The organism is Flavobacterium luteum, from assembly GCF_008806775.1.
In the GTDB taxonomy this organism is placed as follows: domain Bacteria; phylum Bacteroidota; class Bacteroidia; order Flavobacteriales; family Flavobacteriaceae; genus Flavobacterium; species Flavobacterium luteum.
Window position 1 is genome coordinate 344,639 of record NZ_WAEM01000001.1, and the last position, 57,671, is coordinate 402,309.

Genomic DNA, 57,671 nt, shown 5'->3' on the forward strand with positions numbered 1-57,671 from the left:
ATCGGTTACCCTAATTTCGGATAGTTTAGGGTAACCGATTTTATCCCTTTAGGTTCACGCATTAATGAATAATTTGAAGGTGTTGTAAACGAAAAAACCCTTTAAATCATACGATTTAAAGGGTTTTAATTCAATTTGTATTTCTACTGGCGGAGAAAGAGGGATTCGAACCCCCGGACCTGTTACAGTCAACAGTTTTCAAGACTGCCGCATTCGACCGCTCTGCCATTTCTCCAATAAGTCAAACATCAATTTCTCAATGCGGTTGCAAATATAGGAACCTTTTTTTGTTTTGCAAAAACTATTTTTATAAAAATGAACTTATTTTTAGCAGTTACAAATTAAGAGTTTCATTATCTATAGGTTACACTAATGAAAAGAAATTAATTATAATTAATAAGTCACATATTCAGTGATTTCCAATCCATATCCAATCATTCCAACTCTTTTAGTATGGGTTGCATTAGAGACTAATCGTATTTTAGAAATATCAATATCATGTAGTATTTGAGCTCCTATACCATAGTCTTTGCTGTCAATTACAATTTTTGGTGCTTTTAGAACGCCTTCCGATTGTAATGTTTTAAGTTCTGAAATCCTACTTAGTAAATTTACAGACTGCATGTCTTGATTGATGAATATTACTGCTCCCTGTCCTTGTTCATTAATGATTTTAAACATGTCATCTAACTGTTGTTCAGCATTATTAGTCAACGTTCCTAGCAAATCATTATTCACTTGAGTCGAATTGATTCGGGTTAATACAGGTTCTCCTAAATTCCAAGTGCCTTTTGTTAAGGCAATATGAATTTGTTTGTTGGTGGTTTGCTCGTAAGCTCTTAATCTAAAAATACCAAATCGAGTTTCTACATCAAAATCTTCTTTCTTTACAATCAAAGAATCATGTTGCATTCTGTAGGCCACTAAATCTTCTATGGAGACTAATTTTAAATTAAACTTTTTAGCGACAGCTACCAGTTGAGGCAATCGGGCCATAGTTCCGTCCTCGTTCATAATTTCAACAATAACACCTGCCGGTTTAAAACCTGCTAGTCTGGCAAAATCAATAGCCGCCTCTGTATGCCCCGTTCTTCTCAGTACACCTCCTTGTTTAGCTACAAGCGGGAAAATATGTCCAGGACGCGCTAAATGATACGGTTTTGTATTAGAATCTATTAAAGAAAGTATCGTTTTGGCTCTGTCTGATGCCGAGATGCCCGTCGTAACTCCATTTCCTTTCAAATCAACTGATACGGTAAAAGCAGTTTCCATGTGATCGGTATTGTTCGAAACCATAGGTCGCAACTCTAGTTCTTTGCAACGACTTTCGGTTAATGGGGCACAAATTAAACCTCTACCATGGGTTGCCATAAAATTAATCATCTCTGGCGTTACTTTTTCGGCTGCAGCCAAGAAATCGCCTTCGTTTTCACGGTCTTCATCATCTACTACAATTATTATTTTACCTTGACGAATATCTTCAATGGCTTCTTCAATTGTATTTAGAATTAATTGTTCAGTTTGCATCTTGGGCTATTGATTTTGTGAAGGAAATATTTTTTTAAATAATTTTTGAAAAGGCAGAAGCACTACGTCCATATTTATAAAACCGATATCATTGGTTGCTCTATAGGTTAATAAACACGCAATAGGGGTTAAAATAAAAGTGGCCATCCAACAACCAAGAAATGGCGTGAGTCCATCTTCTTGAGCTATTTTTTTTCCAAAGGTATTAACAAAGTGATAAATTATAAAGATTAACACTGCAAAAACGATTGGAAGTCCCAAACCTCCTTTTCTAATAATTGCACCCAATGGTGCGCCTATAAAAAACATTAAAATACAGGCAAATGCTATTACAAATTTATCGTATAAAGCAATCCAATGACTGTTAATTACTTTTGTTTTCGATTCGAGTTCCTGTTCTGTAGAATCAATTGTATAATTTGTATTGATAATAGAGTTATTGGCTATTTGTAATATCTCCGACTGTTCTTTTGGAATAAAATTAGAAAGTAAATCAGGATTTTTTATTTTAGTAGTAATGATGCTATCATTAAGCGCTTTGTTTGAACTAAGAGAACCTTGTGTTACCGTTCTTTGATACGAATTATCCACAAACGAAATAATATCTTTCTTTCGGTTGTTTTCAAGTGAATCAATAGTATACTTTAATTCACTTATATTAAGCATTGAATTGGTGTTTGAAATCGTATAATCTTCGTTATTAGTGTTATTTAATTTTGATAAATCTATATAGATGATGTATTTTTTGAAAGAACTTTTTGCAAAAGGAATTTTATTTCTCTCTTCATATTTTTTAGGAATGATATCTTCATAATAATAGCCATCATTAAGTACTAACTTTAAAATATTAGATTTTTCGTTACTTATAAGTTCTCCGTTTTTGGCTTTAATTACGTTTTTGCTACCATCAAAATTGTTCGATTTTTTGTGAATCGTTATTCCGGTAAGAAAATTGCCATTCTCCCCTGATTTTTTATCGACTTTAATATTGTAGCTTCCTACATCACTAAATTGTCCCTCGGCTATTGCCATTGCGGGTTTCATTTGTGCGATGTCTTTCCTGAAATTAATAAATTTAAATTCAGCATACGGAATTACATTATTAGCAAATATAAATGCACCGAGACTCAGAATTAGAATAAAAAAAGTTAAAAATTTCATTGTTCTTTGCAGTGAAATACCAGCTGATTTCATGGCAGCAAATTCATAATTCTCAGCAAAATCGCCAAATGACATTATCGAAGCCAATAGAACCGAAAGGGGTAATACTAGTGGAATAATTCTTGGCATAGCAAACATTAAGAATTTGATTACCAAAATGAAGTCTAAATCTTTACCTGCAAGTTCAGAAATAAACAGCCAAACTGTTTGAAGAATGAATATAAAAAAAAGGATTACAAATACGGAGGTAAATGTAATCACAAATGTTTTTAGAATGTATTTATCTAGTATTTTCACTTAAAACTAATCTAACTTATTGATGTAGTATTTTGGATATTTACTCGCCTCAAAGGTAAATTGATTTTTTGACAAAGGTTGATTGGTTTTGAAAGAATTTACAGTTAAAATGGTTTTGGTTCCATTTTTCCCCACTTCAATTAGATTGTAAATGTTTTTGGTTTGATTATCGATTCCTAAAAGAATTTCTTTTCTGGCATCTTTAGCATTTATTGGTATTAATTTAATGTACTGAATTTTTCTGCCTTTTACGTCCTGCAAAATATCCCAAACAAATTTGTAACCTGAGTTAAAAAAAGTTAACATTTTAGAGGGTGTTACTGAATTATCATCTTTTTCATTAAATTTTGTAACGCTAATTTCCTCGTCTTCAGGATTAATAGTATACGTTTTTTTTCCATCAAAAAGTTTTGTAACCCCCATTAAATTCAGAACAAATAAATTGCCCTTCATGATAACATTACCTTTACTTTCTTGATTGATGTTTTCTTTACTATTATTCAAAGTGTATTTAAATTCAATTACTATGTTGTCATAAGTTTTGATTTTTGCAGTTACCTGATCTAAAAGATCCTTTGCTTTTTTTTCTTGTGCCTGAATTGAAAAACTAAAAATTAGTAGTGCAAATACAGCTAAACATTTTTTCATGTTATGAATTATTTTGTTCATTGTTAAAAAACTGATCTAGAGAATTCAAGTCTAAAATGTTTACGCTCCTTGCCTTACTTCCTTCAAATGGGCCAACAATTCCTGCGGCTTCTAACTGATCTATCAATCTTCCCGCTCTGTTGTATCCCAACTTTAATTTTCTTTGAAGCAATGATGCAGAACCTTGTTGAGAAGTAACAATTATTTCTGCGGCTTCTCTAAACAATGAATCTCTTTCGGAAATATCCATATCAAGATTAATGCCACTTTCTTCGCCAATAAATTCTGGGAGCAAATAAGCATCGGGATAGGCTTTTTGGGAACCAATATATTCAGTGATTTTTTCTACTTCTGGAGTGTCTATAAAGGCACATTGCACCCGTACCACATCGTTTCCATTTGTATACAACATATCACCACGACCAATTAGCTGATCAGCACCTTGTGTATCTAAAATAGTTCTCGAATCAATTTTTGAAGTTACTCTAAAAGCTATTCTTGCGGGAAAATTGGCTTTTATTAAACCTGTAATTACATTTACCGATGGTCTTTGTGTTGCAATAATTAAGTGAATTCCGATAGCACGAGCCAACTGAGCCAATCGAGCGATTGGAGTTTCTACTTCTTTGCCCGCAGTCATAATCAAATCGGCAAACTCGTCTACAACTAAAACAATATAAGGTAAAAAGCGGTGGCCATTTTCAGGGTTAAGTTTTCGGGATTTGAATTTATCATTATACTCTTTTATGTTTCTAACCATCGCATCTTTCAATAAAGAATAGCGATTGTCCATTTCAACACATAAAGAGTTTAACGTATTGATTACCTTAGTGTTGTCTGTGATAATAGCATCTCCAGAATCTGGAAGTTTTGCTAGATAATGTCTTTCAATTTTATTAAATAAGGTAAGTTCTACTTTCTTCGGGTCGACCAAAACAAATTTTACTTCTGCAGGATGTTTTTTGTACAATAAAGAAGTTAATACCGCATTCAATCCAACCGATTTTCCTTGACCAGTTGCACCTGCCATCAACAAGTGGGGCATTTTAGCTAAATCGACTACAAAAGTTTCGTTAGAAATAGTTTTTCCTAAAGCTATTGGCAATTCCATTTCGGCTTCCTGAAATTTAGCGGAACCAATAACACTTTTCATCGAAACCATCGTAGGATTTTTGTTAGGAACTTCAATACCAATTGTTCCTTTTCCGGGAATAGGAGCAATGATACGAATTCCTAAGGCCGATAGTGATAATGCAATGTCATCTTCTAAACTTTTAATTTTTGAAATTCGAATTCCTGCTTCTGGAACAATTTCATACAACGTAACTGATGGACCAACGGTTGCTTTAATCTGCGCGATCTCAATTTTGTAATTGCGAAGTGTTTCTACAATTTTATTTTTATTTTCCTCTAATTCTTCTTGATTGATGGTAATTCCTCCAGTTGCATATTCTTTTAATAAGTCTAAAGTTGGAAACTTGTAATTGGATAAATCCAAAGTTGGATCAAACAGTCCAAAATCGGCAACTAACCGGGAAGCTAAATTCTCTTCAATAATGTCTTCTTCTTGAGCTTTTTCTATGACAAAAGCCTCATCGTTTGTATGAATGAGTTCTGGCGTAGGTGTGCTGATTTTCTTGATTGAATGCTCTAATTGTATTTCCGAAGCGTGCTGTATAGTTGGTTTTAAACTTTCTTTGTTAATTTCAAATTTCGAAATGGGTTTTAATTCGGGTTCTTCTATTTCCTCATCCTCCTCCTCATTTACAGCAAATTCTTCAAGGTTATAGTCATTTGAGGTAATTGGTGTTTTTGAAGTTTTAAGGTCGTCAGAAATTTCTTTTTTACTTCTTTCAAAGAAAGATTTAATGGCATCCGGCGATACCTTTATCTTGTAAATTAAATAGATGATTATTCCAAAAGATAAAACTAATAAAGTACCTGTTTTTCCTATATAAGTTTGAGAAAGTAGGTTTATTTCATAACCAATTGTACCCCCTAATTCTGGCAAATTACTAAAGCAGAAACTACATAAAACCGAAAGGATTATCATTACAAATAAATCCCAAAACCAAATATTTTTTAGTTTCAATAACGAAATATCTAATGCTAAGAATGCGCCAGTAAGAAAAAATAATTTTACAAATAAAAAGGAAGCCAATCCAAAACCTCTGTAAATAAAGATATCAGCTATAATTGCACCAAATTTACCTAACCAGTTGTTTACGGTTTCGTTTTTGTTACCTAGTTCTAAAACAGCACTTTGATCTTCTTGGCCATGAATAAAAAATGAAATAAATGCAACAAGCAATGCAATAGAAAAAAGCACTAACAAACTACCCAATAGCATTTTTTGTTGTCGGGTTATTTTCCAGCTTTTTTTCTGTTCGCCAGTATTGTCTATTTTTTTATCAGTGGATGTCTTGGTTGTTTTTGCCATACTTATTAAAATAGAAAACTAAAATTTTATTTGCTTTATAGAAATTTTGGTACATAGATAATTAAGCCAACAGCTATAGCTGTCATAGCAGCAAAGAATACGGCTCCTGCGGCAATGTCTTTTATAAAACCTATTTTCTCATGAAACTCCGGATGAATAAAATCGGCTACTTTTTCAACAGCAGTGTTTAATCCTTCAACGCCAAGAACTAAGCCAATAGCAAGCGTTTGAATGAGCCATTCTTCATGTGAAATATGAAAATAAAAACCAGCAAGTGTCATTAAAATACCAATGAAAGTTTGCACCATTACACTATGCTCAGTTGTAACAAGCTTTATGGCACCTTTCAGAGCAAATCCCATACTTTTAAATCTTCCAGTAAAGAAAGTATTGTCTTTTTGAAATTCCATTCTCTATTATAAAGCAGCTAATGCTGTCTCGTAGTTAGGTTCAGTGGCTATTTCTGGAACTTGTTCGGTATATTTTATAATGCCATTTTCATCTAATACAACAACCACTCTAGAAAGTAAACCAGCAAAAGGACCATCAAGTATTTCTAAGCCATAATCTTTGCCAAAGCTTCCTGTTTTAAAATCGGATAGGTTAATGACATTTTCTAATCCTTCTGCACCACAAAAACTCTTTTGTGCAAAAGGTAAATCGCGGGAAATACATAGTACTTTAGTGTTTACTAATTCACTTGCTTTTGAGTTAAATTGTCTTACTGATGCAGAACAAACGCCTGTTCCAACACTAGGGAAAATATTTAATACTAATTTACTTCCAGCAAAGTCAGCTAGAGAAGTTGTACCTAAATCGGTATTTACTAATTCAAATTGTGGTGCTTTTGAACCTACTTTTGGTAATTCACCGCTTGTGTGTATTGGATTTCCTCCTAATGTTATTGATGCCATTTTTAATAATTTTTTAGGTACCAAAAATAGCAAATTATTTCGGATTAAGGAATAACTACTTTATTTATAAATTTAACAAAAAAAATAGATTAGCAATATTGTTTTATCGTAATATTGCAATATATTAATTAATTTAAATTATGGGAGCATCAAAATCAGAGTCTTTTTCAGAAGAACATAACGAAATGGCAAGTTTGTTTAAAGCACTTTCGCATCCAGCTAGAATAGCAATTGTTGATTATCTATTGTCTGTAGAGACTTGTATCTGTGGTGATATTGTAAACAAACTACCTTTAGCGCAACCTACCATTTCACAACATTTGGCAGCATTAAAAAACGCCAACATTATAAAAGGTACGATTGAAGGAACAGCCATTTGTTACTGTATAAATCCTAATACCATAAATAAAATCGAAAATCATTTTGGAATGATTCGCCATAAATTAATGAATAAGTGTTGTTAAATAAATTCCAAAAGTCTTATTACTTAATACTCATATCTTAATACTTTCACTATGAGACTATCAGAAATAAAAAATCACCTAAAAAGTCTTTCTCAAATTGCTTTTCAATTGCCAAATGGAGAATGGGTTCCCAATCATTTTCACATTACCGAAGTAGGAAAAATATCCAAAGATTTCATCGATTGCGGTGGAGTGGTTCGTAAAGAAGAGGTAGCTAATTTCCAACTTTGGGAGGCCAACGATTACAATCACAGATTGCATCCTGAAAAATTGCTTCACATAATTGAATTGTCTGAAGAGAAGCTTCAAATTCCAGATTTAGAAATAGAAGTCGAATATCAAATGGCAACAACTATAGGAAAATTCAGTTTGGATTTTGACGGTAAAACCTTCCAATTAAAATCAAAACTAACCGATTGCTTAGCCAAAGACAATTGTGGCATTCCACCAGAAAAATTGAAAGTCAAAATAGGCGAATGGAAGCCAAAAGAAACTTCGTGCTGTACTCCAGATTCGGGATGTTGTTAACCCATTCACTAAAGTATAAATATGTCAGATAAAAAAGAACATTGGGATAAAGTTTTTGCAACAAAGCAAGAAACTGAAGTGAGTTGGTACCAACAAAAACCGGAAACATCAATTAATTTTTTCACTAAAAACAATATTCCAAAGGATGCTAAAATAATTGACATTGGTGGTGGCGATAGTTATTTGATTGATAATTTATTAGAAATGGGTTATCAAAATTTATTTCTATTGGATATTTCAGTAAATGCAATTGAACGAATCAAAAATAGGTTAGGAACAAAGTCTGAAAAAGTAACGTTTATAGTTTCCGATATTCTTGATTTTCATCCAGAAACCACTTTTGATGTTTGGCACGATAGAGCTAGTTTTCATTTCTTAACATCTGAAAATGACATTTCTATTTACAAAAAATTAGTTTCTAATTCAATTGTCTCAAATGGATTTTTATTTCTTGGAACTTTTTCAGAAAACGGACCTTTAAAATGCAGTGGATTAGAAATTACACAATATTCTGAAGCCAAATTTGAATCTATTTTCGGGAGTGATTTTGTCAAAATAAATTGTTTTGAAGAAAACCATCAAACACCTTTTAATACCACACAAAATTTCATTTTTTGTACTTTTAAAAAGAAGTAATATGCTAGAAAAATTATCAAAAACCTTTGAATCTATTGCTGGAATTTATGTTTCTAAGGAACGAAAAGAAATTTTAAACCCATTGATTGTTTATATTCAAGACAAAGTGAATTGTAACGAAGAAATTAGATTGAACTTCATTTGCACACACAATTCTAGAAGAAGTCATTTGTCGCAAATTTGGGCACAAACAATGGCGTTTCATTTCGGAATTAAAAATGTATTTTGTTATTCAGGCGGAACTGAAGCTACGGCAATGTTTCCTAAAGTTGCCGAGACGTTAACCAATCAAGGATTTCAAATTCAGAAAATAAGCGAAGAGCAAAATCCAGTATATGCCGTAAAATTTGATGAGAATCAGCATCCGGTCATTTGTTTTTCAAAAGCCTATTTTGATGATTTTAATCCAAAAATCCATTTCGGAGCAATCATGACTTGTAATAATGCTGACAAAGGTTGCCCAATGGTTTTTGGTGCAGAAGCAAGATTTCCTATAAAATATGACGACCCAAAAGCTTTTGACGGAACGGTTTTAATGAATGAAAAATACGCAGAAAGAAGTTTACAAATTGCAAGTGAAATGTATTTTGTATTTTCTCAAATCAAATAAGTATCAATCGCAATATCAATGTCAATTATAATTTCAATAGACATACAAATCTTAATAAACTTAATATCTTAATGGTTTAAAAATGAAAAAGCGTCTCAACTTTCTCGACAGATTGCTAACACTTTGGATATTTCTTGCTATGGTAATTGGAGTTGGAATTGGTTATTTTATTCCGAACTCTGCTAGCTTTATCAATTCCTTCTCATCGGGTACTACTAATATTCCGTTAGCTATTGGCTTAATTTTGATGATGTATCCGCCGTTAACCAAAATTGACTTTTCCAAAGTGCCACAAATGTTTGACAAACCAAAACTGCTAACTGCTTCCTTTTTAATAACATGGATTGTTGGTCCATTTTTAATGTTTTTATTGGCGACTTTTTTCCTAAAAGACTATCCTGAATACATGACCGGTTTAATCATTATAGGAATTGCGCCTTGTATTGCTATGGTCATTGTTTGGAACGAACTTGCCGAAGGAAACCGAGAATTAACAGCAGGTTTAATCGGAATTAATAGTTTATTGCAGGTTTTCTTTTTTAGTTTGTACGCCTATTTTTATTTGAAAATCATGTTGCCTTTATTTGGAATTAAAGGTCTAGAATTGAATATTACTATTACTGAAATTGCCAAGACTGTTGGTGTTTATTTAGGAATTCCTTTTGCTTTAGCTGTTGTCAGTCGATTTTTGATTAAAAAGTATATTGGCGAAAAATGGTTCAATCAAAAGTTCATTCCGTTTGTTTCTCCTATCACTTTAATTGCGCTACTTTTTACTATTGTAATAATGTTTAGTTTAAAAGGAGAAATGATTGTCGATTTACCATTGGATGTGCTTAGAATTGCTCTTCCGTTAGTGATTTTCTTTTCGATTATGTTTTTCTTAATGTTTTTTGTTTCCAAGAAAATTGGAGCCAATTATCGTGATGCGGTTGCATTATCATTTACAGCCTCTGGGAACAATTTTGAATTAGCAATCGCTGTTTCTATAGGTGTTTTCGGAATCAATAGCGGACAAGCTTTCGCAGGTGTTATAGGGCCTTTAGTGGAAGTTCCAGCATTGATTACTTTGGTAAATGTAGCATTTTGGTTGCGGAAAAAGTATTATTAATAAAAAACTCCCAATTGCTTGAGAGTTTTTATTTACTTATCAATTGAACCCAAAACTCGCTTCATAAAATCGTTTAAAGCTTCTTTCTTTTCCTTACCATCTTTGACCATTTTATAAACTTCTAAGGCGCCATACATATTAGAAATTAGTTCGCCAATGACTTCTAATTCCTCATCTTTTAAAGAAGAAAGCTCACAAAGGTTTTCGAGTACTTCAATAGTTTCAACAATATAATCCTGATCGTTATCTTCAATAAATTGAGTAAGATGTTTTATAACTGGTAATTTCATGATAATTATTATTTGTTTATCGAGACATTTGATTTTTAATTGACCAAATTACCCAATTACTTCATTAACCAATTCAGTAAGCACTTCTAATTTAGTGGTTTGACTTTGATTGACTAATTCACCATTTTTAAAAGTAGCAAAGGTTGGTAAATTATCAACTTTAGCCAGTTTTCTCGATTCAGGAAATTTCTCAGCATCAATCATTAGAAATGGAATGCTATCATTTTGTGAAGCCAACATTTTGAATTTAGGTTTCATGATTCTGCAATTACCACACCACGAGGCTGAATATTGTACCACTACCAAATTATTTGAAGCAACTACTTCGGCTAAATTATCTTGTTCTATTTCTGAAAACATAGTTTTAAAATTTCAATTTCAATGACAACATCAAAATTCAATTTTTTGCAATTGATATTGACATTGTCATTGCTATTTGTTATTGAATTAATGAGAAGCTAAATAAGTAGCAGTACTATTTCTATCGGCACTCATGGCTTGCTTGCCTTCTTCCCAGTTCGCAGGACAAACTTCACCTTTGGTTTGAACGTGAGTATAAGCATCAATTAATCTTAAGTACTCGTTTACATTTCTTCCTAATGGCATATCGTTTACACTTTCGTGGAATATTTTCCCGTTTTCATCTATTAAATATGTTGCTCTAAAAGTAACATTTGAGCCTTCCAAGATTTCGTCGTTTATTTCTTCATTATAAACCCATTCTGCATCAAGAATTTCTAAAGTAGTAGATAAATTACGTGTAGTATCTGCCAAGATTGGGTAAGTAACTCCTTCTATTCCGCCATTGTTTTTTGGAGTATTTAACCAAGCAAAGTGAACTTCGTTAGTATCACATGAAGCACCTATAACCATAGTGTTTCTGTTTTCGAAATCTTCTAAAGCTGCTTGAAAAGCATGAAGTTCTGTCGGACATACAAAAGTAAAATCTTTTGGATACCAAAATAAAATTACTTTTTTCTTGTTATTTTTAGCTTCCTCAAGAACGTTAATTCTTAAATTATCTCCCATAAAAGAGATAGCATCTACTGTAATGTTTGGAAATTTTTTACCTACTAATGACATAATTATATGGTTTAAATATTATTTTTTTAATTTGGAGCAAAAATAGATAGAATCATTCTATTTATTTTATGTTTTGATTGCATTTTATTATTTATAAATAAGCTAAACTTATCCTAATGTCACTCTAAATAAAAAACAGTTTCAGTACTATTTTTAGTAATATCAGGTTTATATATAACATAAGAATTTTAGTAATAACTATAGTTTTTATTTATAGAAAATTTATTTTATTATTGTTTTTTTTGATAACTTAGCATGACAACTTTTTAAACAAATAAATAAACTAATTATATTATGGAAAATAGTAAAAACACATCCAATGAAAGTAAATGTCCGTTTTCAAGTGGAATAGTGAAGCATGCGGCAGGAAATGGTTCAAGAAATGATAATTGGTGGCCTAATCGGTTAAAATTAAACATTCTTAGACAACATTCTAAAACATCAAATCCTATGGGAGATGCATTTAACTATGCGGCTGCTTTTAATAGTTTGGATTTGAATTCGGTAAAGAAAGACATTTTCAATCTAATGACCACTTCACAAGATTGGTGGCCAGCAGATTATGGTCATTATGGTCCATTCTTTATTCGTATGGCTTGGCATAGTGCTGGTACATATAGAATTGCTGATGGTCGTGGTGGGGCAGGAGCGGGCGCTCAGCGATTTGCGCCCCTGAACAGTTGGCCAGATAACGGGAACCTTGATAAAGCACGTTTGTTATTGTGGCCGATAAAACAAAAATATGGCAAAAAAATTTCATGGGCCGATTTGATGATTCTTGCGGGGAATTGTGCGCTAGAATCGATGGGATTTAAAACTTTTGGTTTTGCTGGCGGACGTCAGGATATTTGGGAACCTGAAGAGGATATTTATTGGGGAACCGAAGGAAAATGGTTGGATGACAACCGTTACTCAGGTGACCGAGAACTAGAAAATCCGCTAGCTGCAGTTCAAATGGGACTTATATATGTGAATCCTCAAGGCCCTAACGGAAATCCAGATCCAATTGCTTCTGCTCGAGATATTCGAGAAACCTTTGGACGAATGGCAATGAATGATGAAGAAACAGTGGCTCTTGTTGCTGGTGGTCATACTTTTGGAAAAATGCATGGAGCTGCTGATCCCGATCAGTACGTAGGCCCAGAGCCTGAAGGTGCAGCTATCGAAGAACAAGGCCTTGGTTGGAAAAACACTTTTGGTAGCGGAAAAGGTGAACATACTATTACAAGCGGTCTTGAAGGTGCTTGGACAACAACACCTACTAAATGGAGTAATAATTATTTCGAAAACCTATTTGGTTTCGAATGGGAACTCACCAAAAGCCCAGCTGGCGCATACCAATGGAAACCAAAAAATAATGGTGGCGCTGACACTGTTCCAGATGCACACAATCCTTCAAAGAGACATGCTCCAGTGATGACTACAGCAGATTTAGCTTTAAGGATGGATCCTATTTATGAACCCATTTCAAGACGCTTTTTCGAAAATCCTGCCGAGTTAGCTGATGCATTCGGTCGCGCTTGGTTTAAATTAACCCACCGTGATATGGGACCAATTACCCGTTATTTAGGTCCAGAAGTGCCTAAGGAAGAATTAATTTGGCAAGATCCTGTTCCAGCTGTATCGTATAAAACAATTGATGATAATGATATTGTTTCTTTAAAAACAAAAATATCAGAGTCAGGATTGACCGTATCAGAATTAGTATCTACTGCTTGGGCTTCAGCATCTACCTTTCGTGGATCTGATAAACGTGGTGGTGCAAATGGTGCACGTATTGCTTTGGCTCCGCAAAAATATTGGGAAGCGAACAATCCATCACAATTGTCAAAAGTTTTAGAAACACTTGTAAGTATTCAAACAGCATTTAACAGTATTCAATCTCAAGGCAAGCAAGTTTCCTTAGCTGATTTAATTGTTTTAGGTGGCTGTGTAGGTATTGAAAAGGCGGCAAAAAAGGATGGAAATACGGTATCAGTTCCTTTTATACCCGGAAGAACTGATGCTTCTCAAGAACAAACGGATATCGACTCATTTGCAGTTTTAGAACCAACTGCTGACGGTTTCCGTAATTATATGAAAAAAAATTATTCTGTTTCAGCAGAAGAAATGTTAGTTGATAAAGCACAACTTTTAACATTGACTCCACCTGAATTGACAGTATTAGTAGGAGGTTTACGTGTTTTAAATACCAATTTTAATCATTCTAATCATGGGGTGTTTACCAAACATCCTGAAACACTAACCAACGACTATTTTGTGAACTTACTGAATATTGGTACGACTTGGAAGTCAATTTCAAATGATGGAAATCTTTTTGAAGGTTGTGATCGTAAAACAGGTGAAGTGAAATGGACCGGAACTCGTGTTGATTTAATTTTCGGATCAAATTCAGAGCTAAGAGCACTTGCGGAAGTATACGGATGTGAAGATTCTAAAGATAAATTTGTAAACGATTTTATTAAAGCTTGGAATAAAGTCATGAATTTGGATCGCTTTGACTTGGCGTAATTAATAACAGAATTAAATGATACTAAAAGGTGAGCTTCTAGGAGTTCACCTTCTTTATTTTTGATTTCTCTATTCGTTCGTTTCTTTATATCTAAATACTTTTTATGTAACTAATTAAGAGTAATTTTATTAAGAAAATCAATTTACTTTTATTTTTAAATATAATTTTCTACCAAATATGTCAATCAAACAGATGCTATTGATGCAATAAGTAGATTTTTAAATTAAAAAGCACAAAAAAAGCACTTTGTTTCTAAAGTGCTTTTCAAAGAATTAAGTTTTGCATTATTCTTTTTTATCTTCTGTTTTGCTTTCCAATCTAGGTCTGTCTGAGGCCGACATATCTCTTATACAAACATATTTCCCTTCTCTTTTTTCAAATACTGCAATAAAATTACCAGTATACAAAGCTGTGCTTGTAGAATCAGAAACACGATAATTCCCAATTTCTACCACTTGAATCCCGTCATTTGAAGGATGCACTTCATTAACTACAAAAGCAATTTGATATCCACTAGGAAAATTGGCTAAATCATCCTTTATCGATTTTCGTATGGCTAATTTGCCTACTATAGGTGGTTTGTTTTGTGAAAAGCTAGTAGCATCTTTCGCATAATACTCTTCACTGTTTATATTACGATCATTAAATAATTCGGCCATTTTATTTTCTATGGCTTGAATTTCAATTTTTATTTGCTCTTTGTCTACTATTACTTCTTCTGTCTTTGGTTTACAGCTTACAACTAAAGTTACAATAGCAATAAAAACGACACGGTTTAAAATCTTATTATTCATATGATGTTGGATTAAATTGGTTTTATATTATCATAAAAAATAATTTGGGAATATAAAAGTAATAATAAAATATTGAAAACCAATAATGTATAGCCTTTTTTTCTTGGTTTACTGCATTTTTAAATTATACCTTTTTCTATGTTAAAATTAGTGATGTTTTTTAGGGGTCTTCCGTAATAAAGAATAGCAATTGAAATTAATAGTTATAGAAGCGCATTTTAAAAACTTGATTAAACTGTCTCTGTGCAAAGCCACCTAAAGTATAAGAACATCAATAACTGTTGACTATGTATTTTTATATTATTTTTCTTTTCGCTGAGATTTTACATAATCTTGAATTGTATTTTCATTACTGTACTTTTCTACTGTATCACATAAAAAATTCCCCTATTTATATTGCAGGAATTGCTTTGTATAGTTCTGTAACCTTCCATTCTTAACCTTCTTCTATCAAAATAGGAACGTCTGATTCTTCTAATGCTTTTATGTCTCTATAAATGGTTCTATTGCTGACTGAAAATTTATTGGCAAGTTATGAAGCGGTTAAAAGTTGTTTTGTTTGCAGTAGTGTTAAAAGTGTTGTTAGACGTGAAAGTCTTTTTGTAGGGTCATCTATATTTATTTTACATAAAATGTTTAATTATCCCCTATTTTCAGAGTGGCCACTCGAGCGATAACGAACAGGCAAAGCAATAATCACCAATACAAACAAACTTTAAAGTAAACACAAAACCCAAATCTTACGAAGTTGCTGTGAGCGGTTCGGGCAATTTATTTGTCAATAGTACTCTTTTTTTTGGCATCAGTTTTTGATTCTTTTAGAGGTGTCTATACCTTTTAGGAGCAACCATAAGCAAAGAGATAGCTCACCAATAAAAATTGGGATAGCAAGATATAAAAACAAAGGGTTTGAAAATCCTTTTGAAAGAAACATAGTGAAGCTGTTTATCAAATAACACAAACCTGCAAAGGCATAAAGAATACCCAATGTTTTTGGAATTAGGTTTGATTTATAAATCACAAAACCAATTATTAAACAATAAAACCCAAAGAACACCAAACCAAGAGCATATCCTTGTATCTGAATATTTAATGAAAGGAGCGAAAGTGCAGCAAGTTGATTGGGTTGAAATGCATTTAAATACGTATCATTACTTAATAATAACAATGGTGCAATTTGATTGAGAAGGTTTACGGCGATTATGGCTGTCTGTATTATGACAAACGCCAATGCAAGTTGTATTAAAAGTTTATTTACATGTTTGAAAATATGGTAAACAATCAAAATCGTTGGCAAGCCAATTACAAAGTTAATTAAGTCAGCCACGAAACCCCAACGAAATAACATTTCGTGAGTCTTAATGTTTTGCGCTGTAGTCAATGCATCATTTGAAACACTTAAAGCCTGCCTTACAAAAACTTCAGAAAATAGTCCTGTTGCAATTACAATTAAATAGCAAAAGCCTGCAATTTTTGATAATTTTTTATCTGAAATCATAGTGTTAAATGTATAAGTGGTTCTTGTCGCTTTGCTATATCTGTGAGGTAAAGGTACTTTTAGTTACAATACCTTTGCAATTTTTTTTCTAACCTTACCGCTTAAAATCTAGTACACAGCATTGTGTTTAGTTCTAAATTAATTTCATTATTTGGATTTGCCACTCGAGTGATAGGGAATAGGCGAAGCAAATGATCATAAATGCAAAACCAACTTTCCTATAAGCCTATTTACTGTTAGCATACGTTATTCTAACGTGAAATATTTGTTATGAACAGCAAAAAATGGCCAGTTAGTTTTTTCGTTTAAGCTATATTAGTTTTCATTGATATCTTTTTTGGTTAATTTGTGATAATGTTTTCAAACTTTTAAATAAGTCCGATAAAACAAGACCTAATCGCCTTAAAATAAAGCACATTGTTCTTAAAAAGTAGCAACAGCAATCCTTCTCAAATAAATAAATTAACTTTCAAAAAACTGTGATTTTTTTTTGAATGAAAATTTTGTCATAGCGTTTAATGATATACCATTTTTTTAATTTAATCTGAAGAAAGGAGACTTCGGAGAGCGGGAGTGTTTTTTTAGGAGAAATTTTATATTGTTTTTGCAGTTGCTACTACCTCCTTTATCGTTAAGACAAACCATTCCTTTACATCAGTGCTACGATTTAAAAAAATCGTAAAGGTGATTGCTCTCGTATCAAAAGATGAGATTGAATGACAAAGAGGGTAGTGTTACATCAAAACAAACCATTCAACGTTGTATTGGTAATCCCAATTTTAGTAGCATCAAAATTCATTTTATGCTGCAACAGTGAAGCATAAACGCTCCTAAAATCAACTTCATATTTCAAGTCGCCATTATCTAAATCAGCCAAATTGGGGTTGTTGCCAATGATGCTTTCTTTATTCCCGCCTCCAATGATAAACATCGGTGCTGCCGTTCCGTGATCGGTACCGCTACCATTGTCTTTAACGCGTCGTCCAAATTCTGAAAAGACAACAAGCGTAACGTTTTGGAGCAGTTGCGCCTTTTTCAATTCCGAATAAAAGCTAAAGATGGCATCATTCAGTTCGGTGAGGTTCCGTTGCTGGATCTTGATTTGATTATCGTGGGTGTCGTAACCATTTTGTGAGGTGTAATACACTTTTGAGTTCAGGTTCCCTTTGATTAATCGGGCAATCCATTCTAAGTTTTTGCCTAAACCGGTTTTTGGATAACTGGTTTCCGAAGTAGATTTGGCTAATGCTTTCTGAATATCATCAGAGCCTTCAGCAACCGAATATGCAACCTTTCTAACAAAATCCAATTGCGGATTATCCGAAAGTTTTACGGTGTCATCACTATTGTTTTTGATTTTAAATCGGTTCGGATCTTTTACGGTTATCGAATTGGGTTCATTGCCTTTCAATGATAAGTTGTCAATGTTGTCAAAGTTTACGCCCGCCGTTGGCTGATGTTCTGTGCATTGCAAATCCAGATAACGCCCAAGCCAGCCGTTGTTTAAATAGGCATTGGAAGCGGTTGCGGTTTGCCAAATTTCTTGACTGCGAAAATGGGAACGGTTCGGCTCCGGATAACCAACATTCTGAATGATGGTCAAGTCACCGTTTTGTTGCATCGTCGCAAAATCTTTCAGCGCGGGATGAAATGCCATGCCCTTATTGCTGCTGATGACCTCATTTTTATCCAAAGCAATTTTGGAACGCAAATCATAATACAACGGATTCTCATACGGAATAAACGTATTCAATCCATCGTTGCCACCATTGAGCTGAATGAAAACCAAACATTGTTCGCCAATAACCAAATTGGTCTGCGAACCAAAAGCATGAAGGAAATTGGGTAGAAGCAAGGTTCCGCCTGTGAATGTTCCAGTAAGCGTTAGAAAGTTTCTTCTGTTCATGGTTAGATGATTTGAAATTCAGGTGTTTTTACCATAGTGTTGAACAATCGCATTACAGCATTATCAGCACCTTCTGCCTGTGGATTAAAATCGTATTTTAAAATCGTTTCCCAGTCTTTTTGCAGATTTTCATCGGTATGAAATAAAAGCCGCTCTTGTAACTCCGCAATAATAGTTTTGTTGGTTCCCGATTTGTTCCATTTTAAGGATACATTTAGGAGTTGATTGCTATTGGCATTCACCATATCATTGTCTGTATTCTGGGCTCTGCGGCTGATGTTTCTACCGCTACACAACAAATCGGCAACAGTATTCCGCTGCAAGTAGACCTGTGAACTTATCCATTCTTTTCCTCCATTCCAGCCTTTAACATTGGGCTGGTTGAATAAATCCATGCCTTGCTGTTTCAGGTAAAAAGCCAGTACCTTCGGATTCAGTTGCTCTGCATTCAATTCATTCATCAATTGTAAAATATAAACCAACGGATCTTTAATCTTGCTTCCGGCGTTGTCTTTTGTGAATTCTTCGGTAAAGATTTTAGTCAGCAAAGGCTTGATTTCAAAATCGACCTTCTTGAAGTAATCGCCATAATAGGTTACCAATTCCGGTTTCGGATTGTCATAAACAAACCACTGCAGTATTTTTCGGGTAATTAGATACGGCACTGCCTTTTGTTCAAATATGATGTCAATCATTTCGTCTGCCTTGAAGTTTCCAGTTTTGCCAAAATAAGTAATGGTTTCGTCGTTTTGAAGCGCCTGTCTGTAAACAGCTTCCTCTTCACCAATGTTGAGTCCCGCCAAACCTTTCGCACCGTTTTTAATATCATCTTCGGTATAATTGCCAATTCCAAGTGTAAAGAGTTCCAATAATTCCCGACTGAGATTCTCATTTATTTTATCCCGACGGTTGTCCACATTATCCAAATAACGCACCATGGCATTGGATTGGATTATTTTTTTTGTCAACGTTTTAAAGTTTCCAAAAGCATGTTCTCGAAGCAATTGGTTGTGCTGGAATATCCAATGATTGACTTTTACTTTTTGAAACGTACATACAAAATGATTGTGCCAAAAGCAGATCATCTTCTCGCGCAGCGGAAAATCATCGGCAATCATTTTCTGCAGCCACCAGGCTTTCATCTCTTGGGATACTTGAATTTCCACTTTCAATAATTCTTTGACATTTTCAGGATTTGATGCTTTGATTTCCTGACGTCTTGCTTTTAACTCCTTCAGTGATTTAGGACTCTTATCTAAAAACGAAGTAATTTTTTTGTCATAAGAAGCACGGAAAGAGTTGTCCAGAAATTTTGATAAACCCATTTGTTCAATAGCTTTACTTTGTTTTCCAGAAAATCCTAAACGAAGCGACCAAAGTGTGTTGGTATTCATAACAATGATTTTTATCTTCTTTGGCTACCTTTTGTTCGTTTTACTTTTACCGCTTTTACGTTGCCTCTTCGATTTTTGTGGATTACGGTAGTACCTCTTCGGTTGTGAACCACTACTGTTGAAGAATGTCTTCGAGGATAATAAACACGGCTTACAGCGGCAACACGCCGAACCTTTACTACATGGTAATGCGGACGATACCGTACGCCGTAAGAATAAAAAAGCGGATGTGCAATTGGGCTCCAAGGGCTCCACGATCTTGGATACGCTCTCCAGCGATAAGGTGAAATCCAAACCACATAAGCGGGAGCATATAAATAGCGGACACTTGGCCAAGCCCATACATTTACTGTTGGTGCCGAATTAGCAACAACGGCAACATTGGATGCTGCTTTTAGGTTTTGTACAGCCCCTTTTTCTTCACTTGATGGTTCAACAATTGTGTTTTTGGGAAACAAATCTTCATCGCCCATAATCTGTAAAACGGCATTCCCTTCGCTGGTTTTTTCAATGGCAATTAATGCGATGTCTTGTTTTTCTGTTTCATTGAGATAGGTGCTCATGACAATCATATGAGAGTCATTTTCCTTGATGTCTTCCACATTGATATAATCGACCTGACCATCTCCGTCTAAATCAAGATTGTTCACCTGATTGTTTTCCTGATTAAGATTTCTTTCAAATTCTTCGAGTGAATTAGAATTTTTGAATAGCTCTAAGGCACCTTCTAAACTAAAATCGTCACCTGTATTTTCAGGACGATTGTCTTCCTGACCGAAAGCTGATGTTATTGCTAGAACAACCAAAAGTAGCGCAACTATCTTTTTCATAAACTATACATTTTTAGAAGTATGACTCTATTACAAAGCTATGGTTTAATTTGATACGATAATTTTTGTCTTCCTATCGTAAATGCTTTAAAAGTTCTTCACTATTTCAGTGTTATTTATGCTGATACAAAACTCCTATATATTGTATAAAATCATATCTATCCACCCCAACTTTGGGTAGATTGGTATTACAAAGTAGCAATAGCAATCACTCTCAATTCTATAAATAAACTTTTAAAGCCTGTGATAAACTTTTCAAACTGAAAAAAAAATCACAACATAAACCCAAAAAAAGGGTACTGAACACCATTACTTTCTAATTTGAAAAGTAGATTTATAATTTAACAGTTGCGTTTTCTGTTTCAATTCAATTGGTAAATACATATATTTTTTAAATAAAGCAACCTAAAATACATAAATCCGTTTGTCGCCTTTTTCAATTATCAACAAATCTTAAATAACACTTAAATGACGTTGTATTCCAATTTAAAACTAAACATTTTTGCCTACTTTTGTCTAACTTTTTAATTTACTAATTCCAAACTGATGGAAAAAAAGATACTTTCCTTTTTATTCTCAACTCGTTTAATGGCTTTTTTATTCCTTTCTTATGCAGTGGCAATGGGAATAGGAACCTTTATAGAAAGCGAATACAATACGGATACGGCTCGAATTCTAATTTACAATACCAAATGGTTTGAAGCCATTCATTTGTTTTTTCTAATCAATTTTTTAGGAAATATAAAACGGTACCAACTCTATAAAAAAGAAAAATGGGCGACTCTTTTATTGCACTTGTCTTTTATTTTTATACTAATAGGTGCTGGCATTACTCGGTATATCAGTTACGAAGGCATGATGCCCATTCGTGAAGGTGCTGCCGAAAATCAAATTTATTCAGATAAAACGTTCCTTACTTATTTTGTAGATGGTGAGTATAAAGGCGAAATGAAGCGACGCATTTTCGAAAATCCTTTGTTGCTTTCTCCGGTTACAAACAATGCGTTCTCCTATACTGAAGACTTTGCCGATATTCCTTTTGAAGTGTCCTATAAAAATTTTATAATGGGCGCCACAGAATCGATTGCTGAAGATAAAAACGGAACAGTTTATTTAAAATTAGTCGAATCTGGCGATGGAACCCGTCACGAGCATTATTTAAAAGAAGGGGAAGTTCAAAACATTCATAACATTTTATTTGCTTTAAATAAATTTACTAAAGGTGCTGTTAATATCAACACCACTGGAGATTTTTATACCATTCAAACCCCATTTGATGGACAGTTTATGCGAATGGCTGACAAAATGCAGGGCAAAGTCATAAAAGATGAGACCCAACCGTTAATGATGCGTTCTTTATACAATGTGGGAGGTTCACAATTTGTTTTTCCGGAACCCGCCAAAAAAGGGTTTAAAACCTATGTTTCGAATAACGATTTTAAAGCTAAAAAACACGACGATGCATTAACGGTAACCATTAGCTCTCAAGGAACAACTAAGGAAGTAACGTTATTAGGGTCTAAAGGTAAAATAGGAGAGCCTCAAGTGGTTACAATTGGCAAATTAGATTTTACGTTATCCTACGGAAGTAAAGCCTATACTTTGCCATTCAAAATTCAGCTGAATGATTTTATTGCAACAAAATATCCTGGAACCGAAAAAAGTTATGCCGCTTTCGAAAGTCAAGTAACGGTCTTAGACAACAGCAAAAAAACGAATGCTCGCATTTATATGAATCATATTTTAGATTATGGTGGGTATCGCTTTTTTCAATCTTCGTTTGACCCAGATGAAAAAGGAACGGTACTATCCGTAAACCACGATTTTTGGGGAACACTAATCACTTATATTGGGTACTTCATGTTGTTTTTTGCCATGATGGCGATATTGTTTACCAAACATTCTCGCTTTGCAGATATTAAACGCAAATTAGAAATTGTGAAAAATAAGAAAGCAAAATTAATCACTATTGCTATTCTTTTTTTGAGTTGTAATGCCTTTTCACAAAATCATGCGAGTCATAAAACAACACAAAATCAAATTGATTCACTATTAAATAAATACAAAGTTACCGAAGAACATGCGGCAAAATTTGGTAGATTGATTGTGCAGGATGAAGGCGGTAGAATGAAACCCGTGAACACGTTCTCGTCTGAATTGTTGCGAAAAGTGAGTAAAAGCGATACCTATAAAGACATGAATTCTGATCAAGTATTTTTGTCGATGGTTCAATTTCCTAGAGTTTGGTTTGAAGTTCCTTTAATTTACATCAAAAACGGAAATGATAGTATTCGTAAAATTATAGGATTGGATGCAAAAGAAAAATATGCTCCTTTTATTAAATTCTTTGATGATAAAGGCAATTATAAATTGACTCCTTATATTGAAGAAGCCTATAAAGCATCAATTCCCGATCAATTTCAGAAAGATTTTATAGAAACCGATCGTAAAGTAAATCTATTAAATTCGGCTTTGAGCGGCAGCATTTTGAGAATTTTTCCTATTCCTAATGATGCCAATAACAAATGGATTTCGTATTTAGAATTGAATCAAGCCAACATTCACGGTATTGATTCTACTTTTACTAAAAACATACTTCCTTTATACATGAGTGCTTTAGATAGTGCTGAGATTAAAAAGGATTATGTAAATGCGAATTTCTTTTTGCAAAGCATGGAGAATTATCAGAAAAAGTTTGGTAGTGCCGTTCGTCCTAACGACGATAAAATTTCTTCTGAAATCATGTACAACAAATACGATATTTTTAAGAAACTCTATTATTTGTATATGTTAACTGGCGTGTTGATGCTATTGTTTACCATCATCAATATTTTCTTCGAAAAGAAAGCCATTCGAATGGTCATTAATGGATTTCACATTCTTATTGGGTTCTTGTTTCTTTTGCATACTACAGGATTAATAGTACGTTGGTATATTTCGGGTCATGCCCCTTGGAGTGATGCCTATGAAAGTATGATTTATGTGGCTTGGGCTACCATGTTTTTTACTTTGGCTTTTGATATCAAATCAAAATTAACGGTTGCCTCAGGAACTTTTGTGGCTTCAATGATTTTAATGATTGCGCATTGGAATTGGATGGATCCTTCGATTGCGAACTTGCAACCGGTTTTAAATTCCTATTGGTTAATGATTCACGTAGCCGTAATTGTGGCCAGTTACGGTCCGTTTACTCTGGCTATGGTTTTAGGGGTAGTAGCTTTAATTTTAATGTTATTTACCAACAGTAAGAACAAAGCCAAAATGGATTTGAACATTCAAGAAATTACGTATATCAATGAAATGGCTCTAACCATTGGTTTGGTCATGCTTACCATTGGAAATTTTCTTGGCGGACAATGGGCAAACGAAAGTTGGGGACGTTATTGGGGATGGGACCCTAAAGAGACTTGGGCCTTAATTAGTATTATGATTTACGCATTCGTGATTCATGCCCGTTTTGTTCCTGCTTTACGCGGAAAATGGATTTATAATTTAATGAGTATCGTTGCTTTCTACTCAATTATGATGACCTATTTCGGGGTGAATTTTTACCTTACCGGAATGCATTCCTATGCTAGTGGAGACAAAGTGGTAACACCAAGTTTTGTATATTATTCAGTAGCTTGTGTTGCCGTTTTAGGTTTCTTTTCGTATTTGAGTTATAAGAAGCATTTGAAGAAATAATGCAAGTTTATACGATATAAAAAAAGGTTCAACCATAAAGTTGAACCTTTTTTATTTGGTTTAAGGAGAAATACAGCATTTGCGATTTAAATCATCCCCGCCATTTTTGCCATTTGTACCAATGCCGTTGAATCTCTAACCCCTAATTTGTCAATCATGTTACCACGATGATTACCAACGGTATTAATGCTGATATATAATTTCTCGGCTATTTCTTTGGTATCCAAATCATCAGCGATTAGTTTTAAAATCTCTTTTTCCCTTACAGACAATAAGTCTTTATTGGAATACAGTTTATCTTGGGAATGAAAGGTGTGAACATATTCACTGTTTTCTCCATGTGAAATTCGTATCCAATACTCCCTAAAATTCTTTTTAAGAAGGTGATTGATGTTTTGAACATAATTAAAAGTGTAATTAAATTTCCTATTTTCATCGTAATGAATGGGAGAACCCTTAGAAAAAAGGCAGATTGGTTTGCCATCCAACAGCTTGTATCTAATGCCACAGTGAAATATTTGTATATTCATTCGATGTTCAAAAGGAATGTCCTCTAGCACTCCAGTGAACCACTTTACGGAATCGGTAAAAAAAGTCAAATACTCTTTTTCAAGCAAACTCATAATCTGAATCATTCTCTCCGCTTGGGGTACTTCGGGAAGTTCGCCCCAAAATTCTTTTTCTCCCACTTCTAGAACTGGAGTATAATTGAGGTGGTCAAATATCCCAATCACTGCATCGGTGCCTCTTATTCCGTTAAGAAGCAGATTTGCTTCCTCTCTAAATCGTTCTACTTCTCCAATGGTATCGTCTATAAAAAAAGAAGATGACATGGCAACAATCTTTTTATACAGGAAATCTGCATCCTGCATCTTTCTCAAACTATTTTCCTGCATATCTTTTTAGTATGTTTTTTTCCTTGTTCTCCAATAGTATATTACAGCCTATCTAATTTAAAACTGAAATGCTTTTATAAAATGCTAATGTAGTGGATTTTATCCTTTAGAAATAAAATTGCTCTTAAAAAAATGATGATTATCACTATTTCCTGTGCGAATAGCTAAAGCTAGTTTTACTTTATAAAACAAAGTAACTAAAACAAGCAAAATAGTAGCATTATGATAGCAACAACTACTTATTCCAAAAGGCAAGTTATACCAGTATTCATTACTAGCAATACTAAATTTGTTAACCCACATAATGATATTGATTCATTAGTAAAGTTGGTTCAATCTAAAAGTGAAAGAGGCTTTCATACTTTATATAATAAGTATTGTAAAGCACTATATGTGGTGATTTTAAAACTTGTAAAGCGAACAGATGTAGCTGATGATTTATTGCAAGATACTTTTGTAAAAATATGGAAACACATTGATAGTTATGATAGCTCTAAAGGAGCTTTATATACATGGATGTTGAACATAGCAAGAAACCAAGCTTTAGATTATCTTCGTTCAGCTAATTATCGAAAGCAACAGCTTCAAGTAGAAATTGATTTATTTGCTCATTGTAAAGCTAGTATTGGAAATACAGTTTCAAGCAGTTGCCCCATAGAATTTTCTGACTTTAAAAGCAAAGCATTAGAACTTGACTCAAAATATACCGAAGTGATTGATTTGATTTACTTCTATGGCTGGACACAAGAGCAAACCGCCGATATTTTAAAATTGCCATTGGGAACCATAAAAACCAGAGCAAGAAAAGGACTTAGTTTGTTAAAAATACTTTATCAACAATAGTATTAGACCGTAGAAATCCAATTTTAAGCTACAGCTAAATAGAAAAATATTAAAAATAAAATAAGCAAATGAATATAGGTAACTATATCACTAGTGGAATACTTCAAGATTATTGCCTTGGAGTACTTACAATTGAAGAAGAAAAAAAAGTGGAAAACATGTGTCATGATTTTCCCGCTGTGGCAAATGAACTTCAGTTATTACAAAAGACACTTGAAAAATATACAGCAAACAATAGTATTTTTCGTCGGAATGAATTACGAATGAAGGTTTGGGAAGCGGTAAAAAAATTATGGGAAGCGAACCCTTAGTGATAGATAAAGTATAGCGTACATAGATTAATCTTTGTCAAAGATTTATACTTTGACAAAGATTTTAAAAAGGGTATTATTAAAAGGCATTATAAATTTTCTTTACATTTAAACAATTCATTTACACTTTTCCTAAAGTATACAATTGTTCCATAGTAGGCGATTTGCTTCCTCCAGATGGCTCTAGTGTAATCCCAAAAGCTTCGGCATCTCCAGTTGAATTTACAGCAAACATTTTTGTGGTATTGTCGCCAAATTTATCCAACAAACCAATACTCGTTGGTGTCAATTGAGGCAATAATTTTAGAGACCAAATTTGATATACTTTTCCTTCTGGTGGTTCTGGTAAACCTGAGGCATCAACATAAACGACTTCGGTTTCTTTATTCCAATAAATTTTAGCAAAAGCTTTTGGAGCAACGGCTTGTCCACCTAGAGTAATAACTGTGTTTTTTGTGTCCCGAATAACAGTCAAAGCCTCTTTAGCATTTTTGCTCTGATTTTCAGCAGCAACTACAGCATCGTTTAGTTTTATTTTTTCATTTTCAATAGTAGTTATTTTGCTCTCTATAGCAGTTTGATTGGTATACATATAGCCAATTCCAACCAATAAAACAACAGAAGCTGCCCAGCCCAGATATTGGTATGTACTTGTTTTTGACTTCATTTGAATCACTTTACGATGTTTCAAATTTAATTTATACTTGATTTTCTCATATACATCTGAAGAAAGTACTGGAGAAAAACTACTCGATAACGATAATATACTTTTTTCAATTGCTAGTATTTCATCTTTTATTGTCTTATCTGATTGAGACAAAACTGCTATTTGCCTACTTTCTTCTTCGTTTAATAAACCATAAACGTAGAGTTCTAAATCACCTGAATTGATTATCTCTTTTGTATCCATTATACTTTTAAATACGTTCTTAAATCATTTATACAATTTCTATTTTGCGTTTTAACAGTGCCAAGCGGAATCTCAAGTTCATCCGAAGCTTCTTGTTGGGTATATCCTTGAAAAAATAATAATTCAATGATTTGGATACACTTTGGTTTTAACTTGGTTACAAATTCTCTAATTCCAATAATATCAATCCTATTGATGAGTTTGTTGCTGTCGTCCAATAGATGTACGAAATTATCAGCGGATAGGTTTTTCTTAGTGTTTGAATATCCTTTAGATCGAAGTTTATCAATGGCTGTGTTTCTGGCAATATTCAAAATCCAGGTGTAAAATCTTCCTTTGTTTTCTGAATAGCTGTCGATGCTTTTCCAAATTTTCACAAATACTTCTTGTAAGGCATCTTCAGCATCTTCTGTTTCTTTTATAAGATTAGAGATAACCGAAAACAAACTCTTCGAATACATATCATACATGACAGTAAAGGCACGCTCATCCTTATTAAGGATTAACGGAATTAATTCTTCTTGACTCATTGTTTTTGTTTTTTGTCGTTATAGGAACACATACGTAAGAATTCTAGGTTTGGTTTAATAAATATATCTTTTTTTTTAAACAAAATTAATTATCAAATAAATTATTTTATAAATACTTGAAATACAGTTATTTATAAAATAATTCTTTTTTTTTAAAATCCACAATCATTTCATTCTCGTATATCATTTTTTAACAACTTAATATTTTTAAACATGAAAAAAACAAGAATGGTTTTAGGTCTGTCGCTGGTTGCGATTTCAGGTCTAATTTTTATGGCAGCGGATCACGCAGATGCTCCCGCTGTAACAGGTAATGCCAATGACATTACAGATGTGTATGCTTTTCAAGGGCAAGACACCAACAACATGGTATTTGTAGTAAATACACAAGGTTTGTTAACACCTGGAGCAACTGCTTTGGCAACATTTAATGAAAATGTACTACAAGAGATTAACATTGACACTGATGGTGACAATGTAGAGGATTTAGTAATTCAAGCGATTAGAGATGGAAAAGAGATGCATTTCTTTGGTCCTTATGCGCCAAATAGCACGGGTGTTAATTCTACAATTAATAGTAAAGAGGAATCAGGTAAAGTTAAAATCACTCCTTATGGTAGTGCTCCAATTATTGAATCAGAGCATGGCATGAAATTTTTTGCTGGACCAAGAGACGATCCTTTCTTTTTTGATTTAGGACAATTCAAACACATCCTTGCAGGAGAAGCCACAAGTTTTAATAATCCTGGAACTGACACTTTTGCAAGAACCAATGTTTTATCAACAATAATTGAATTGCCAAAATCAATGTTAGGAAATTCGTCAACTATTAATATTTGGGCAGTAACAGGTAAAAGACAATAAATTAATACTTTAAAAAATATATAAAATGAAAACATTAAATTTTAAAATAATTGCAATCGCTTTTATCGGAGCTTCATCCCTTTTTGTAAGTTGTGATAACACTGATAGTACTAGTGAATCTAATACTGATCAAGCTGCTCGTAAAGGAAAAAAATTCAGCGGTACTTTTGTACAACAAGATCAAATGGCTCGACCAGCAATAAATACTGTATTTATTGGTTCTGGAGCTCCAAAAGATGCTTTTAATGCTTCAATTCCATCTGAAATGGGAGCTTCATATCAAGGTATTTTTCAGTCCCGATTATTGGCTTTAAATTCTGGATATACTACCAATGCTTTAGGACAAACTGCTGCGCAATTAACGGGTTTATTATCTACAGATGTTTTGAATGTTAGCAAAGTAGCTCCAACAACTTTTTTTGATGGTACTAATGTACTAACTGGAAGGAATGCTGCAGATGATGTTATTGATGTAGAATTACTATTGATTTTTGGTGGACCAACTGGGGCATCAAATCCAGGATTAACTTCAGATCACGTTAATAGCAATGACAAATCGTTTACAGCTTCATTTCCTTACTTAGCATCTGCTTGGTAAATTAATTCCATTAGAGCCTATACTATTTAGGCTCTAATTTTTTAAAATGATAAAATAAATCATTTTAAAAAAAACCAAAAACAATTTCACTTCGTATATCCATACATAATAATTAAAATAAATTAAAAATGAAAAAAACAAAAATGGTATTAGGTCTGTCGCTGGTTGCGATTTCAGGTCTAATTTTTATGGCAGCGGATCACGCAGATGCTCCAGCTGTAACAGGTAATGCTTCAGACATTACAGATGTGTATGCTTTTCAAGGGCAAGACACTAATAATATGGTATTTGTAGTAAATACACAAGGTTTATTGTCTCCAGGAGCTACTGCTGCTGCGACATTCAATGAGAATGTGATGACAGAACTCAACATTGATAACAATGGAGATAATGTGGAAGATTTAGTAATACAAGCGATAAAACGTGGCGATAAAATGTATTTCTTTGGACCAACTGCTCCTGGAACTACTGGCGCTACAAGTACTGTAAAAACTACAGCAGCATCAGGAAGTGTTGCAATTTCAGCTTATGGAAGTACGCCGATTACAGCTACAGAAAATGGAATGAAATTTTTCGCTGGACCAAGAGACGATCCTTTCTTTTTTGATTTAGGACAATTTAAATCGATTTTAGGAGGAACTGCAACTGGATTTAACAATCCAGGAACAGACACTTTTGCTGGAACAAATGTTTTAGCTACTGTTATTGAAGTTCCAAAATCAATGTTAGGAACGTCTGCAACTATTAGTGTTTGGGCTGAAACTAAGAAAAAAATATAATTAAATTTTAAATTAATAGAAAGAAAATGAAAACAAATAAATATAAAATAGTAGCAATGTCATTATTGTTCAGTGCTACATTTCTAATTAGCTGTAATAATGATGATGATAATAATAGTGTGACACCTACACTAGATTTTTCAGGTAGTTACGTACTACAAGATCAAATGGCACGTCCAGCAATAAATACCGTATTTATTGGTTCAGGAGCGCCAAAAGATGCTTTCAATACTACAATTCCTTCAGCAATGGGTGCAGCTTATCAAGGTGTTTTTCAGTCTAGATTAATGGCTTTAAACCCTGGTTATACTACTAACTTACTTGGATTGAGTGCAGCAGCTTTTACAGGAGTTTTGGCTACGGATGTTTTAGGTGTAGCAAAATCAGGACCAACTTCTTTCTACAATGGGACACAAGTTTTAACAGGAAGAGCTTTGGCTGATGATGTAATTGATGTAGAATTAATATTGATTTTTGGAGGACCAGATGCAACAGCAAATCCAGGTTTAACTTCGGATCATGTTAATGCAAATGACAAAACCTTTTTGACCTCATTTCCTTACTTAGCTTCTGCTTGGTAAAACAATTTTATCAGAGCGTATTTATAATACGCTCTGATTTATAATAAAACAACAAAAACAAAACAACATGAGAACAATAGCCATTTTAGTATTTACAGCTTTTTTAATTATAAGTTGTACTTCCAAATCGAATACAGTTACAGCTCAAAAAGATTACAATAAATATTTAGAAATTAAAGACAACAAATCAAGAGATTTTGCTCAAAACGAAATCAATTTTTGGCAAAAGAAATACGATAAAGCACCCAATCAAACGAGTTATTTAAGTCTTTTGGCTTCTAATTATTCTAAACTTTTTGAAAACACTGGGGATGTAAAATACTTGTATAAAGCGGAAACTTTATTATTGCAAGTGAATAAAGAATACCACTATGAAACCGTTGCACCAATTCGTTCCCTGGGAAGAAATTACATTTCACAGCATCGTTTTAGAGAAGCATTGATATTAGCAAACAAAGCCTTAGCTATAGGCGAAGGAATGAAAGAAACACAAAAATTACTTTTTGATGTCAATATGGAATTAGGCAATTATACAGAAGCTGAGAAAAATTTAGCAGCCATAAATGACAAAACAGACTTTGATTATCTGATTCGAGTTTCAAAATGGAATGACCATTTAGGCGATTTGAAAACAGCGATAACTTTTATGGAAAAAGCAAAAGATATAGCTATAATAAATGACAATAAATCATTAAAAATTTGGACGTTTTCTAACTTAGGAGATTTGAATGGTCACGAGGGTAATATTCAAAAATCCTATGAATATTATTTAAAAACGCTTGAAATAGAACCTAATAATAGTTATGCGTTAAAAGGAATAGCTTGGATTGCTTTTTCGCATGAAAAAAACACCAAAGAAGCTACTAGAATTATTGATAACATTTCAAAAAGACATCACACTCCTGATTTCTATTTGCTTAAAGCTCAAATTGCTGAATTTGAAAATAATGAAGTATTAAAAAATGAAAATGTAACGGCTTATTTCAATATGCTAAAAACCATTAATTATGGTGCGATGTATAACAAATACAATACGTTGATTTATGCAGATGATAAAATTACCGCTACAAAAGCATTACAAATCGCTAAAATTGAAGTTGAGCATCGACCTACTCCAGATTCCTATGATTTATTGGCTTGGTCCTATTATAATTTAGGTGATGCCAAAAAAGCATTAGAAATTGAGCAAAAATATGTAGTTGGAAAATCCTTCGAACCTAAATTGAATTACCATTTGGCAACCATCTATAAAGCCAATAATCTGACTACTAAAATTGCTCCAATAAAAGAAGAATTATTAAAAAGCACTTTTGAATTGGGTCCAAATTTAGAGAAGAAAATAATCACTTTGTAATGAGAAATTTATACACACTTCTTGCGTTACTTTTCTTTGCTTTTGCTCAAAGTCAAATGCAAAAGGGAGTGGTTAAAGATTCTATTGGTAATCCGATTGATAATGCCTATATAATCAATACCAATTCGCAAAGCCATGTGCATACCAATGAATTTGGTGCTTTTAGTATTGATAAAACCAACAAAGGAGATGTATTGAAAATAGCATCATTGGGTTTTAAAAAAACAGATTATATTTTCCAAAGCAATGATTTTACAATTGTTTTAGATAACGACATTTATAAATTGGATCAAGTGGTTATTCAACCTCGATTGAATGCTATGAATGTAATTTCAAAAATAGATTTGCAAACCGTGCCCGTAAATTCTTCACAAGAAATTTTGCGAAAAGTCCCTGGATTATTTATTGGACAACATGCCGGTGGAGGCAAAGCAGAGCAGATTTTTCTGAGAGGTTTCGACATCGATCACGGAACAGATATTGGAATTTCGGTTGATGGAATGCCTGTAAACATGGTATCGCATGCGCATGGTCAAGGCTATGCCGATTTGCATTTTGTCATTCCAGAAACGGTTGATAAGATTGACTTTGGAAAAGGAACCTATTATGCCAACAAAGGAGATTTTACTACTGCAGGATATGTTGATTTTAGTACAAAAGAACGAGTTGATAAAAGTGCTGTAAGTGTTGAAGCGGGTCAGTTTAATACCTTGAGAACCGTTGGAGTTTTCAATTTATTAGATAAAAACAGAAACCAAAATGCCTATTTGGCTACCGAATATATTTTAACGGATGGTCCTTTTGATGCGCCACAAGATTTTTCAAGAATCAATTTATTTGGAAAATACACGAGTGTCATGGCCGACAATAGTAAACTATCAATAATTGCATCTCGTTTTACGAGTAAGTGGAATGCTTCCGGACAAATTCCGCAACGCTTGGTTGATAATGGATTACTATCTAGATTTGGTGCTGTTGATGCTACAGAGGGCGGAAATACAGCAAGAACGAATGTGAATGTGGCTTTGATAAAACCAATTAATGAAACTGCTTTTTTAAAGTCGAATGCTTTTTATTCCAACTATAATTTTGAGTTGTTTTCTAATTTCACTTTCTTTTTGGAAGACCCAATCAATGGCGATCAAATACGTCAAAAAGAAAGCAGAGATATTTATGGTTTGAATACGGAATTAAACAAAAAGTATACAAAAGCTTTATACCAAATAGGTTTTGGATTTAGAGCAGATGCTACAAAAAATACAGAATTATCGCACACAGTGGGAAGATTTACCACGTTGCAAACCTTGAAACTAGGCGATATCGATCAAAGCAATATCTTTTCCTATGTAAATGCTGAATATACTTTTGGAAAATTTAAGATAAATCCGGCCATCCGATTGGATTATTTCAAATTCAATTATCAGGATAAATTGGCACCTGACTTTACAACACAAAGCGAAGATAAAGTAAAGATTTCGCCAAAACTTAATTTTATTTATTCGGCGAATAACAATTTGCAACTGTATTTAAAATCGGGACTTGGTTTTCACTCTAATGATACTCGAGTTGTAGTAGCGCAAACAGGTGAGAAGATTTTGCCAACAGCCATCGGAACCGATTTGGGTACAATTTTCAAACCGTTTCCAAAATTGGTTATCAACTCAGCCTTATGGTATTTGTATTTAGAGCAAGAGTTTGTTTATGTTGGCGATGCTGGAATTGTAGAGCCAAGCGGTAAATCAAGAAGAATGGGCTTTGATTTGGGATTGCGTTATCAATTGATAGATTGGTTGTTTTTTGATACCGATATTAATTATACACATGCACGAAGTATCGATGCACCATCGGGTCAAGATTATATTCCTTTGGCACCCGATTTTACTTCTACAGGAGGTTTGAGTATCAATAAATTAAATGGATTTTCTGGCGGACTTCGATACCGTTATTTAAAAAGTCGTCCAGCCAACGAAGATAATTCTATTGTAGCAAACGGGTATATGGTTTCTGATGTCAATATTAATTACGAGTATAAGAATATGACTTTTGGTGTTTCTGTTGAAAATATTTTTAATACTAAATGGAATGAAACCCAGTTTGCTACTGAATCGCAATTGAAAAATGAAACCCAAAGTGTTGAAGAAATTCACTTTACACCTGGAACGCCTTTTTTTATGAAGGCAAAAATATTGTTTAGATTCTAAAGATGTTTTGTTTGTTTTTTGTTGTTAAACCCATTGGTTATTTTATCAATGGGTTTTTCATTAAAGATTAATAAAACTTTAATAATTGCTCATCACATTAACTGGACTATTTAAATTATTTTTATAAAAAATTTACAATGAAAAAAATAATTACAATTGCAATAAGTGTCTTTTTATTGGTAGGGTGCCAAGGACAAAGTCAAACTAAAACCGTTACTAAAACTACTGTTATGGAAAAACAAAACATCTATCAATTTAAAGTGGAGGATTTATCAGGCAAAACCTTTGATTTTGCAACTCTAAAAGGGAAAAAGATAATGATTGTAAATACTGCATCGAAATGCGGTTTGACTCCACAATATAAAGATTTAGAAAAAATCTATAAAGAATATAAGGACAAAAATTTTATAATCATTGGATTTCCGGCTAATAATTTTGGTCAACAGGAGCCTGGAACAAATCAAGAAATAGGCGCTTTTTGTCAACAAAATTACGGTGTCACTTTTCCTATGATGAGTAAAATTTCAGTTAAAGGAAACGATATGGATAAAGTATATCAATTTTTGACACAAAAATCAAAAAACGGATTGCAAGATTCAGAAGTAGAGTGGAATTTTCAAAAGTATTTAATCAATGAAAAAGGCGAATTAGAGAAGGTGATTTCACCACAGGTTTTGCCAACAGATAATGTTATTATTAATTGGATAAAAAATTGATTTCTAATCAATTAATATTAGTTGCATAAATAATAGGTCTAGCCACTTTCCGAATTTAAAACCAGCCTCTTTTATAATGCCGCACTCTTTAAATCCAAATTTTTTATGAAAAGCAATGCTTCCAGAATTATCAGCATCTATAGCGCCAATCATAGTATGATATCCATTTGTTTTTGCCAATTGAATTAATTCATTTAATAATAATTTCCCAATTCCTTTTCCAATATAATTTTCAGAAACATAAACAGAATGTTCTACAGTAAATTGATAGCCAATTTTTTCTCTAAAAGTGCCATAGGTTCCATAACCAATAGTTTGTCCATTAATTTTGGCAACTATAACAGGAAAATTTTGAGTTTTTTTAGCTGTAAACCATTGCTTTTGTATTTCAATAGTCTGAATATCATAGTTGTAATTTGATGTAGTATGTAGTATCGAATAATTGACAATTGCTAAAATTGCAGGTAAATCGTTAGTTGTTGCTGACTTAATTGTTACGTTCATCGGATTTTTTGATACTTTCATCAAATATAAAGAAAGTTTCTGCTTTTTTTCTAAAAATTTAGAGGTGAAATATTAAATTTGTTAGCTTACACATTCTGTTTAAATAGATGTTCCAATATTTCTTATAATGATTTATCCTAAAATTCCACTAGCTCAAAGTATTATTCAAATTTGTTTAACCAAAGGTATAACACAAATTGTCATTTCTCCAGGTTCGAGAAATGCACCTTTAACTTTGGGATTTGTAAATAATCCAGATTTTACTTGTTATAGCATTGCTGACGAACGCTGTGCCGCTTTTTTTGCATTGGGAATTGCACAACAACTCAATAAGCCAGTAGCATTGGTTTGTACTTCGGGTTCTGCTTTATTAAATTATTATCCAGCTTTCGCTGAAGCTTTTTATAGTCAAATTCCATTAGTTGTAATCTCAGCTGATAGGCCGTACTCAAAAATTGATATTGGTGATGGGCAAACCATCAGGCAAATGAATGTGTTTCAAAACCATTCGTTGTTTAATGCCAATCTTACTGAAGGCGAATCAAATGAAAATGATTTTAAGATTAACAAAGCCATAAACATTGCATATACTCAAAAAGGACCAACGCATATCAATGCACCATTTGAAGAACCTTTGTATGAAACGGTTCGAAAAATGACTGTAGATCCTACGATTTCAGCATTTGCTAAAGTATATAAAACCATAGCGATTGACGACATCATTGCCTACACAAATTTATGGAATTCAGCTGCAAAAAAATTAATTCTAGTTGGGACAAATGCGCCTAACGAGATCGATGATGAAATTACGAATGCAATTGCTAATGATCCTTCTATAATGGTAATGACTGAAACTACATCAAATTGGAATCATCCTACTTTTTTGAATACTATTGATACTATCATAACACCATTTAAAGAGAAAGATTTTAAAGCTTTTCAGCCCGATATTTTAATAACTTTTGGCGGAATGATTGTTTCTAAAAGAGTGAAAGCTTTTTTACGACAATATAAACCAAAACACCACTGGCATATAGATCCCCTTAGAGCCTACAATACTTTTGGCTGTTTAGATCATCATTTTTGGGCGAGTCCAAATGATTTTTTTAATCAAATATTACCTTTTACCAAAACCGTTTTAAGTGATTATTTTGACAAAGGAAAGGCCTTCAAAAAACAACGCCTAATTAAGCATCAAAAATACTTAGATAAAATTCCGTTTTCTGACTTGAAAGCATTTGAAATTATATTGCCGAGTTTACCTAAAAATAGTATGTTGCAATTGAGTAATAGTTCACCCATTCGCTATGCACAATTATTCCCAATAGATTCGAGTATTTCTGTATTTAGCAATCGTGGAACAAGTGGTATAGACGGCTGTACTTCAACTGCAATTGGAGCCGCAGTAATTAGCAAACAGCAAACGGTTTTAATCACGGGCGATATAGGTTTTTTATACGATAGTAATGGACTATGGAATGAATACATACCAAAAAACTTCAAAATCATTCTTATTAATAATGGTGGTGGAGGAATTTTTAGAATTTTACCGGGACATCAAGAAACCAAAGTATACAATACTTTTTTCGAAACAGCACATTGCCATACTGCCGAACATTTGGCAAAAATGTATGGTTTTGAATATTCAATTGCCAGTGATGCAGAAAGTTTAACTTCAGCTTTAAATGCATTATACAGCCAAAATGAAAAGCCAAGCATTCTAGAAGTTTTTACACCAACATTACAGAATGATAAGATATTGTTGCAGTATTTTAAGGAGTTAGTGTAATTTGTTTTTATCGCAATAAACGAATAATTCTAAAACTTTGAATTCCTCTTTGTACCTTTGCATTTCAGAACCTTTGCAACTTATACGAAATGATTGAAATAGGAAAATACAATACACTAACCATATTACGAGATACTAAAGTAGGATTGTTTTTAGGAAATCCAACCGCTGACCCAGAAGGTATTCACGACATACTTTTACCTAATAAATACGTTCCTAACGAATTTGAAATAGGCGAGGAGCTTATCGTTTTTGTTTATTTAGACCACGAAGAGCGTCCTGTAGCCACAACATTAGAGCCTTATATTTTATTAAATGAATTTGCACTTTTAAGGGTAAATTATGTCAATCAAGTGGGTGCTTTTATGGATTGGGGAATGGAGAAAGACATTCTTGTTCCGTTTAAAGAGCAAGCTCGACCAATGGAAAAAGGCAAACGCTATCTCGTTTATTTGTATATGGACGAAAAAACCAATCGATTAGTGGCCTCAAGCAAAACCAATCAGTTTTTAAACAATGATACCCTAACGGTTGAAAAAGGGGAAGAAGTAGATTTAATCGTTTCGCATATTACTGAAATTGGTATTAACGTCATCATCAACGAAAAATACAAAGGATTGGTTTATAAAGATGAAGTATATGACGATTCCATTCGTACTGGAGATAGAATGCGTGGTTATATCAAAACAATACGTCCTGATAATAAAATAGATGTTTCTTTTCAAATACAAGGGTATTTGAATATCGAACCCAATGCCCAAATTATTTTGGATGAACTAAGAGCAAGTCGTGGTTTTTTGCGTTTGAATGACAATTCGCATCCTGAAGACATCAAAACGGTATTGAAAATGAGTAAGAAAACTTTTAAAAAAGCAATTGGTTCTTTGTATAAAGACAAACAAATTGAGATAAAAGAAGATGGTATTTACTTGATTCAAAATGCAGATTAATTTTTTGAACACTATAATTGAGATTTAAAATGATAGATTGGAAAACCGTAAGAGAATTTGAAGATATAACCTATAAAAAATGCAATGGTGTAGCCCGTATTGCTTTTAATCGTCCTGATGTGCGCAATGCTTTTCGTCCAAAAACTACTTCAGAATTATATGCCGCATTTTATGATGCTCAAGAGGATACTTCTATAGGAGTGGTTTTGCTTTCTGCCGAAGGACCTTCTTCTAAAGACGGAATATACTCTTTTTGTAGCGGTGGCGATCAAAATGCACGTGGTCATCAAGGATATGTTGGAGAAGATGGTCAACACCGATTAAATATTCTTGAAGTGCAACGCCTTATTCGGTTTATGCCAAAAGTTGTTATTGCAGTCGTTCCGGGTTGGGCAGTTGGTGGCGGACACAGTTTGCATGTAGTTTGTGATTTGACATTAGCGAGCAAAGAACATGCAATTTTTAAACAAACGGATGCCGATGTAACTAGTTTTGATGGCGGTTACGGTTCGGCTTATTTGGCTAAAATGGTGGGTCAGAAAAAAGCTAGAGAAATTTTCTTTTTAGGTCGTAATTATTCTGCACAAGATGCTATGGATATGGGAATGGTAAATGCTGTAATTCCGCATGCTGAGCTAGAGGATACTGCTTATGAATGGGCACAGGAAATTTTGCAAAAATCACCAACTTCTATAAAAATGCTAAAATTTGCAATGAATCTTACTGATGATGGTATGGTTGGACAACAAGTATTTGCTGGCGAAGCGACTAGATTAGCTTATATGACTGAGGAAGCCAAAGAAGGACGAAATGCCTTTTTAGAAAAACGGAAACCAAATTTTGGGGAGAATAAATGGTTGCCGTAATTTTATTTATGTTACAAATTCACTTTCATTTTATTATTAAATAATTGAACAGCTAAATTTCTTATATTTATTCTCCAAAAATCATTACTTGTGAGTCAAATCAATAAACTAAAAATATTAAACGATCCTATTTACGGATTCATAACTCTACCCAATACCTTACTTTACGATTTAATTCAGCATCCTTATTTTCAGCGGTTGCGACGCATCTCTCAAATGGGAATGTCCTATTTGGTTTACCCTGGCGCACATCATACCCGGTTTCATCATGCTTTAGGATGCATGCATATTATGCAAAAAGCCATAGAAGTTTTACGTTTTAAAGGCGTTTCAATTTCTAAAGACGAAGAAAATGCGTTGTTTATTGCTATTTTATTACACGATATTGGTCATGGCCCTTTTTCGCATGCTATGGAACACAGTATTGTAGAAAATGTAAATCACGAATCCATATCATTACTTTTCATGGAAAAACTCAATGAAGAGTTTGACGGAAAGTTAGCTTTGGCAATTCAAATATTTAAAGGGGATTACAATAGAAAGTTCATGTTGCAACTTATTTCCAGTCAGTTAGATATGGATAGAATGGATTATCTGAAACGCGATAGTTTTTATACTGGTGTGGCTGAAGGTAACATCAATTCTGATCGATTGATACAAATGATGAACGTTGTTGATGATGTATTGGTAATTGAAGAAAAAGGAATCTACTCGGTTGAGAAGTTCCTAATGGCCAGACGATTAATGTATTGGCAAGCTTATTTACATAAAACCAGTCTGGTAGCCGAATTAATCTTGACAAAGGTTTTAAAAAGAGCCAAGGAGTTGACTCAAAAGGGTATTATTTTGCCTTGCAGCAAGCCTTTATTGTTTTTTATGCAAAATAAAGTCGAGTTAAATGACTTTGATGGTATTGTTTTGAATGAATTCTCTCAATTAGATGATTATGATATTATTAGCGCTTTAAAAAATTGGCAACATAACGACGATTTTATTCTAAGTTCATTAAGCAAAATGATTATCAATAGAGATTTACTTAAAGTTAAATTAAGTAGTGAGAAGTTTCCTATTGAAGAAATCCAGCAACTATTCGATCGATTTTCAAAAGAGAATGCTATTTCACAACAAGATGCTCATTATTTTATTTTCAAAGGAAAAATCAAGAACCAAGCCTATAGCAAAGAGGCTGAACCTATTCGAATTTTAAAGAAAGATAAGACAATAGAAGATGTAGTTGAAGCATCCGATCAGTTAAATTTAAAAGCATTATCAAAATCAGTAATCAAATATTATATTTGTTTTCCAAAACAACTACTCGAAAAGTAGTAACTAAAATCTATTTTTTATATTTTTGTCAATGTTAAATAGGCCAATCTGCTTTTTCATATTGTAATAAAACCTAATTTACTTGGTTTGATTTAAAATATAGGAAAGTATTATACATTAAAATGAAATTTACTGCAGAACAAATAGCGGGTATTTTAGAAGGAGAAATTGTAGGCAACCCTATGGTTGAAGTCTTTAGGTTGTCTAAAATTGAAGAAGGAACTTTAGGTTCGCTTACATTTTTGTCCAATCCAAAATATTTAAATTATATTTATACTACACAAGCCTCTGTAACGATAGTAAACAACACATTTATTCCTGAAAACGACTTAACAACAACGCTAATTAAAGTTGAAGATGCCTATCAGGCATTCTCAAAGTTATTAGAATATTACAATCATGTAAAAAACAATAAGAGCGGAATCGAACAACCTTCGGTAATTTCTGAAAATGTTAAATATGGTTCTGAATTGTATTTGGGAAGTTTTAGTTATATAGGTAACAACGTTGTTTTAGGAGATAATGTCAAAATTTATCCCAATTGTTTCGTAGGTGACAATGTAATAATAGGGGATAATGTAACGATTTTTGCTGGAGCAAAAGTGTTTTCAGAAACAATAATTGGTAATAATTGTGCTATTTATTCAGGTGCGATAATTGGTTCTGACGGTTTTGGCTTTGCACCGCACGCCGATGGAACTTATTCGAAAATTCCTCAAATAGGAAATGTAATTATCGAAGATAATGTAGATATTGGTTCTTGCACAACTATTGATAGAGCCACAATGGGTTCTACAATCATTAGAAAAGGAGTAAAGTTAGACAACCAAATTCAAGTGGCGCATAACGTAGAAATAGGGGAAAATACCGTAATTGCAGCGCAAACAGGAATTGCAGGTTCTACAAAAATCGGTAAAAATTGCATGATTGGAGGTCAAGTGGGTTTTGCAGGACATTTAACTATTGGTAATAATGTTCGCATACAAGCACAATCAGGAGTAGGCAGAAACGTAAAAGACGGAGAGGTATTACAAGGCAGCCCTACATTTGGGTATACTGAGTTTAGCAAATCGTATGTTCATTTTAAAAATTTACCTAAAATTATTTCAGAATTCGAGGAATTAAAAAAAACTATAAATAATAAAGATTAAGCTATGGTTAAACAAAAAACCATCAAGAGTGAAATTTCTCTTATTGGAGTTGGACTTCACACTGGAAAAGAAGTAAAAGTAACTTTTAAACCAGCACCAGTAAATAATGGTTATACTTTTGTTCGTGTCGATTTAGAAGGTAGCCCAATTATTGAAGCGGATGCTAACTATGTTGTAAATACACAACGTGGCACAAATTTAGAAAAATTAGGTGTGAAAATTCAAACTCCGGAGCACGTTTTAGCTGCTTTTGTAGGATGTGATGTCGATAATGTAATTATTGAATTAGATGCCTCTGAATTGCCTATCATGGATGGTTCAGCTAAATTTTTTGTCGAAGCTATTGAAAAAGTTGGAGTTGAAGAACAAGACGCTAAAAGAAACGTATATGTCGTAAAAGAAATTATTTCATTTACAGATGAAGCTACTGGAAGCGAAATTATTTTAATGCCAAGTGATGAATATCAAGTAACTGCAATGGTCGATTTTGGGACTAAAGTATTAGGGACTCAAAATGCTAATCTTAAAAACATTGCCGATTTTAAAACTGAAATTGCAGATTCTAGAACGTTTAGTTTCCTTCACGAATTAGAAGCACTCTTAGACGAAGGTTTAATAAAAGGAGGTGACTTAAACAATGCGATAGTCTATGTTGATAAAGAAATTTCGGAGAAAACCATGAATCATTTAAAAGTGGCATTCGGAAAAGAAGATATTTCAGTAAAACCAAATGGCATTTTAGATAATTTGACATTGCATTACCCAAACGAAGCGGCGAGACATAAATTATTAGATGTTATAGGCGATTTAGCGCTTATTGGATCAAGGATTCAAGGAAAAGTAATTGCTAATAAACCCGGACATTTTGTAAATACGCAGTTTGCTAAAAAAATGTCTAAAATTATTAAAATTGAACAACGAAATCAAATTCCTTATTACGATTTACATAAAGAACCATTGATGGATATTCATAAAATCATGAGTATCTTGCCACATCGTCCTCCATTCTTATTTATTGACAGAATTATAGAAATGTCTGAAAGCCATGTAGTTGGAATGAAGAATGTAACTATGAATGAAAGTTTTTTTGTTGGGCATTTTCCAGAAGCACCAGTAATGCCTGGAGTTATTATTGTAGAAGCGATGGCTCAAACTGGAGGGATACTGGTTTTAAGCACCGTTCCTGACCCAGAAAATTACCTGACTTTTTTCATGAAAATTGATAATGTTAAGTTCAAAAACAAAGTATTGCCTGGAGATACTTTAATATTCAAATGTGATTTGATTACACCTATTCGAAGAGGTATTTGTCACATGCAAGCAAATGCCTATGCTAATGGAAAGTTAGTAGCTCAAGCCGAATTGATGGCGCAAATCGCAAGAAAACAATAAAGAAAAGAACATGAATCAACCTTTAGCATACGTTCATCCGGGATCAAAAATAGCCAAAAATGTAGTAATAGAGCCTTTTACAACCATTCATAACAACGTAATCATTGGTGATGGAACTTGGATAGGTTCTAATGTAACCATTATGGAAGGCGCTAGAATAGGAAAAAATTGTAATATTTTTCCAGGAGCAGTTATTTCGGCGGTTCCACAAGATCTAAAATTTGGAGGAGAAGATTCTCTAGCTATAATTGGTGACAATTGTACCATTAGAGAATGTGTAACTATTAATAGAGGAACAATTGCCTCAGGACAAACTCTCATTGGAAATAATTGCTTAATAATGGCAGCAGCACACGTGGCTCACGATTGCATAGTTGGCGATAATTCTATTATTGTTAATGGTGTTTTATTAGGAGGGCATGTTACGATAGGTAAATATGCGGTTATTGGCGGTTTAGCAGCCATTCATCAATTTATATCAATTGGTGATCATGCTATGGTTTCTGGAGGGTCTTTGGTTAGAAAAGACGTTCCCCCATATACTAAAGCCGCAAAAGAGCCCTTGTCTTATGTTGGTATCAATTCAGTTGGATTAAGAAGAAGAGGATTTACATCTGAAAAAATACGAGAAATTCAAGATATTTATAGAATTCTGTATCAAAAAAATTACAACAACACTCAAGCAATAGGAATTATCGAAGCAGAAATGGAAGCAACACCAGAACGTGACGAGATTTTAGATTTTATCAGAAACTCATCAAGAGGAGTAATGAAAGGCTATTCGGGGAATTATTAAAAAAATATTTAATGGGTTATTCGTTGATTCGAATCAATAAATATTAAAATCAACACGTCAAAAAAATAGAAGATGGGTTCTTTATTCATGAATCATAAATCTAAAAATATAAATCTAAAATCATAAATTATAATGGCATCAACATCAGATATTAAAAACGGATTGTGCATAAAATACAACAACGATATTTATAAAATTATTGAATTTCTTCATGTTAAACCAGGGAAAGGACCTGCTTTTGTTAGAACAAAGCTCAAAAGTCTTTCTAATGGTAAAGTACTAGACAATACTTTTTCTGCGGGCCATAAAATTGAAGAAGTTCGAGTAGAGAATCATAAATTTCAGTTTTTATATCCAGAAGGCGATTTATTTCATTTTATGAATGTAGAATCTTTCGAGCAAATCTCTTTAAACAAAAGTATTCTTGATTCTCCTGAATTGTTAAAAGAAGGAGAAAACGTAATGGTAAGCATTAATACAGAAACCGATTTACCTCTTTCAGTAGATATGCCCGCTTCTGTAGTTTTAGAAGTGACCTATGCGGAACCAGGAGTAAAAGGAAATACGGCTACAAATGCTACAAAATCGGCAACTGTTGAAACAGGTGCTACTATAAACGTTCCTTTATTTATTAATGAAGGCGATAAAATCAAAATTGATACCTCCAACGGGAATTATATGGAACGCGTTAAGTAATGTAATATGAAATTTCCAAAAGTTCATTCTTTAGAAGAAATAGCCAATTTGTTGAATTGCGAATTTGTAGGTGACAGAAACTTTTCCGTTTATGGCATGAACGAAATTCATGTGGTTGAGCCAGGAGATATTGTTTTTGTAGATCATCCAAAATATTATGATAAAGCACTACAATCTGACGCTACAATAGTTTTAATAAACAAAAAAGTATATTGTCCTGATGGCAAAGCGTTATTAATTTCTGATGATCCTTTTAGAGATTTCAATACCTTAACGAGACATTTCAAGCCTTTTCAGTTTTCTAATACTTCAATTGCTTCTTCTGCTAAAATAGGGGAAGGAACTGTAATTCAGCCAAATACTTTTGTTGGAAATAATGTTGTTATTGGAAAAAATTGTTTGATTCATTCAAATGTTTCCATATACGATCATACTATTATTGGTGATAATGTTATTATTCATGCAGGAACTATTTTGGGTGCCGATGCTTTTTATTATAAAAAACGACCAGATGGTTTTGACCAATTAGTTTCTGGCGGAAGAGTGGTTATTGAAAACAATGTAGGTATTGGAGCTCTTTGCACTATTGATAAAGGAGTTACTGGCGATACTACTATTGGTGAAGGAACCAAAATAGACAATCAAGTACATGTAGGACACGATACGGTTATTGGAAAAAAATGCCTTATCGCCTCCCAAACTGGAATTGCAGGTTGCGTAATTATAGAAGATGAGGTTACGCTCTGGGGACAAGTTGGTACCACTAGCGGAATAACCATTGGAACAAAAGCCATAATTATGGGGCAAACTGGAGTCACCAAATCGGTTGAAGGCGGAAAATCGTATTTTGGAACTCCTATACAGGAATCGAGAGAAAAACTCAAACAATTGGCTAATATTAAAAAAATCCCTGAGATTTTAAATAAACTAAAATAATTATGTCTGCTAAACAAATTGTACAGGATTTTTATAAATCGGATGCTTTAATCAATGCAACTGTTTTAGATATTTATTTACATCCAGAAGTTATCTTGGAGTGGAACAGTACAAAAGGTTTTATTAAAATGGATCGCAAGGGTTTATTAGACATCGCTACTGCATTAAGTAAAGCCTACATTCGTTCAAAAGTTAGTATCAGCCATATTTTAGAAGAAGGAAATTTAGTTTCTGTGCGTTATTCGCATTACATAAAAACAATTGAAAACCCTAGAGAAGAAATGCTTTTGGCACATTTCATAGTGATTTGGGAAATCAAAGACGACAAACTTTACCGTGGCTATCAAATGAGTCAATTATCCTAAATTATTTTGATTAAAAAACTTCAAAAGTAATTTTCAAAACCTTACTTTTGCAACACAATTTTAAAAACTACATAAAAAATATATCATGAGTGTTTTAGTTAATAAAGATTCTAAAATCATTGTTCAAGGTTTTACAGGAAGTGAAGGAACTTTTCACGCTTCTCAAATGATTGAATACGGAACTAACGTTGTTGGTGGTGTTACTCCTGGGAAAGGTGGTACAACTCATTTAGAGCGACCTGTTTTTAATACAGTAAAAGATGCTGTTGAACAAGCTGGGGCTGATACAACGATCATTTTTGTTCCACCTGCTTTTGCTGCCGATGCCATTATGGAAGCTGCTGAAGCCGGAATTAAAGTAATTATAACTATTACCGAAGGTATTCCTGTTGCTGATATGATTAAAGCGTATCAATACATTCAAGGAAAAGACTGTAGATTAATTGGTCCAAATTGCCCAGGTGTAATTACTCCTGGTGAAGCAAAAGTAGGGATTATGCCTGGTTTTGTTTTCAAAAAAGGAACTGTTGGTATTGTGTCTAAATCAGGAACATTAACCTATGAAGCTGCTGATCAAGTAGTAAAACAAGGGATGGGAATCACGACTGCTATTGGGATTGGCGGAGATCCAATTATTGGAACTACTACTAAAGAAGCGGTTGAATTATTGATGAATGATCCAGACACCAAATGCATTGTTATGATTGGTGAAATTGGTGGTCAACTTGAAGCTGATGCTGCAAAATGGATAAAAGCGGACGGAAATCGCAAACCAGTTGTAGGTTTCATTGCTGGTGAAACTGCTCCAAAAGGAAGAACAATGGGCCACGCAGGTGCAATTGTTGGTGGTGCTGATGATACAGCGGAAGCGAAGAAAAGAATTATGAAAGAATGTGGTATTCACGTGGTAGATTCTCCTGCTGAAATAGGTAAAAAAGTAAAAGAAATCATGGGATAGATAGTATTTCTAAATGAAATAACTTCGCTATAGTTAATCAACTTAAAAGCTCCACAAAACGTGGAGTTTTTATTTTTAAAATAATAAGCCATACAGATTTGGACAAATTATCAAATCAATACAATAACAAATTACCGAATAAACACTATGTACAAAGAATTAAAAAAGTTTAAAACCAACAATAGTTTCAATTATACAACAAACGATAGTTTAGAAGAAGTTTGCAACGCATCTGAAAACGGAAGTGGCGTATTTCTAGTATATGCAGTTGATGGAGAAGAAAAAGAATTGATTATGGTAGGTTCTACTGGAACTGTTCAGAATGACGGAACGCTAAAAAGCAAAAATGGCGGTCTTTTTGACAAAATAGTAAACGGACATCAATTTGCAAAAACAGGAAGAAAGTATACTTGGCCAACTCAAATGAAATCTGAAAACATTGCGAGTTTAGAAGTGTATTGGTACGAAACCTTTAATGCCAAAACTAAAGTAATTCCTACTTATATCGAAGCATTGATTTTGCAAAATTTCTTAGACGAAAACGCACGATTGCCTAGATGGAACGTTGCTTTTTAAAATTAAAAATTATGAACTAAGGTTTAACTGTTTTAATAAAAATTGAGAAAAGCGTTCAAAAAATTACCTTGTATTAAATGATTATATAATACAAGGTAATTTTTTAGAATCTAAAGATTAAATACCTGTTAATCAGTCAAGAATCGTATTAAGAAGATTTGTTCTGCGTCATTTCGATTTTTTAAAAAGTATCGAGGAGCATAAACAAAAAAAGCATTCAAATTGATGTTGTAAATTGGTATCCTAAAATATTTAGGGTTATAATTTTATTTATTCTTTTTTGAATCTATTATGGCACCAGTACCTGCTCCAACACCAGCTCCAGCTAAACCACCAATAATTGCTCCTTCACCATGTTTTTTACTAACCAATGCACCTGTTACTGCACCAACACCTGCACCAATAACAGCCCCTTTCGCAGCATTACTCCATCCTTTTTTCTTTGGAGTAACTGTTGCAGAATTTTGAACCGTTGTCAATTGTTTCGATCGTTGAGTTGCCATTATAGTTTTCATTGAATCGATTGACTTTTGCTTCGCCATTTCTACATCTTTTTTTGCCATGACAGCATTCATAGAATCGATAGTAATTTGTTTAGAATCATCGACTACACCAACTTCGTTAGCAGTTTGTTTACAAGATGATAAAGTAATAATTGCAAGAGATAAGGCTAATAATTTCGTTTTCAAAAGTTTGTTATTTAAAGTTACTGTAAATGTAATCATTTTATTTCATTATAACTTATTTATTCTTAAACAATTACTAGTTTTTACCTTAAAGAGTAATTCTGACTTTGTATGTAGAAAAAACACAACTGTTTTCTTAATTTTTATACATTTACACTTTAATCTATTTTTTATGAGAATATTATACTTTTTAGTAATGGGGCTGTTGGTCTTTAATGGGGTAAACGCGCAGATTGTGAATATTACTGATTCAAATTTTAAGGCGAAGCTCTTAAAGTCTGATACCAATACCTATATAGCTCTAAATTCATTGGGAAAACCTATTAAGATTGATGCCAATAATGATGGTAACATTCAGATAAGTGAAGCTCAAAATGTAGCAACTTTATGGATTAGTAGCTCAAATATTATATCATTGTCAGGAATATCTAGTTTTAGTAATTTAACTGATTTAGATTGCGAATCAAATAAACTTGTTTCGTTAAACTTAGATGGGTTATTAAATCTTAATAAATTAAGATGTAGTTCAAATCAACTCACTTCTCTTGATGTAAAGAATTTAATAAATCTTGAAAGTGTAGTTTGTCGTTCAAATCAACTCGTTTCACTAAATGTAGATGGGTTATCAAATCTTACTGAGTTAGATTGTAGTGGAAATAAACTCGTTTCGCTAAACTTACAAGGCTTAGTCAACCTCGGCACTTTTTATTGTAGTAGAAATCAACTCGTTTCTCTAAATTTAGAAGATTTATTAAATCTTGTTGATTTAAATTGTGGTGCGAATAAACTTGTTTCGCTAGATTTAAGTGGCAAATTAAAAATATCTAATTTAATATGTTCTAGTAATCAACTCACTTCACTTGATATAAGCGGTTTAAATATATGGTATCTAGAGTGTTCAAATAACCAGCTTTCATCATTAAATTTAGGAGGCATACCAAGCTTATATGGGTTATATTGTAATGATAATCTGCTTGAGTTCATAGATGCTAGTAATTTGACATTTCTAAATGGACTTACTTGTAATAATAATCCTAACTTAAAACAAATATCAATCAAAGGGAGTAATAAGTTAAATATTACTTCTTGCAATTTTACTAATAATCCAAATCTTGTTTATGTTTGTACAAATGAGAATAAGATTAGTGAAATAGTTGATTATTTCTCGAAAAATGGTATTACAGGTGTCAATGTTAATTCTTATTGTAGTTTTAATCCAGGAGGAACATTTTATACCATTCAAGGAAATACTAAACTTGACAATAACAATAATGGTTGTGATGTTGCAGATACAAATTACCCAAATTTAGAATTCAATATTTTAAATGGTACTGTTTCAGGAAGTTTAATTGCGAATACAACAGGCAATTATACTATTTCTGTTCAAGAAGGAATGCAGACTATTACTCCAGTTCTAGAAAACCCAAGTTATTTTATGGTTTCGCCAACTAATACAGTGGTAACTTTCCCAACGCAAACGAGTCCATTTACACAAGATTTTTGTATTACTGCCAATGGGATTCATCCTGATTTAGAGGTTGCTGTCTTGCCAATAACAAGAACACGAGCAGGCTTTGATGCTAAGTATACAATTATTTATAAAAACAAAGGAAATCAAACACAATCAGGTTCAGTAAACCTTACTTTCGATGATGCCGTTTTAGATTTGGTCACAGCAAATCCTCTAGTTACTAATCAAAGTGTAAATAATTTATCATGGAATTTTACTGATTTGAAACCATTTGAAACTCGAAAAATTGAACTTACTTTGAATGTCAATTCTCCCACGGAAACTCCAGCAGTAAACAACAACGATCGTTTGAGTTTTACAGCAGTAATAAATCCTGTTAATGAAGATGAACAGCCCGTTGATAATTCATTTGTTTTGAGTCAATTGGTTGTTGGTTCTTATGACCCAAATGATAAAACCTGTTTAGAAGGAGCAACTATTCCACCAAGTGCGCTAGGTAAATATGTGCATTACATGATTCGTTTTGAAAACAAAGGAACCGCTGAGGCAGAAAATGTCGTGGTAAAAGACATGATTGACACTTCTAAATTTGATATTAGTTCATTAGTGGTAACGCAAGGAAGTCATCCTTTTGTAACTAAAATTTCAGAAACCAACAAAGTAGAGTTTATTTTCGAAAATATCAATTTACCTTTTGAGGACGCTACAAATGACGGTTATGTGGCTTTTAAAATCAAAACAAAACCGAGTTTAGTGGTTGGGGATTCATTCAGCAATACCGCTAGCATTTATTTTGATTATAATTTTCCAATTGTAACCAATACGGCTACGACTTCTGTGCTTCAAAGTTTAGGAAATCAAGATTTTGAGTTTTCAACTTATTTTAATGTGTTTCCAAATCCAGCAAAACAAGTCTTGAATATTGATGTTAAGAAACAAATAGAGCTTTCTTCAATTAGTATTTTTAATACATTAGGACAACAAGTATTAGTAATTCCTAATACACAACTAACAAAACAAGTTGATGTTTCCAATTTAAAAACCGGGAATTATTTTATAAAAGTGAGTTCTAATAAAGGAAGTGCTAGTGGGAAGTTTGTTAAGGAGTAAAAGACGCCATGAACTAACTTGAAATATTCATTAAAATTATTCGTATCATTAAGTTAAACCTTAAAAAAACTACGAATTACTAAATTGTAAGTTACTCAGGTTTTTATACATTCCATTTTCTAAAGCAATCAATTCCTGATGTGTACCTTGTTCAGTAATTATACCATTATCAAGAACTAATATTTGATCTGCACTACGAATGGTAGAAAGACGATGTGCAATAATAATACTCGTTCTGCCTTCCATTAAAATTTCTAGGGCTTCTTGTACCAACTTTTCACTTTCACTATCTAAAGATGAAGTGGCTTCGTCTAAAATTAGGATGCTAGGGTTTTTAAGTAAGGCTCGAGCAATAGCTATACGTTGACGCTGTCCGCCTGATAACTTAATCCCTCTTTCGCCCACAATAGTTTCAAATTGCTCTGGGAATCCTTCTATAAAGTTTAAAGCATTGGCTTGTTTAGCAGCTATAAAAATTTCTTCTTCAGTAGCATAAGGTTTACCATAAGCGATGTTCTCTTTTATGGTTCCACCAAATAAAATCACATCTTGGGGTACAATACTCATATTGCCACGAAGGGTTTCTAAATCAAAATCATAAAGACTTTTTCCATCAATTTCAATGGCGCCACCCTCAATGTCATAAAACCGAAGTAGGAGTGAAGCTATAGTCGATTTTCCAACACCACTCGGGCCTACAATAGCTATTTTTTGTCCAAAGTTGGCAGTAAAACTCACGTCTTTTAAAACCTGTATTTCTTTTCTGGAAGGATAACTGAACTTTACATTTTTAAAAGTCACATTCCCTTTAATTTTTTGGGCTACTGCCAATGGGGAGCTATTAATTTTTTCGGGGGTTTCTTCTAACAATTCGAAAACTCTTTCGGTGGCACCAATGGCTTTTTGCATTTGTGCATACAATTCGGCAATTCCGCCTGACGATGCTCCAACATAACTAGAATATAGTATAAAAGTAAACAATTCACCCACTGTAATTTCACCTGCAATACTCAATACAACTCCATACCACACAACAGCTACTATAGTCCCAAACAAACACACAATAATGAAGGAAGCAAAATACCCTCTAAAAAGTCCACCTTTAATGGCAATTTTAACAACATCTTTAATTTTATCTTTATACCGACCTATTTCATACCACTCGTTAGCAAAAGCTTTAACAATACTAATTCCTTGCATGGTTTCTTCTACTATAACCTGACTATCGGCAACTTCATCTTGAACTTTCTTAGAATACTTACGAATAAATCGACCAAAAATAACTGCAGCAACTCCAACCAACGGAACTACTGAAACCATCATAATAGTCAACTTAATATTAATACTGGCCAACATGGCAAAACTCCCTATAATCAATATAAACTGACGTAAAAATTCAGCAATTGTAGTAGTAAGTGTGTCTTGTATCTGACTGATATCATTGCTAATTCTACTGTTTAATTCTCCCACTCGTTTTTGAGAAAAAAAGGACATGGGTAATTTTACCAAATTAGTGTACAATGCTAAACGAACATTAGCCAAGGTGTTTTCTGTAAAATTTACAAATAATGAAAGTCTAAAAAACGAAAAAACAGATTGCAAAAGCAAAACCAATCCAAGTCCTAATGCTATTAAATTGGCTTGATGCCCGTCTTTTTTATTGACACAGTCCACCAACATTCCCATAAATTTAGGAAAAGCCAATGCTGTTACACTAGTTAAAAGCAAGAAAACCAATCCTAAATAAAATTTCCAACGATGGTTTCCGGCATATTGAAATATAAGTGTGGCTTTTTGAAGAGAAGTTGCCGTAATTTTTGATTTAGGTAAATCGTTTTCTTTGAATCGTGCCATTATAAAATGTTGTTTCTAGGTTGAATCCCTATTTCTTAATAATGTCTTTTAAAACTGCTTTATTCGAGTAATTAACAACTTCTAAAATGATTGGTTGGTTGTTTTTTGTCTTGCCTTCAATAATATAAAGCTTCCCTTTTTCGAAAGAGATATTGCTTTTGTCAAAATCGACATCACCATATGTTAACGAATTTTTAATATCCGAAGTGTCAACCCATTTTTGGGCTAATATTTGTTGTGCTTTGTCCGAAAAAGTAAATGGTTTGTTTCTCAAATCATTCAAAACTCGAGCATTCGGAAAGTAATTGCAACGCGTGTCTTTACCACTAAAAACCATTGCCACAAAAAACAATCCCATTATAAAACCAATTAAATAATAGGAAAAGCGATATCTAAAAGTCATCTGTTATTTTTTTTGCAAATGTAATTTAAAGTTCTGTTAAAAAACAATTAAATTAATGTCGCTATCCGGAATATTAAACCATTCGCCTATGGCTTTGTTGGTTAAGATACCGTGATACAAATAGACGCCATTTTTGAGACCTTTATCGATACGAATAGCGCTCTCAAGCCCACCATCATCAGCAATTTGAATTAAAAATGGAGTAATAATATTGCTTAAAGATAATGAAGCCGTTTTAGAATACCGAGAAGGAATATTGGGCACACAATAATGAATAACATTGTTTTTTATGAACGTAGGTTTTTCATGAGTCGTTACTTCCGATGTTTCAAAACAACCACCCGTATCAATGCTTACGTCTACAATAACGGCACCTTTTTTCATGTGTTCTACCATAGTTTCAGTGACTACCACAGGACAACGCTCTTTGCCTCGCATTGCGCCAATCGCAACGTCACAACGGCGCAAGGCTTTTAGTAATGATTTTTGGTGAATGGTGGAAGTGAAAATACGCTGGTTTAAATTGTTTTGCAAACGTCTTAATTTAGTAATCGAATTATCGAATACTTTTACATTAGCTCCTAATCCTAAAGCAGTTTTGGCTGCAAATTCGCCTACTGTTCCAGCGCCAAGAATCACCACATCAGTAGGAGGGACGCCTGTAATATTTCCAAATAACAAGCCTTTTCCAAATTGATTGTTTATCATCAATTCGGCAGCAATAAGTATAGAAGCTGTTCCGGCAATTTCGCTTAATGATTTCACGGCAGGATAGGATCCGTCTTCATCTTTAATGTATTCAAAAGCTAGTGCTGTAACTTTCTTTTTTTTGAGTGCTTGAAAATAATCGGCTTTTCTGGTTTTTAATTGAATGGCAGAAATAACAATCGCTTCTCTATTAATCAACTCAATTTCTTCAATAGTCAAAGGCTCTACTTTTAGTAGGATAGGGCAACTAAATACTTTTTTAGTGTCATTTGTAATTTCGGCACCAGCATCACTGTATTCTTTATCCGAATAACTAGAACTCAAACCTGCACCCGATTCTAATAGTATTCGATGTCCATGAGAAATAAGCGAATTTACCGCATCAGGAGTCAAGCAAATTCTTCGTTCTTGAAAACTGGTTTCTTTGGGAATACCAATAAAAAGTTCGCTTTTATGACGAGCTATTTCTAACTTTTCTTCTTGAGGAAGTAGTTGTTGCTTTGTAAATGGAGTAAGTGCCATAAATAGTCTTCTGAATTATTTGCAGCAATTTACAAAATTTTCTGCTTAACAAGTCAATAGAAGTGTTCTTTTTCCGTTGGAGACTAATTTTATTTTAACTATGGAATGTGTTTCAGGAATTAAATTAGGTATTTTTTCTGCCCATTCAATAAAACACCAGTTGCCAGAATATAAGTATTCATCAATTCCCATATCTAGTGCTTCGGTTTCATTTTTTAATCGGTACATGTCAAAATGATAAAGTAACTTATTGTCAATGGTTTGGTATTCATTAACTAAAGAAAAAGTTGGACTACTGGTTGGGCCTTCAACACCCAAAGATTTAGCTAATGCTTTTATCAAAGTTGTTTTGCCAACCCCCATTTCGCCATGAAATAAAATTACTTTTTTAGGGTCTTCAGCTAATATTTGTTTTGCAACCTCATTAATTTGCTCTAATGAAAATGTAATCTCCATGAATTTTAGTATTTATATATTCAGTCGCTTCAAACTATATCGAGAAGCTATTTAATTTATAGTGTTATCGATACTTCGCAGCCATTTACTGCCACAAATGGTTGCTCAACTCGAACCCACGTAAAGGGAATAACTTTCATTTCTAACTTCTAACCTTCCTACTTTGGGTTTAAAACCAATAACGGAATAATCATCTCTTCTAACGAAATACCACCATGCTGGTAGCTGTTTTTATAATAACTCACATAATGATTGTAGTTGTTTACATAAGCCAAGAAAAAATCGTTTTTTGCAAAAATATACGAACTACTCATATTTATTGTTGGCAAACCAATTTTTTTAGGATCTTTTACCGCATACACATCCTTATCTTCATACGTTAAGCTACGCCCTGTTTTGTATCGAAGATTTAAGCTAGTATTTTTATCGCCAATCACCTTCGAAGGATTTTTTACGTTAATTGTTCCGTGATCTGTAGTTAGCACCAGTTTAAAACCCATTTTTTGACCTTGTTGAATTATCTCTAAAAGTGGTGAATTCTTAAACCAGCTTAGTGTTAAGGAGCGATAGGCTTTATCATCTGAAGCCAATTCTTTTACCACATCCATTTCGGTTTTAGCATGCGAAAGCATATCAACGAAGTTGTACACTACCGTAACCAAATCATTATTTTTTAAAGCCTTAAAATTCTCGGCTAGTTTTTTACCGCTAGCAAGGTTGGTAATTTTAAAATAATCCTGTTTGATGTTCAATCCTAATCGTTTCAGGTGAGCAGCTAAAAACTCCGCTTCGAATAAATTTTTACCACCTTCTTCGGGATCATTTTTCCAATATTGAGGAAACTGCTTTTCCATTTCTAATGGCGTAAGTCCAGAGAAAATAGCATTTCTGGCATACTGAGTGGCGGTAGGTAAAATAGCGTAATAATCAACTTCTTTTTCTAATTTGTAATGATTGGATACCACACTTTCAAATGCCTTCCATTGATCGTAACGCAGGTTATCAATCACCACAAACAAAACAGGCTTGTCTTTTTTAGTAATTTCAGGCACTACCACTTCTCGAAACAAAGTATGCGAAAGTACGGGTCTGTCTGCTTTGGGTTCATTCGAGCCTTGACGAACTGGCGTGGCAAACCAATCTTCATAATTGCGCTCTATAAATTTCCCGAATTGCGAATTGGCTTCCACTTTTTGCGACTCAAGAATGGCTATCATGCTTTGGTCTTCAATGTTTTCGAGTTCTAATTCCCAGAATACCAATTTTTTATACAATTCAATCCAATCGTCATAGGAATTGACCATAGACAATTCCATAGCTATTTTTCGAAATTCCTTCTGATAGTCTAAAGTGGTTTTTTCAGAAATCAATCGCGAGTGGTCTAAGTTTTTTTTCAAGCTTAACAAAATCTGGTTCGGATTAACTGGCTTAATCAAATAATCGGCAATTTTAGAACCAATGGCTTCCTCCATGATATATTCCTCCTCACTCTTGGTAATCATGATAACAGGCGTCGAAGATTTCTTTTCCTTAATTTCGGCCAGTGTTTCCAGACCGCTCATTCCGGGCATATTTTCATCTAGAAAAACAATATCAAAATCGCCTTCTTCAAAAACATCTACCGCATCACGACCGTTATTGCAGGTAGTGACGTTGTAATTTTTCTTCTCTAGAAACAGGATATGAGGCTTGAGCAAATCGATTTCATCATCTACCCAAAGTATTTTTATTTGATCCATTAGTATGGTTTTTGTCTTTTTAAAATGTGAAGCCAATTTAGCATTATTACAACGAGTACTTCTTAAAATTATTGTAAAGTTATGTTATAAACGTTATTACATCATCCGGTTAATACGAGTCTAATGTTATCAAGTTAAGGAAAAATTGTTTCCGATTTGTTTTCCTGATATAAGGAGGTATCGCAGGTATAATACTCCCGCTATGTGATTTCTCCTTATGTCGAAATAAAAAAAACCTTAGCTTAATGATATTGATTATCAAATATTAAGCTAAGCAATTTTGTCATTGCTTACCACAATCATTGCAAGTAAAATAAAAACAAACTTCTTTTGCACTTCAAAAACCCTATATTTTACGGTAGTTCAGCAAACTTTTGTTTTTATATATAAATGATATTCAGTATTTTACGGATATTTAGAAAATGGAATTTGTCTTCTCATTTGTTAAGAACTCAAGCCGAATGTGAATAAGTTTGACTTTCTTTTATGATTATAAATGCTAATCTTTGTAAAGTCAGTTAGGCGTTAATTATCAGCGTACTAAGACAAACTATTTTTTTGTTTCATTTAATACCATACCTACTATGAGTGTTAAGTACAAAGTCCTTCCTCGGAAGAATCCTCAGGACATATTGGCTCCTGAGAAGTTTTATGCCGCTGCTATTGCAGATTGCGATGTCGATTTGGATAGGCTCGCTGAGCTAATTTCCTATCAATGTACGGTTACCGAATCTGATTGTTATGCGGTGTTGCTGTCTTTAGAGCACAACATCATTAGCGAATTGGGTGAAGGTAGAATTGTTAAACTGGGCAGACTTGGAAATTTTCAGGTTGGCGTTAGTTCTGAAGGCAAAGACACTGCTGCAGAAGTTACTGCCAGCGCGATTACCAAAAGTCGTATCTTGTTCCGTCCTGGAAAAAGATTGCGTGGTATGTTGGAAAGCGTATCTTTCCGAAAAGCCGGCTAGTAACCCGCCATGTAGAGTACATTTACATGTTTGAAAGCCTCGAGTGTTCCCGCACTCGAGGTTTTTTTTTGTCTTTTTTTACGAAAATAGCCGTCATTTCGTCGGGACGAAACTTTTGTTTCGTCCTGACCGTCTATTTCACTCGTCCTGACGATACAAATAGACGGTCAGCACGAACTGAAAAAAAGCTCCTGAGAGAGAAAAAAGAACCTAAAAACACATTTTTTTGTAAAAAAAGCTCAAAAAAAGCAATCAAAAGGAGTGTGCTTTTTCCTAAAAAACACTTCTTTTTTAGCCAATTTCCTATGTTTTCAATCTGAAGCCAAGCGACTAAACAACAAAAATCTATGAAAAACTATGGTTCTATGTTGTTTTAAAAAAAAAAGAAAACACCCATTTACTCCATAAAAAGAGCTCAAAAAAAGCAATCAAAAGGAGTGTTTTTTTCCTAAAAAACGCTTCTTTCGTAGCCAATTTTACTATGTTTTCTATCTGAAGCCAAGCGACTAAACAACAAAAATCTATGAAAAACTATGGTT

At 33.4% G+C, this 57,671-nt stretch carries 54 protein-coding genes, 1 tRNA gene and 1 pseudogene; 30 read left to right on the forward strand and 26 right to left on the reverse strand.

Going from position 1 to position 57,671, the window contains the following annotated elements; all coding sequences use genetic code 11:
- Positions 1 to 147: 147 nt before the first annotated feature.
- From F6464_RS01715 to tpx, 7 genes are all read right to left on the reverse strand, one after another.
- Positions 148 to 235, reverse strand: a tRNA-Ser gene (locus tag F6464_RS01715).
- 158 nt (positions 236 to 393) lie between these two features.
- Complete coding sequence (ribB, locus tag F6464_RS01720; protein ID WP_151106021.1) at positions 394 to 1,527, reverse strand: 3,4-dihydroxy-2-butanone-4-phosphate synthase; 1,134 nt, start codon at positions 1,525 to 1,527, stop codon at positions 394 to 396.
- Between the two features lie 6 nt (positions 1,528 to 1,533).
- Positions 1,534 to 2,985, reverse strand: a complete 1,452-nt coding sequence (locus F6464_RS01725) for an LptF/LptG family permease (RefSeq protein ID WP_151106022.1) — start codon at positions 2,983 to 2,985, stop codon at positions 1,534 to 1,536.
- Positions 2,986 to 2,991: 6 nt separating this feature from the next.
- Positions 2,992 to 3,633: a LolA family protein gene (locus F6464_RS01730; RefSeq protein ID WP_151106023.1), complete on the reverse strand. Its 642-nt coding sequence runs from the start codon at positions 3,631 to 3,633 to the stop codon at positions 2,992 to 2,994.
- 1 nt (position 3,634) lies between these two features.
- Positions 3,635 to 6,073 carry a DNA translocase FtsK gene (locus F6464_RS01735; RefSeq protein WP_151106024.1) on the reverse strand — a complete coding sequence of 813 codons (2,439 nt, stop codon included), beginning with the start codon at positions 6,071 to 6,073 and terminating at the stop codon, positions 3,635 to 3,637.
- 35 nt (positions 6,074 to 6,108) lie between these two features.
- Positions 6,109 to 6,483: a diacylglycerol kinase gene (locus F6464_RS01740; RefSeq protein WP_151106025.1), complete on the reverse strand. Its 375-nt coding sequence runs from the start codon at positions 6,481 to 6,483 to the stop codon at positions 6,109 to 6,111.
- Between the two features lie 6 nt (positions 6,484 to 6,489).
- On the reverse strand, positions 6,490 to 6,987 hold the full coding sequence (gene tpx, locus F6464_RS01745) for a thiol peroxidase (protein ID WP_151106026.1): 498 nt from the start codon (positions 6,985 to 6,987) through the stop codon (positions 6,490 to 6,492).
- Between the two features lie 140 nt (positions 6,988 to 7,127).
- Here tpx and F6464_RS01750 point away from each other — a divergent pair, with 140 nt between their 5' ends.
- The 5 genes from F6464_RS01750 to arsB all read left to right on the forward strand — a co-directional run bounded on the left by F6464_RS01750 (position 7,128) and on the right by arsB (position 10,336).
- Positions 7,128 to 7,451 carry an ArsR/SmtB family transcription factor gene (locus F6464_RS01750; RefSeq protein ID WP_151106027.1) on the forward strand — a complete coding sequence of 108 codons (324 nt, stop codon included), beginning with the start codon at positions 7,128 to 7,130 and terminating at the stop codon, positions 7,449 to 7,451.
- 51 nt (positions 7,452 to 7,502) lie between these two features.
- Positions 7,503 to 7,979 (forward strand): DUF6428 family protein, encoded by a 477-nt coding sequence (locus tag F6464_RS01755; protein ID WP_151106028.1) that lies wholly within the window; start codon positions 7,503 to 7,505, stop codon positions 7,977 to 7,979.
- Between the two features lie 21 nt (positions 7,980 to 8,000).
- Positions 8,001 to 8,615: a class I SAM-dependent methyltransferase gene (locus F6464_RS01760; protein WP_151106029.1), complete on the forward strand. Its 615-nt coding sequence runs from the start codon at positions 8,001 to 8,003 to the stop codon at positions 8,613 to 8,615.
- 1 nt (position 8,616) lies between these two features.
- Positions 8,617 to 9,225 carry an arsenate-mycothiol transferase ArsC gene (locus F6464_RS01765; RefSeq protein ID WP_151106030.1) on the forward strand — a complete coding sequence of 203 codons (609 nt, stop codon included), beginning with the start codon at positions 8,617 to 8,619 and terminating at the stop codon, positions 9,223 to 9,225.
- An 82-nt stretch (positions 9,226 to 9,307) separates the two neighbouring features.
- Positions 9,308 to 10,336: an ACR3 family arsenite efflux transporter gene (arsB, locus tag F6464_RS01770; RefSeq protein WP_151106031.1), complete on the forward strand. Its 1,029-nt coding sequence runs from the start codon at positions 9,308 to 9,310 to the stop codon at positions 10,334 to 10,336.
- Positions 10,337 to 10,368: 32 nt separating this feature from the next.
- Here the strand turns inward: arsB and F6464_RS01775 are convergent, their stop codons facing one another.
- The 3 genes from F6464_RS01775 to F6464_RS01785 all read right to left on the reverse strand — a co-directional run bounded on the left by F6464_RS01775 (position 10,369) and on the right by F6464_RS01785 (position 11,709).
- The gene (locus F6464_RS01775; protein ID WP_151106032.1) at positions 10,369 to 10,626 is read right to left on the reverse strand and encodes a DUF6952 family protein; all 258 of its coding nucleotides are present in this window, start codon (positions 10,624 to 10,626) and stop codon (positions 10,369 to 10,371) included.
- Between the two features lie 48 nt (positions 10,627 to 10,674).
- Positions 10,675 to 10,986, reverse strand: coding sequence for a thioredoxin family protein (locus tag F6464_RS01780; RefSeq protein ID WP_151106033.1), 312 nt, complete (start codon positions 10,984 to 10,986; stop codon positions 10,675 to 10,677).
- Positions 10,987 to 11,073: 87 nt separating this feature from the next.
- A complete protein-coding gene (locus F6464_RS01785; RefSeq protein WP_151106034.1) occupies positions 11,074 to 11,709 on the reverse strand; it encodes a peroxiredoxin in 636 nt (211 codons plus the stop codon).
- A gap of 294 nt (positions 11,710 to 12,003) precedes the next feature.
- Here F6464_RS01785 and katG point away from each other — a divergent pair, with 294 nt between their 5' ends.
- On the forward strand, positions 12,004 to 14,220 hold the full coding sequence (gene katG / locus F6464_RS01790; protein ID WP_151106035.1) for a catalase/peroxidase HPI: 2,217 nt from the start codon (positions 12,004 to 12,006) through the stop codon (positions 14,218 to 14,220).
- Positions 14,221 to 14,505: 285 nt separating this feature from the next.
- On the opposite strand, the gene F6464_RS01795 is transcribed toward katG, so the two are convergent.
- From F6464_RS01795 to F6464_RS01820, 6 genes and pseudogenes are all read right to left on the reverse strand, one after another.
- Entirely contained in the window at positions 14,506 to 15,015 is a 510-nt protein-coding gene (locus tag F6464_RS01795) for a YybH family protein (RefSeq protein WP_151106036.1), read from the reverse strand.
- 436 nt (positions 15,016 to 15,451) lie between these two features.
- Positions 15,452 to 15,535: pseudogene (locus tag F6464_RS14600) on the reverse strand (HTH domain-containing protein); the annotation flags it as partial.
- Positions 15,536 to 15,817: 282 nt separating this feature from the next.
- The gene (locus F6464_RS01805; RefSeq protein WP_151106037.1) at positions 15,818 to 16,513 is read right to left on the reverse strand and encodes a DUF4386 domain-containing protein; all 696 of its coding nucleotides are present in this window, start codon (positions 16,511 to 16,513) and stop codon (positions 15,818 to 15,820) included.
- A gap of 739 nt (positions 16,514 to 17,252) precedes the next feature.
- A complete protein-coding gene (locus tag F6464_RS01810) occupies positions 17,253 to 18,419 on the reverse strand; it encodes a DUF1501 domain-containing protein (RefSeq protein ID WP_151106038.1) in 1,167 nt (388 codons plus the stop codon).
- A 2-nt stretch (positions 18,420 to 18,421) separates the two neighbouring features.
- Positions 18,422 to 19,813: a DUF1800 domain-containing protein gene (locus F6464_RS01815; protein WP_151106039.1), complete on the reverse strand. Its 1,392-nt coding sequence runs from the start codon at positions 19,811 to 19,813 to the stop codon at positions 18,422 to 18,424.
- Positions 19,814 to 19,824: 11 nt separating this feature from the next.
- Complete coding sequence (locus F6464_RS01820; RefSeq protein ID WP_151106040.1) at positions 19,825 to 20,643, reverse strand: hypothetical protein; 819 nt, start codon at positions 20,641 to 20,643, stop codon at positions 19,825 to 19,827.
- 546 nt (positions 20,644 to 21,189) lie between these two features.
- Between F6464_RS01820 and ccsA the strand changes: the two genes are divergently transcribed.
- Entirely contained in the window at positions 21,190 to 24,327 is a 3,138-nt protein-coding gene (gene ccsA, locus F6464_RS01825; RefSeq protein WP_151106041.1) for a cytochrome c biogenesis protein CcsA, read from the forward strand.
- Positions 24,328 to 24,413: 86 nt separating this feature from the next.
- On the opposite strand, the gene F6464_RS01830 is transcribed toward ccsA, so the two are convergent.
- Positions 24,414 to 25,223, reverse strand: a complete 810-nt coding sequence (locus tag F6464_RS01830) for a response regulator transcription factor (RefSeq protein WP_151106042.1) — start codon at positions 25,221 to 25,223, stop codon at positions 24,414 to 24,416.
- Positions 25,224 to 25,445: 222 nt separating this feature from the next.
- On the opposite strand from F6464_RS01830, the gene F6464_RS01835 reads away from it, so the two are divergent.
- Positions 25,446 to 26,066, forward strand: a complete 621-nt coding sequence (locus F6464_RS01835) for an RNA polymerase sigma factor (RefSeq protein WP_151106043.1) — start codon at positions 25,446 to 25,448, stop codon at positions 26,064 to 26,066.
- Positions 26,067 to 26,134: 68 nt separating this feature from the next.
- Entirely contained in the window at positions 26,135 to 26,377 is a 243-nt protein-coding gene (locus F6464_RS01840; protein ID WP_151106044.1) for a hypothetical protein, read from the forward strand.
- Positions 26,378 to 26,498: 121 nt separating this feature from the next.
- Here F6464_RS01840 and F6464_RS01845 read toward each other — a convergent pair whose 3' ends face one another.
- Both F6464_RS01845 and F6464_RS01850 read right to left on the reverse strand, forming a co-directional pair.
- A complete protein-coding gene (locus F6464_RS01845) occupies positions 26,499 to 27,287 on the reverse strand; it encodes an anti-sigma factor (protein WP_151106045.1) in 789 nt (262 codons plus the stop codon).
- Entirely contained in the window at positions 27,287 to 27,817 is a 531-nt protein-coding gene (locus F6464_RS01850; protein WP_151106046.1) for an RNA polymerase sigma factor, read from the reverse strand. Before F6464_RS01850 ends, F6464_RS01845 begins: the two co-directional genes overlap by 1 nt.
- Before the next feature lie 213 nt (positions 27,818 to 28,030).
- Here F6464_RS01850 and F6464_RS01855 point away from each other — a divergent pair, with 213 nt between their 5' ends.
- The 7 genes from F6464_RS01855 (at position 28,031) to F6464_RS01885 (ending at position 34,910) form a co-directional block, all read left to right on the forward strand.
- Positions 28,031 to 28,681 carry a DUF4331 family protein gene (locus F6464_RS01855; RefSeq protein ID WP_151106047.1) on the forward strand — a complete coding sequence of 217 codons (651 nt, stop codon included), beginning with the start codon at positions 28,031 to 28,033 and terminating at the stop codon, positions 28,679 to 28,681.
- Between the two features lie 25 nt (positions 28,682 to 28,706).
- A complete protein-coding gene (locus F6464_RS01860) occupies positions 28,707 to 29,279 on the forward strand; it encodes a DUF4331 family protein (RefSeq protein WP_151106048.1) in 573 nt (190 codons plus the stop codon).
- A 128-nt stretch (positions 29,280 to 29,407) separates the two neighbouring features.
- Entirely contained in the window at positions 29,408 to 30,058 is a 651-nt protein-coding gene (locus F6464_RS01865) for a DUF4331 family protein (protein ID WP_151106049.1), read from the forward strand.
- A 26-nt stretch (positions 30,059 to 30,084) separates the two neighbouring features.
- Entirely contained in the window at positions 30,085 to 30,639 is a 555-nt protein-coding gene (locus F6464_RS01870; RefSeq protein ID WP_151106050.1) for a DUF4331 family protein, read from the forward strand.
- A gap of 67 nt (positions 30,640 to 30,706) precedes the next feature.
- Positions 30,707 to 31,993, forward strand: a complete 1,287-nt coding sequence (locus F6464_RS01875) for a tetratricopeptide repeat protein (RefSeq protein ID WP_151106051.1) — start codon at positions 30,707 to 30,709, stop codon at positions 31,991 to 31,993.
- Positions 31,993 to 34,194: a TonB-dependent receptor gene (locus tag F6464_RS01880; RefSeq protein ID WP_151106052.1), complete on the forward strand. Its 2,202-nt coding sequence runs from the start codon at positions 31,993 to 31,995 to the stop codon at positions 34,192 to 34,194. The genes F6464_RS01875 and F6464_RS01880 overlap by 1 nt, the downstream gene beginning before the upstream one ends.
- A gap of 137 nt (positions 34,195 to 34,331) precedes the next feature.
- Complete coding sequence (locus F6464_RS01885; protein ID WP_151106053.1) at positions 34,332 to 34,910, forward strand: glutathione peroxidase; 579 nt, start codon at positions 34,332 to 34,334, stop codon at positions 34,908 to 34,910.
- Between the two features lie 3 nt (positions 34,911 to 34,913).
- Here F6464_RS01885 and F6464_RS01890 read toward each other — a convergent pair whose 3' ends face one another.
- Positions 34,914 to 35,414 (reverse strand): GNAT family N-acetyltransferase, encoded by a 501-nt coding sequence (locus tag F6464_RS01890; protein WP_151106480.1) that lies wholly within the window; start codon positions 35,412 to 35,414, stop codon positions 34,914 to 34,916.
- A 127-nt stretch (positions 35,415 to 35,541) separates the two neighbouring features.
- On the opposite strand from F6464_RS01890, the gene menD reads away from it, so the two are divergent.
- The 12 genes from menD (at position 35,542) to F6464_RS01950 (ending at position 47,215) form a co-directional block, all read left to right on the forward strand.
- Positions 35,542 to 37,203, forward strand: coding sequence for a 2-succinyl-5-enolpyruvyl-6-hydroxy-3-cyclohexene-1-carboxylic-acid synthase (gene menD / locus F6464_RS01895; RefSeq protein WP_151106054.1), 1,662 nt, complete (start codon positions 35,542 to 35,544; stop codon positions 37,201 to 37,203).
- Positions 37,204 to 37,292: 89 nt separating this feature from the next.
- Entirely contained in the window at positions 37,293 to 38,153 is an 861-nt protein-coding gene (locus F6464_RS01900) for a CvfB family protein (protein ID WP_151106055.1), read from the forward strand.
- A 32-nt stretch (positions 38,154 to 38,185) separates the two neighbouring features.
- Positions 38,186 to 39,019 carry a 1,4-dihydroxy-2-naphthoyl-CoA synthase gene (locus F6464_RS01905; protein ID WP_151106481.1) on the forward strand — a complete coding sequence of 278 codons (834 nt, stop codon included), beginning with the start codon at positions 38,186 to 38,188 and terminating at the stop codon, positions 39,017 to 39,019.
- Positions 39,020 to 39,109: 90 nt separating this feature from the next.
- On the forward strand, positions 39,110 to 40,345 hold the full coding sequence (locus F6464_RS01910; RefSeq protein WP_151106056.1) for an HD domain-containing protein: 1,236 nt from the start codon (positions 39,110 to 39,112) through the stop codon (positions 40,343 to 40,345).
- Positions 40,346 to 40,467: 122 nt separating this feature from the next.
- A complete protein-coding gene (gene lpxD / locus F6464_RS01915) occupies positions 40,468 to 41,496 on the forward strand; it encodes a UDP-3-O-(3-hydroxymyristoyl)glucosamine N-acyltransferase (protein ID WP_151106057.1) in 1,029 nt (342 codons plus the stop codon).
- A 3-nt stretch (positions 41,497 to 41,499) separates the two neighbouring features.
- On the forward strand, positions 41,500 to 42,888 hold the full coding sequence (locus F6464_RS01920; protein ID WP_151106058.1) for a bifunctional UDP-3-O-[3-hydroxymyristoyl] N-acetylglucosamine deacetylase/3-hydroxyacyl-ACP dehydratase: 1,389 nt from the start codon (positions 41,500 to 41,502) through the stop codon (positions 42,886 to 42,888).
- Between the two features lie 10 nt (positions 42,889 to 42,898).
- Entirely contained in the window at positions 42,899 to 43,684 is a 786-nt protein-coding gene (gene lpxA / locus F6464_RS01925; protein ID WP_151106059.1) for an acyl-ACP--UDP-N-acetylglucosamine O-acyltransferase, read from the forward strand.
- Between the two features lie 132 nt (positions 43,685 to 43,816).
- Positions 43,817 to 44,380, forward strand: a complete 564-nt coding sequence (gene efp / locus F6464_RS01930; protein WP_151106060.1) for an elongation factor P — start codon at positions 43,817 to 43,819, stop codon at positions 44,378 to 44,380.
- A gap of 6 nt (positions 44,381 to 44,386) precedes the next feature.
- Complete coding sequence (locus F6464_RS01935; RefSeq protein WP_151106061.1) at positions 44,387 to 45,316, forward strand: UDP-3-O-(3-hydroxymyristoyl)glucosamine N-acyltransferase; 930 nt, start codon at positions 44,387 to 44,389, stop codon at positions 45,314 to 45,316.
- 2 nt (positions 45,317 to 45,318) lie between these two features.
- A complete protein-coding gene (locus F6464_RS01940) occupies positions 45,319 to 45,681 on the forward strand; it encodes a nuclear transport factor 2 family protein (RefSeq protein ID WP_151106062.1) in 363 nt (120 codons plus the stop codon).
- Between the two features lie 85 nt (positions 45,682 to 45,766).
- Positions 45,767 to 46,639, forward strand: coding sequence for a succinate--CoA ligase subunit alpha (gene sucD / locus F6464_RS01945; RefSeq protein ID WP_151106063.1), 873 nt, complete (start codon positions 45,767 to 45,769; stop codon positions 46,637 to 46,639).
- A 147-nt stretch (positions 46,640 to 46,786) separates the two neighbouring features.
- Complete coding sequence (locus F6464_RS01950; RefSeq protein ID WP_151106064.1) at positions 46,787 to 47,215, forward strand: hypothetical protein; 429 nt, start codon at positions 46,787 to 46,789, stop codon at positions 47,213 to 47,215.
- Between the two features lie 266 nt (positions 47,216 to 47,481).
- Here F6464_RS01950 and F6464_RS01955 read toward each other — a convergent pair whose 3' ends face one another.
- Positions 47,482 to 47,904: a glycine zipper family protein gene (locus F6464_RS01955; protein ID WP_225318016.1), complete on the reverse strand. Its 423-nt coding sequence runs from the start codon at positions 47,902 to 47,904 to the stop codon at positions 47,482 to 47,484.
- Between the two features lie 169 nt (positions 47,905 to 48,073).
- Here F6464_RS01955 and F6464_RS01960 point away from each other — a divergent pair, with 169 nt between their 5' ends.
- Positions 48,074 to 50,482, forward strand: a complete 2,409-nt coding sequence (locus F6464_RS01960) for a T9SS type A sorting domain-containing protein (protein ID WP_151106066.1) — start codon at positions 48,074 to 48,076, stop codon at positions 50,480 to 50,482.
- Between the two features lie 69 nt (positions 50,483 to 50,551).
- Here F6464_RS01960 and F6464_RS01965 read toward each other — a convergent pair whose 3' ends face one another.
- From F6464_RS01965 to porX, 5 genes are all read right to left on the reverse strand, one after another.
- Complete coding sequence (locus tag F6464_RS01965) at positions 50,552 to 52,336, reverse strand: ABC transporter ATP-binding protein (RefSeq protein ID WP_151106067.1); 1,785 nt, start codon at positions 52,334 to 52,336, stop codon at positions 50,552 to 50,554.
- A gap of 28 nt (positions 52,337 to 52,364) precedes the next feature.
- Positions 52,365 to 52,739, reverse strand: coding sequence for a DUF4258 domain-containing protein (locus F6464_RS01970; protein ID WP_151106068.1), 375 nt, complete (start codon positions 52,737 to 52,739; stop codon positions 52,365 to 52,367).
- 36 nt (positions 52,740 to 52,775) lie between these two features.
- The gene (locus F6464_RS01975) at positions 52,776 to 53,969 is read right to left on the reverse strand and encodes an alanine dehydrogenase (protein WP_151106069.1); all 1,194 of its coding nucleotides are present in this window, start codon (positions 53,967 to 53,969) and stop codon (positions 52,776 to 52,778) included.
- 45 nt (positions 53,970 to 54,014) lie between these two features.
- A complete protein-coding gene (tsaE, locus tag F6464_RS01980; RefSeq protein WP_151106070.1) occupies positions 54,015 to 54,425 on the reverse strand; it encodes a tRNA (adenosine(37)-N6)-threonylcarbamoyltransferase complex ATPase subunit type 1 TsaE in 411 nt (136 codons plus the stop codon).
- A 158-nt stretch (positions 54,426 to 54,583) separates the two neighbouring features.
- Positions 54,584 to 56,164, reverse strand: a complete 1,581-nt coding sequence (gene porX, locus F6464_RS01985) for a T9SS response regulator signal transducer PorX (RefSeq protein ID WP_151106071.1) — start codon at positions 56,162 to 56,164, stop codon at positions 54,584 to 54,586.
- 584 nt (positions 56,165 to 56,748) lie between these two features.
- Here porX and F6464_RS01990 point away from each other — a divergent pair.
- A complete protein-coding gene (locus F6464_RS01990; protein ID WP_151106072.1) occupies positions 56,749 to 57,132 on the forward strand; it encodes an HU family DNA-binding protein in 384 nt (127 codons plus the stop codon).
- Positions 57,133 to 57,671 lie beyond the last annotated feature (539 nt).

Excerpts from the sequence above, each read along its gene's own strand:
- porX (WP_151106071.1), bottom strand. The coding sequence starts at position 56,164 with ATGGATCAAATAAAAATACTTTGGGTAGATGATGAAATCGATTTGCTC.
- lpxA (WP_151106059.1), top strand. The coding sequence starts at position 42,899 with ATGAATCAACCTTTAGCATACGTTCATCCGGGATCAAAAATAGCCAAA.
- F6464_RS01885 (WP_151106053.1), top strand. The coding sequence starts at position 34,332 with ATGAAAAAAATAATTACAATTGCAATAAGTGTCTTTTTATTGGTAGGG.
- F6464_RS01765 (WP_151106030.1), top strand. The coding sequence starts at position 8,617 with ATGCTAGAAAAATTATCAAAAACCTTTGAATCTATTGCTGGAATTTAT.
- ribB (WP_151106021.1), bottom strand. The coding sequence starts at position 1,527 with ATGCAAACTGAACAATTAATTCTAAATACAATTGAAGAAGCCATTGAA.
- F6464_RS01850 (WP_151106046.1), bottom strand. The coding sequence starts at position 27,817 with ATGAGTCAAGAAGAATTAATTCCGTTAATCCTTAATAAGGATGAGCGT.
- F6464_RS01920 (WP_151106058.1), top strand. The coding sequence starts at position 41,500 with ATGGTTAAACAAAAAACCATCAAGAGTGAAATTTCTCTTATTGGAGTT.
- F6464_RS01880 (WP_151106052.1), top strand. The coding sequence starts at position 31,993 with ATGAGAAATTTATACACACTTCTTGCGTTACTTTTCTTTGCTTTTGCT.
- tsaE (WP_151106070.1), bottom strand. The coding sequence starts at position 54,425 with ATGGAGATTACATTTTCATTAGAGCAAATTAATGAGGTTGCAAAACAA.
- F6464_RS01795 (WP_151106036.1), bottom strand. The coding sequence starts at position 15,015 with ATGAATAATAAGATTTTAAACCGTGTCGTTTTTATTGCTATTGTAACT.
- F6464_RS01740 (WP_151106025.1), bottom strand. The coding sequence starts at position 6,483 with ATGGAATTTCAAAAAGACAATACTTTCTTTACTGGAAGATTTAAAAGT.
- F6464_RS01950 (WP_151106064.1), top strand. The coding sequence starts at position 46,787 with ATGTACAAAGAATTAAAAAAGTTTAAAACCAACAATAGTTTCAATTAT.
- F6464_RS01805 (WP_151106037.1), bottom strand. The coding sequence starts at position 16,513 with ATGATTTCAGATAAAAAATTATCAAAAATTGCAGGCTTTTGCTATTTA.
- F6464_RS01865 (WP_151106049.1), top strand. The coding sequence starts at position 29,408 with ATGAAAAAAACAAAAATGGTATTAGGTCTGTCGCTGGTTGCGATTTCA.
- F6464_RS01760 (WP_151106029.1), top strand. The coding sequence starts at position 8,001 with ATGTCAGATAAAAAAGAACATTGGGATAAAGTTTTTGCAACAAAGCAA.
- menD (WP_151106054.1), top strand. The coding sequence starts at position 35,542 with ATGATTTATCCTAAAATTCCACTAGCTCAAAGTATTATTCAAATTTGT.
- F6464_RS01890 (WP_151106480.1), bottom strand. The coding sequence starts at position 35,414 with ATGAACGTAACAATTAAGTCAGCAACAACTAACGATTTACCTGCAATT.
- F6464_RS01960 (WP_151106066.1), top strand. The coding sequence starts at position 48,074 with ATGAGAATATTATACTTTTTAGTAATGGGGCTGTTGGTCTTTAATGGG.
- F6464_RS01820 (WP_151106040.1), bottom strand. The coding sequence starts at position 20,643 with ATGAAAAAGATAGTTGCGCTACTTTTGGTTGTTCTAGCAATAACATCA.
- F6464_RS01970 (WP_151106068.1), bottom strand. The coding sequence starts at position 52,739 with ATGACTTTTAGATATCGCTTTTCCTATTATTTAATTGGTTTTATAATG.
- lpxD (WP_151106057.1), top strand. The coding sequence starts at position 40,468 with ATGAAATTTACTGCAGAACAAATAGCGGGTATTTTAGAAGGAGAAATT.
- F6464_RS01750 (WP_151106027.1), top strand. The coding sequence starts at position 7,128 with ATGGGAGCATCAAAATCAGAGTCTTTTTCAGAAGAACATAACGAAATG.
- F6464_RS01845 (WP_151106045.1), bottom strand. The coding sequence starts at position 27,287 with ATGGATACAAAAGAGATAATCAATTCAGGTGATTTAGAACTCTACGTT.
- F6464_RS01975 (WP_151106069.1), bottom strand. The coding sequence starts at position 53,969 with ATGGCACTTACTCCATTTACAAAGCAACAACTACTTCCTCAAGAAGAA.
- sucD (WP_151106063.1), top strand. The coding sequence starts at position 45,767 with ATGAGTGTTTTAGTTAATAAAGATTCTAAAATCATTGTTCAAGGTTTT.
- F6464_RS01785 (WP_151106034.1), bottom strand. The coding sequence starts at position 11,709 with ATGTCATTAGTAGGTAAAAAATTTCCAAACATTACAGTAGATGCTATC.
- F6464_RS01875 (WP_151106051.1), top strand. The coding sequence starts at position 30,707 with ATGAGAACAATAGCCATTTTAGTATTTACAGCTTTTTTAATTATAAGT.
- F6464_RS01940 (WP_151106062.1), top strand. The coding sequence starts at position 45,319 with ATGTCTGCTAAACAAATTGTACAGGATTTTTATAAATCGGATGCTTTA.
- F6464_RS01755 (WP_151106028.1), top strand. The coding sequence starts at position 7,503 with ATGAGACTATCAGAAATAAAAAATCACCTAAAAAGTCTTTCTCAAATT.
- F6464_RS01990 (WP_151106072.1), top strand. The coding sequence starts at position 56,749 with ATGAGTGTTAAGTACAAAGTCCTTCCTCGGAAGAATCCTCAGGACATA.
- arsB (WP_151106031.1), top strand. The coding sequence starts at position 9,308 with ATGAAAAAGCGTCTCAACTTTCTCGACAGATTGCTAACACTTTGGATA.
- F6464_RS01730 (WP_151106023.1), bottom strand. The coding sequence starts at position 3,633 with ATGAAAAAATGTTTAGCTGTATTTGCACTACTAATTTTTAGTTTTTCA.
- efp (WP_151106060.1), top strand. The coding sequence starts at position 43,817 with ATGGCATCAACATCAGATATTAAAAACGGATTGTGCATAAAATACAAC.
- F6464_RS01835 (WP_151106043.1), top strand. The coding sequence starts at position 25,446 with ATGATAGCAACAACTACTTATTCCAAAAGGCAAGTTATACCAGTATTC.
- F6464_RS01870 (WP_151106050.1), top strand. The coding sequence starts at position 30,085 with ATGAAAACAAATAAATATAAAATAGTAGCAATGTCATTATTGTTCAGT.
- F6464_RS01965 (WP_151106067.1), bottom strand. The coding sequence starts at position 52,336 with ATGGCACGATTCAAAGAAAACGATTTACCTAAATCAAAAATTACGGCA.
- F6464_RS01935 (WP_151106061.1), top strand. The coding sequence starts at position 44,387 with ATGAAATTTCCAAAAGTTCATTCTTTAGAAGAAATAGCCAATTTGTTG.
- F6464_RS01780 (WP_151106033.1), bottom strand. The coding sequence starts at position 10,986 with ATGTTTTCAGAAATAGAACAAGATAATTTAGCCGAAGTAGTTGCTTCA.
- ccsA (WP_151106041.1), top strand. The coding sequence starts at position 21,190 with ATGGAAAAAAAGATACTTTCCTTTTTATTCTCAACTCGTTTAATGGCT.
- F6464_RS01855 (WP_151106047.1), top strand. The coding sequence starts at position 28,031 with ATGAAAAAAACAAGAATGGTTTTAGGTCTGTCGCTGGTTGCGATTTCA.
- F6464_RS01810 (WP_151106038.1), bottom strand. The coding sequence starts at position 18,419 with ATGAACAGAAGAAACTTTCTAACGCTTACTGGAACATTCACAGGCGGA.
- tpx (WP_151106026.1), bottom strand. The coding sequence starts at position 6,987 with ATGGCATCAATAACATTAGGAGGAAATCCAATACACACAAGCGGTGAA.
- katG (WP_151106035.1), top strand. The coding sequence starts at position 12,004 with ATGGAAAATAGTAAAAACACATCCAATGAAAGTAAATGTCCGTTTTCA.
- F6464_RS01900 (WP_151106055.1), top strand. The coding sequence starts at position 37,293 with ATGATTGAAATAGGAAAATACAATACACTAACCATATTACGAGATACT.
- F6464_RS01775 (WP_151106032.1), bottom strand. The coding sequence starts at position 10,626 with ATGAAATTACCAGTTATAAAACATCTTACTCAATTTATTGAAGATAAC.
- F6464_RS01840 (WP_151106044.1), top strand. The coding sequence starts at position 26,135 with ATGAATATAGGTAACTATATCACTAGTGGAATACTTCAAGATTATTGC.
- F6464_RS01735 (WP_151106024.1), bottom strand. The coding sequence starts at position 6,073 with ATGGCAAAAACAACCAAGACATCCACTGATAAAAAAATAGACAATACT.
- F6464_RS01830 (WP_151106042.1), bottom strand. The coding sequence starts at position 25,223 with ATGCAGGAAAATAGTTTGAGAAAGATGCAGGATGCAGATTTCCTGTAT.
- F6464_RS01860 (WP_151106048.1), top strand. The coding sequence starts at position 28,707 with ATGAAAACATTAAATTTTAAAATAATTGCAATCGCTTTTATCGGAGCT.
- F6464_RS01815 (WP_151106039.1), bottom strand. The coding sequence starts at position 19,813 with ATGAATACCAACACACTTTGGTCGCTTCGTTTAGGATTTTCTGGAAAA.